Raw genomic sequence first — 57671 nt, forward strand, 5'->3', positions numbered from 1 at the left:
GTCTACGGCTATCTGTCCTTTGCGGGCGGGGTGCGAACGCCCCCGCAACTGGGGGCGCGCGCACCACGGTGCCCAGCCCCGCACTGGCCAAAGTCGCGCGCGCCCCCAGTTGCGGGGGCGTTCGCACCCCGCCCGCAAAGGACAGATAGCCGTAGACCCCGGTCTCTGCGGCGCCAATCTCCAACACCTGATCTGGGTCCAGCAGATGGCTTGCGTTCCAGATCAACGCGCGGCCCGCCAAAGTGGCGCGCATCGGTGCCCCGGTCAGCGCGATGCGGGTGGGGGCGTTGACCCGAAACCGCCCGCCTGCCAGCGGCAGTTCCAGCGCGGCCAAGGGGGTGTCTTGGCCCAAAAGCGCGGCGGCTTCCCACAGCGCCAGCCGATCCGCCGCCCCGCCTTGCGCCAGCCCCAGCGCGGTATAGCCGGGCCGCCCAAGGTCCTGCACGGTGATTTGTGACGCAGCACCAAGCACTTCGAGGGTATTCGTCATTTTGAAAACCCCTGAACCGCGCCGCCCATCGGATCGCCATTGGCTTCCAAAGCGGAAATTTCTTCGGCGCTGGCGGGGGTAAAGCGCAACAGATCGCCGGGGCGCAGCAGGATCGGCGTCGCGGCCTCGGGGGCAAAGGGGCGCAGCGCGCAGCGCCCCAGCGCGCGCCAGCCGGTGGGCGAGCTTTGCGCAAAAAGCACGATCTGGCGGATCGCGGTGGTGATCGTGCCGGGGGCGACCGTTGGGGTCAGCGCGGTCTGGCGTGGGATGTCCCAATGCGCGGGCAGCGTGCCCAGATAGGGCTGGCCGGGCGCGAACCCCAGCGCCAATACCCGCAACTCTGTCGCGCAAAGCTCTGAAATCAAGTCGCTTTCACGGCGCCCGGTCAAATACGCCACCTCGGCCAGTTGCGCGCCCGTCGCGCCGCCGAAACAGGCTGGCACGGTCCAGCGGCGCGGCGCGGGCGCGGGCGGCGCGGGGGCGTTGAGCCGGTCTTGCAATGCTGTGCGCACCGCCGCGCGCGTGGTGGCGCGCCGGTCAAAGCGCAACAGCACCGAGCCAAGCCCGGGCGCAACCTCGATCTGACCGGGCAAGGGCGTGGCGGCAAGCTGGGCCGCCAGTGCCTGCGCGGCGCGGTTCGCCACCTCGCAATAGCGGGTGGCAAACCGCACCAGCAGGCCATGAAGCCCAAGTGGCAGGATTTCGGGGGCGGCGTCGGGCATCAGGTCTCAAGCGGCAGCACATCGACCGATTGGCGGCTTTCCGCGCCGCCGGCTGACCGCAGCGCACCGCGCACGGGCGCGACATCGTCATAATCGCGCCCCACGGCGACGGTGATGTAATCCTCGCCCGCGCCTTGGTCATTGGTCGGGTCATATTCGATCCAGCCCATTTCGCGCCCGACCCAGGCGCGCACCCAGGCATGCATCGCATCTGCGCCTTCCAGCCGGGGCTGACCGGGCGGCGGATAGGTGCGCAAAAAGCCCGAAACATAGCCCGCCGGAATGCCGATGCCGCGCAAAGCGGCAATCATCACATGGGTAAAATCCTGACAGACGCCGCGCCGGTTCACAAAGGCCTCGCGCAGCGGGGTGTCGACTGTCGTCGCCTCCGGATCAAAGGTCATGCGGTGATGCAGTGCATGGCCCAAGGCGGTCACTGCGCTGGCGGCCGTGGCATTGCGCGGGCAGGCGGCACGGGCAAAGGCGGTGATTTCGGGGCAGGGGCTTACGCGTGGCGAGGCGCCCAGAAAATGATGCGGCGCCGCAGGGCTGAGCGTCATTTCCGCCGCGATTTCCGCTTGCAGATCGTGCAGCGGGGGCGACAGGTCCAGCGGTTCGGGGGCGGGCAGCCGGTCGACCCTTGCGCTCAGTTCAAACTGCGCCTCGGCCACCGGGATATGCCAGGCAAGCGAGGTCATCCAATTGCCAAAGAAATCGGGCGTGTCGCGGCGTTCTTGCGGTTGCGGCGAGACGCTGAGCCGCCGCGTCCAGACCCGCTGGCGGCCCGGCAATTCGGCGGGCAAAAGCCGCACCAAGTTGCGCAGATGGTCCGAGGGGGCGGCGTAATTGTAATCGATGCTCAGGCGGATATCGTAACGCATGGGGCTCACCGCAGATAGCTTTGTGAGACGAGATTGGAGATATCGGCGAATTCGCCGCGCATCTCGATCAGGCGCTCGGTGGTCAGATCGTCGGGGTTGGCCACCGACAGCAGGCTTTCCACCGGCACGATGGCCCGCGACAGCGAGGCCAGCCGCCCTTTTTCGCGCGCATTGGGCAGATCGGCGGCCAATGTCCGCAGTTTGGCAACCTGAAACAGCAAAGAGCGGGGGTTGTCGCCATCCAGCGCCAGCAGATCCACCACCGTATCGCGCGACCGCTCCATGCGGTAGCGGCGCTGGTGAATGATCACGCTGTCGCCCACCTCGATGGCGATATCAAGCGCGCCGGTGGGGGCTCCGGGATCGGCAAAGGCCGCCAACACGCCAGACAGCGCATCGGCCCGTTCCAGCGCGCGCCCAAAGCTCAGGAACGTCCAGCCCGAAAAGCGATACATATTTTCATGCACAAGCCCAGAAAAGCCGGTGATCTTGCGCAACAGCACCGACATGGCGCGGGCGGCATCATCGCCCGGGCGCGCGGTCTGGTGCATTTGCCGCGCGGTTTTTGACAGATCGGCCAGCGCCAGCCAGCCATCGGTGGAAAACCTATCGCGCACCTTAGAGGCACAAGACCGCGCCGCCTCCAGCCGGTCGATCAGCGCCTCGGGCACTGGGCTTTTCAGATCGATCCCATAGCCTTCAAGGAATTTGCGCAGCATCCGCAGCCGCGCGTCTTCGACATTGTCGGTGGCGGCCAGCCGCAAATGATAGGCGCGAATGAGCCGGATCGCATCTTCGGTGCGTTCCACATAGCGGCCCAGCCAGTAAAGATTATCCGCCGCGCGGGCGGGCAAGATCCCCGGCGCTGCCCGGCGCACCCCGCGCGAGGGGCGGGGCAGCAGGGATTCTTGGCGCACCGGGCGCTCGCCCACGACCCAGACATCGGCCACCGCGCCACCGCGCTGCATGGCAAGCGCTGTCGTGTCACCCGAACGGCCAATGCGGGCATAGCCGCCCTTCATGAAGGTCCAGCGGCCATTGGCATCGCGCGCGGCAAAGACCCGCACCGTCATCGGGCGCGGCTCGATCCGGTTTTGGCCCGCGCCGCTATCGACCCAAGCGGGTGTGGTGGACAGCGTCACCGCCTCTTGGCCGACCAGCATATTGCCCTCAGCCTCCAGCCATTCGGCAATCGAGGCGCGGGCCGAACCGCGAAACGCGCCGCCCAAAGCTGTGGTGGCGCCCAGATCAAAGGGCAGATCGCAAGCATAGGCCGAGCCGATCATCATGTTTTCGGCATTGTCGCGCACATAGGCGCGTTCGGCTGCGCCGCCGCACCACCATGTGGCGATATTGGGCAGTTTGAGCGGCCCGCCGGTCAGCACCTCGCAAATGCGCGGCAAAAAGGCGAGCATGGCGCGCATTTCCAAAACGCCCGAGCCGAGCGCATTGACCATGGCCAGATTGCCCGCGCGCACGGCCTCGACCATGCCCGGCGTGCCGATGCGCGAGGTGGCATCAAGCTCCACCGGATCGGCAAAGGCGGCATCGATGCGCCGCCACAAAACGCCCAGCGGGCGCGGCCCTTCGATGGTGCGGACCATGGCTTGCGCCTCTTGCACCAAAAGGTCTTCGCCCTCCAACAGCGGCAAGCCCAGATAGCGCGCGATATAGGTATGTTCGTAATAGGTGTCGTTCGAGGGGCCGGGCGTCAGGATCGCCGCGGCCCGTTCGCGCCCGCCGCTGCCTTGGGCAACTTGCTCCATCGCGGCGCGAAAGGCGCCGAAATAGCCCGCCAGCCGGTGGATATAGGCGCGCGGGAACCGTTCGGGGAAAATCCGCCCCGTCGCCATGCGGTTTTCCAGCGCGAAGCCCGCGCCCGAAGGTGCGTTGGTCCGGTCGCCCAGCACGAACCAGCCGCCATCGGGCGAGCGACCGATTTCAAAGGCCAGCACATGCAGGTAATGGCCCCCGCGCGGGCGCACGCCCACCATCGGGCGCAGCCATTGTCTGGAGCCTGCAATTAATTCGGCGGGCAGATGGCCGTCGCTGACCAGTTTCCCCTCGCCGTAAAGATCGGCCACCACCGCTTCCAGCAGATCGGCGCGTTGGGTCAGCCCGGCGCAGATCGTATCCCATTCGCGTTCATGCAAAATGACCGGGATATGCGACAGCGGCCACGCCCGTTCGCTGAGCGGTTCGTTCGAATAATGGCGAAAGAACACGCCTGCATCGCGCAGATATTGATCGGCGCGTTCAAACCGGGCGGTGACTTCCTCGGGCGAAAGCCGCGCGAACCGCTCCACAAAGCGGCGCCAAACCGGGCGCATTTGACCCGCAGCATCGAAAAGCTCATCCGCGACCCCCGGGCGCAGGCGATAGTCAGAAAACAGATCGGGGGTGGGGGTTGGGGTCATGGCTCACATCTTTTGGCCTCACTCAAGCCCGATGGGGCGGCGCAGGTCAAGCGTCAAGGGAAATTCCGGATGCGGAACCTCGGGCGCGGGGGTATAGCTGCCTGCGGTGTGGCCCATCGGTTCGAACCGCGCAAGCCGCCGCGCTTCGGCCTCATAGGCATTGACCGGGAAGGTGTCATAACTGCGCCCGCCCGGATGGGCGACGTGATAGGTGCAGCCCGCCAATGCCCGGCCCGTCCATGTATCATAGATGTCAAAGACCAAGGGCGTATTGACCGGCAATACCGGATGCAACGCCGCGGGCGGTTGCCACGCTTTGAACCGCACCCCCGCGACCGAGGTGCCCGCGGTTTGCGTGCGCGCCAGCGGCACCGGGCGGCGGTTGCACATCACGCTATAGCGGTCTTGGTGCAGCGAGGTGAGCTTCACCTGCAACCGCTCGACCGAGCTATCGGTGTAGCGCACCGTGCCGCCAATCGCGCCCGTCTCGCCCAGCACATGCCATGGTTCAAGCGCTTGGCGCAGTTCCAGATGCACGCCTTCGGCCTCCACCTGACCGCAGAAGGGGAAGCGGAATTCGGATTGCGCCTCAAACCAGATCGGGTCGAAGTCAAACCCGTGCTGGCGCAGATCCGCAAGCAAACTCAGCAGGTCTTCCCATAGGAAATGCGGCAACATGAACCGGTCATGCAGCACTGTGCCCCAACGTACGGGCCGGCCCTTCACAGGCGCATTCCAGCATCGCGCGATGAGGGCGCGCAGCAGCAGTTGCTGGGCAAGGCTCATGCGCGGATGCGGCGGCATCTCAAACCCGCGAAACTCCACCAGCCCCAGCCGCCCGGTGGGGCCATCGGGGGAGTAAAGCTTGTCGATGCAAATCTCGGCGCGGTGGGTGTTGCCAGTCACATCAATCAGCATGTTGCGCAAAAGCCGGTCGATCAGCCACGGCGGCGGCACCGCGCCGCCATTGACCGGATCGCCAATTTGGGCGAGCGCGATTTCCAGCTCATAAAGCGTGTCATGCCGCGCCTCGTCGATGCGCGGGGCTTGCGAGGTGGGGCCGATGAACAGGCCGGAAAACAGATAGCTTAGGCACGGATGGCGCTGCCAGATCAGGATCAGCGATTTCAACAGATCGGGGCGGCGCAAGAACGGGCTGTCATTCGGCGTAGCGCCCCCCACCACCACATGGTTGCCGCCCCCCGTTCCGGTATGGCGGCCATCGATCATGAATTTATCGGCGCCAAGGCGCGCATTGCGCGCCTCTTCATAAATTGCCTCGGTGGTGGCGACGCAATCTTCCCAGCTATGCGCGGGGTGGATGTTCACCTCGATCACGCCGGGGTCGGGGGCGACGCGGATCACATTCAGGCGCGGGTCATCCGGCGGGGCATAGCCCTCGATATGGATTGGCAGGTTCAATTCCTCTGCCGTGACCTCGGCACAGGCGATCAGATCCAGATAATCGTCCAGCGTGTCGCATGGCGGCATGAACAGGCACAGCTTGCCGTCGCGCGGCTCTAGCGACAGTGCGGTGCGCACCGCACCGGTTGACGGGTCGGTGCCCGCGTCCCGATGCGTGTCTTGCGGCTGAATCGCTTGGCGTTCTGCCGCATCCGCCGCGCCCGGCACCGTGCCTTGATGATGGCCGGGGGTGACGGGGGGCAGCATCGCCTCGCGCTCGGCTTCCTCTTGGGCAAAGCGGTCGATGTCCGCCTGCACGGCGCGGCGGCGGCTTTCCACCTGCGCGTGGAAATCGGGCAGGGGGCCAAGCTCCACCGTGGGATCGGCGGGGAAGGAATAGGGATAGGCGGCGGGTGGCACATGGGGCAGCGCCCCCAAGGGCAGCCGAAAGCCCACCGGGCTATCGCCGGGAATGAGGAAAATATGCCCCCGGCGGGGTTTCCATAGTTCAGATCGCCAGCGCGCGGGCTTGTCGGCGGCTTGCCACATCGGCTGAATGGGCAGCACATAGCCCGAGGGTTCGGTCAGTCCGCGGTTGAAGACCTTGGCGTAACGTGCCCGATCTTCGGGGTTTTTCAGCTTTGAGTTCTGCGGCGACACATTGGGCGGCAGGTTTGCCTCTTTCAAGATCCACTCGCCGGGGTCTTCATAGGCGGGTTGGGCAAAGGCCGGGTCCAGCCCCAATTTTTCGGCCAATGTCGCCATGAATTGGCCCGCTTCCTTGGCCCCCAAGGGTTTCGGCGCGGCCTCGCGCGCGACCAAATCGGGGTTGCGCCAAACCGGCTGGCCATCACGGCGCCAGTATAGCGAAAAGGTCCAACGCGGCAGGCTCTCGCCCGGATACCACTTGCCTTGGCCGTAATGCAAAAAGCCGCCCGGCGCGAAACGGTGGCGCAAGCGGCGGATCAGATCATCGGCAAGGCCCCGTTTTTGCGGGCCAACGGCTTCGGTGTTCCATTCCTCGGTCTCGAAATCATCGACAGAAACAAAGGTCGGCTCGCCCCCCATCGTCAGCCGCACGTCACCCGCTTGCAGCACCTCATCGACATGACGGCCCAGCGCGTTGAGCCGGTCCCAAGATTCATCGGAAAACGGCTTGGTGATGCGCGGATGCTCGGCCACGCGTTTGACCTGCATGTCAAAGTCAAAGCTGACCTCGGGCGCACCCGCTGCGGTAAAGCCGCCCGCAATCGGCGCGGCATTGCGGTAATGCGGCGTGGCGGCCAGTGGAATATGGCTTTCGCCCGCCAAAAGTCCCGAGGTCGGGTCCAGCCCCACCCAGCCCGCGCCGGGCAGAAATACCTCGACCCAAGCGTGCAGATCGGTGAAATCGACCTCGGTCCCCGAGGGGCCATCCAACGCCTTCACATCCGGGGCAAGCTGGATCAGATAGCCCGAGACAAAGCGCGCCGCAAAGCCCAAATGGCGCAGCACCTGCACCAAAAGCCAAGAGGAATCGCGGCACGAGCCAGAGGCTTTTTCCAGCGTTTCATCGGGCGTTTGCACGCCCGGCTCCATCCGGATGGTATAGTTGACCTCGTTCGCAATCCGGGCATTCAGCGCGACCAGAAAATCCACCGTGCGGGTCTGGGTAAAATCCACCGTGCCAATGAATTGCGCGAGCCGCGGGCCCTCGGGTTCGGGCGTGCGATAGATGCTGAGGTCGTCGCGCAGCTCTTCAGGGTAGTCAAAGGGCCAAAGCTCGGCGCTTTCCTCCAAGAAGAAATCAAACGGGTTATAGACCGTCATATCGGCCACCAGATCGACCTCGATCTTAAGCTCGGTAACGGGTTCGGGAAACACGAACCGCGCCAACCAGTTGCCATAGGGGTCTTGCTGGTGGTTCACGAAATGCCCGCCGGGGCTGACCTTCAGGCTGTGCGAAATCACCCGCGTGCGCGAATGCGGCGCCGGGCGCAGCCGGATGATCTGCGGGCCAAGGCTCACAGGCCGGTCATAGGTGTAATGGGTCAGGTGGTGAATGGATGCGTGGATCGCCATGAAAGTCCCTCGTCGTTGCCTTGACTGTAGGCGCGACGGGCGACGGCGCTATGTCAAAGCGTCTCTTTTCATCCCAAAGCTGTGGATTTCCGGGCAAATGCCCAGAATTTGATCGTATGCCCCGCCATCTTCGCCTTTGGCTCGCGCGAAAAGCGATGCTGCAATTGCGTCATCATGCTATGGTAGACCCATCGCAACAGGGGAGGCACTGCGATGACGAAAGCCAATGGAAAGATCGGAAAGCCCGAACCGTCGGTGTTAGATGCATGGTCGATGGTCTTCGCGCCGCAAGCGCGGATGGCCGAGGCGATGCTGGGCCAGAATATCGAAATGCTCGATTTCTTGAAAGCCCGGTTCGAGCGGGACAAGGCGATGCTGGGCGAATTGGCCCGCGCGAAAGACCCGATGGAAGCCGCCAAACTTTGGCAGGATTTCTGGAGCCGGATGTTCACCGATTATTCGGTGGAAACGACGAAGCTGGCCGCCCATGCGGGCGAGATTGCCGAAACAGCCCTGCGTAGCGCCACCGAGGAAAGCGCCGCGCTGATGACCATGGCCACCAAATCCCCCGCGAATTAGGCGGCCCCAAAACGACCAAGGGCGGGCGGTGCGCCGCCCCCCGCAATACCGGGCGCGCCCGCCCGCAGCACGAGGATTGCATGACCCCCCCTGTGAAGACCCGCCCCGAGGCGGAACCGGCGCTGGATGAGGCCGGGTTCCGCCGTTTCGACCGCATGATTCACGCTCTGATGGGCAAGGCCGAGGGGGGACTTTCACCAGTCTCTTTATGGCTTGCTTGGGCCGATTGGGCCTCGCATATGGCGATGAGCCCGGGCAAACAGGCCGAAATTGGCTTTAACGCCATGGCACGCGCGCAAAAACTGGCTGCCGAGGTGCAATGCCAGCTCAAAGGCGGGCGGCTGGATGGCGCGGCTTGCGTTGAGCCGATCAAAGCGGATCGCCGGTTTTCCAGCCCAGATTGGCTGAGCTTTCCCTATTCGCTGTATGCCCAAGGCTTTTTGGCCACGCAGGCGTGGTGGCAAGAAGCGGCCACTGGGCTTTCAGGCGTTGAGAAAAAGCACGAACAGCTTGTGGAATTCTATGGGCGGCAAATGCTCGATATGGTCTCGCCCTCGAACTTTCTGGCCACCAACCCCGCGCTGATCGCCCGCACCCAAGAAGAGGGCGGGCAGAACCTTGTGCGTGGCTGGCAGCATATGGCCGAAGACATGCGCCATGCGCTGTTCCATGACGAAGATCCCGCCGTATTTGTCCCCGGAGAAACGGTCGCCCTGACCGAGGGCCGGGTGGTGTTTCGCAACCGGTTGATCGAGTTGATCCAATACACGCCTGTCACCGAGAAGGTGCATCCGGTGCCGCTGATGATCGTGCCGGCATGGATCATGAAATATTACATTTTGGATCTGACGCCGCCCGAAAGCCTGATCGGCTGGCTGGTGGAGCAGGGCTTCACCGTCTTCTGCGTCAGTTGGAAAAACCCCGATGAAGACGACCGCGATCTGGGGTTTGACGATTACCGCGACTTGGGCGTGATGGCGGCGCTTGACGCGATTGGCAAAATCACCGGCGCGCCCAAGGTGCATGGGCTTGGCTATTGCTTGGGCGGCACGCTGTTGTCGGTCGCCGCTGCCGCGATGGCGCGCGATGGCGATGATCGGCTCGCCTCGCTGACCATGCTGGCCGCGCAGGTCGATTTTACCGAAGCGGGGGAATTGAGCCTGTTTACCAATGAAGACCAGCTTGCGCTTCTGGAAGACATGATGTGGCAAGACGGGTTCTTGGACAAATCCGCAATGGCGGGCACCTTTTCGATGCTGAAGTCGAAAGATCTTGTTTGGTCGAGAATGGTGCATGATTACATGCTGGGCGAGCGCGATGCGGGGTCCGCCCTTGGCGCTTGGTCGCAAGATGCCACCCGCATGCCCTATAAGATGCATTCGGAATATCTGCGCCATCTGTTCTTGAACAATGATCTGGCCGATGGCCGGATGGAGGCGGGCGGCGCGCATGTGATGTTGCGCGACGTGCGCTGCCCGGTCTTTGCCGTGGCCACCGAAAACGACCATATCGCGCCGTGGCATTCGGTGTTCAAACTGACATGGCTGATGGGCGGCGAGGTGAGTTTTGCGCTCGTTTCTGGCGGGCATAACACGGGCATTGTTGCCCCGCCGGGCAACCCGCGCGCCAAATATCGGCTGCTGACCCATGTGCATGGCCAGCCGCATCCGGGGCCCGAAGAGTGGGCGGGCGCGGTGGAAAAGGTCGCGGGCTCTTGGTGGGCGGCGTGGGGCGCATGGCTGCGCGCCAAAGGCGATGGCGCGGACATTCCCCCGCCCGCGCTGGGGCGCAACCTTGGTGCGGCGCCCGGGCGCTATGTGCTGGGGCGCTAAGGCGCATTTCCCATCATTAAAAAGGGCGGCCCCGCGGGACCGCCCTTTTCTTTGGCCTTGGGGCCAAGCTTATTTCATCAGCGCCGCGACGCCGGGCAGTTCCTTGCCTTCCATCCATTCCAAGAAGGCGCCGCCCGCAGTCGAGATATAGCTGAAATCTTCCGCCGCGCCCGCCTTGTTCAGCGCGGCCACGGTATCGCCGCCGCCCGCAACAGAGGTCAGCTTGCCATCTTTCGTCAGCTCTGCCGCCTTTTGCGCCGCCGCATTCGTCGCCGCATCGAAAGGCGCGATTTCAAACGCGCCCAGCGGGCCGTTCCAGATCAGCGTTTTCGAGGCTTCGAACACGCCCGCGATCTCCTCGACCGATTTCGGCCCGGCATCCAAGATCATCGCATCTTCGGGGCAGGCGTCATTGGCGACGGTTTCATTCTCGGCATTGGCCTTGAATTCGCGCGCCACCACCACATCAACGGGCAGATGGATCGCGCAGCCAGCGGCTTTGGCCTTTTCCAAGATCTCGCGCGCGGTTTCCGCCATATCGCGTTCGGCCAAGGATTTGCCGACATCAACGCCTTGGGCCACCAAGAAGGTATTGGCCATGCCGCCACCGATCACCAGATGGTCGACCTTGGTCACAAGGTTGCCCAGCAGGTCGAGCTTGGTCGAAACCTTGGCCCCGCCCACCACGGCACAAACCGGGCGGACCGGTTTGCCCAATGCGGCTTCCAGCGCCTTGAGTTCGGCTTCCATCAAACGGCCCGCCGCTGCGGGCAGGATATGCGCCACGCCTTCGGTCGAGCTATGCGCGCGGTGCGCCGCCGAGAAGGCATCATTGACGTAAACCTCGCCCAGTGCGGCCATCGCCGCGCTCAGTTCCGGGTCGTTCTTTTCTTCGCCCGCATGGAACCGGGTGTTTTCCAGCAACAGCACCTGACCGGCTTCCAGCGCGGCAACGGCGGTTTTCGCCGGGCCGCCAATGCAATCTTCGGCGAATTTCACCTCGACACCCAACGCTTGCGCCAGTTCGGGCACCAGCGGGCGCAGGCTCATCTCTGGCACCACCTGGCCTTTGGGGCGGCCAAAATGCGCCAGCAGCACCGGTTTGCCGCCTTTGGCAAGGATGTCTTTCACCGTGGGCACGATCTTGAGGATCCGCGTCGCATCGGTCACCACGCCGTTTTCCACGGGCACGTTGATGTCGACGCGTACCAGCGCCACCTTGCCCGCCAGATCCACCTCATCGAGCGTTTTCCAAGCCATTCTCATTTCTCCTGATGTCTGCGCGTGGCGGGGGCCGTCCACCCGCGGCTGGCGCAAACTTGCCCGGATGCGGCCCCCCCGTCAACGCCCCGCGTTCACGCTTTTGCCCCGCAGGATCGTGAAAGTCCCCCCGCGCTTTGCCCTTTTCACCCGCCGACACAGCGCTTAAGTTGCGCCCAGACCAATCAGGAGAGTTCCATGGCCGATATCAAAGACCCCGAGAACACCATCATCATCACCCTTAAAGATGGCCCCGTGGTGATTGAGCTGCTGTCCGATGTGGCCCCGGGCCATTGCGAGCGGATGAAGCAACTTGCCCGCGACGGTGCCTATGACAATGTGGCCTTCCACCGGGTGATCGATGGTTTCATGGCCCAGACGGGGGATGTGGAACACGCCAATATGGAAAAAGACTACAACCCGCGCCGCGCGGGCACGGGTGGGTCGCAATACCCCGACCTGAAAGCCGAATTTTCCAAGCTGCCGCATGATCGCGGCACCCTTGGCGCGGCGCGGTCGATGAACCCGAACTCGGCTAACAGCCAGTTCTTCATCAATTTTTCCGACAACCACTTCCTCAATGGCCAATATACCGTCTATGGCCGCGTGATCGAGGGGATGGAGCATGTCGACAAGATCGCCCGTGGCGAGCCGCCGGCAAACCCCGACCGGATGATCTCGGTGAAGGTGGCCGCCGATGCGTAAGCTTCTGGCCGCGACCGTGCTGGCCTTTGCGGCCAGCACCGCTTTTGCGCAAGATGGCACCACCGTGCCCGATGGGCCGGGGCCGAACCTTGTGTTGGAGATCGGGGGCGAGACCGAGGGGCGCGTGGTCATTGACCTGCTGCCCGATGTCGCGCCCCAGCATGTCGAGCGGATCACCCAATTGGCCAATGAGCACGCCTATGATGACGTGGTGTTTCACCGCGTGATCGGCGGCTTCATGGCGCAAACGGGCGATGTGCAATTTGGCAAGCGCGGTGGCGATATTCAAATGGCCGGGATGGGCGGGTCGAAATACGGCGATCTTCCGGCTGAATTCTCGAACCGCTCCTTCACCCGTGGCATGGTCGGCATGGCGCGGTCGTCGGACCCGGATTCTGCCAACAGCCAGTTCTTCATCATGTTTGAGGCGGCCCCGCATCTGGATGGCCAATATACCATCGTCGGCCATGTGGTCGAAGGGATGGAGGTCGTCGACGCGATCAAGAAGGGCGCGCCGCAACTCAATGGGCTGGTGGAAGACCCCGATTACATCGTGACAGCGACGGTCGAATAAATCCAACCGCGCAGGGGGCTATCTGCCCCCTCTGCGGCGGGGCCGCATTCACCCCCGAGGATATTTGCCCAAAGTCGAAGCCGCCAAACAAAAAGGGCGCCCGTTTGGAGCGCCCTTTCCCTTTTAGCGTCACTTAGAGCGCCTAGCCCCTTAGCCCAGTTGCACCAGCGCATGGCGTTTTTTGCCCGCGCTCAGTTTCACCGACTCGGCCAGATCGGCTGCGGTGAACATCCGGCCCGCATCGGTGCAGGCCGCGTCATTCACCTTCAGCCCACCCTCGGCAATCAGCCGCTTGCCGTCTTTGCCGGTTTTGGCCAAGCCCGAGCGCACCACAAGCTGCGCCAAGCTGATACCGTCGCCCAACTCGCTTGCGGGCAGGCTGAGCGTCGGCAGATCCTCGCCCACGCCGCCTTTTTCAAACACTTCGCGCGCGGTGGCCTCGGCGGCGGCGGCGGCCTCGGCCCCGTGCAAGAGCGTCGTCACCTCATTGGCAAGGATGATCTTCGCGCCGTTGATCTCGGACCCTTCCAGCTTGCCCAAACGGTCGCATTCCTCCACCGGCAGATCGGTGTAGAGCTTAAGGAAACGCCCGACATCGGCATCGGTCGTGTTGCGCCAGAATTGCCAGAATTCGTAAGGCGACAGCATCTCGCCATTCAGCCAAACCGCGCCACCTTGCGATTTGCCCATCTTGCGGCCATCCGAAGTGGTCAAAAGCGGCGTCGTCAGGCCGAAAATCTCTCGGTCGCAGACGCGGCGCGTGAGATCGATCCCGTTGACGATATTGCCCCATTGATCCGAGCCACCCATCTGCAACAGGCACTCATAGCGCCGGTTAAGCTCAAGGAAATCATAGGCTTGCAAGATCATATAGTTGAATTCGAGGAAGCTGAGCGATTGCTCGCGGTCAAGGCGCGACTTCACCGATTCAAAGCTGAGCATCCGGTTGACCGAGAAATGCCGCCCGATATCGCGCAGGAACTCAAGGTAGTTCAGATCATCAAGCCATTCGGCATTGTTGCGCATCATCGCGCCATTGCCCGCATCGCCGTAGTCCAAATACCGCGCGAAAACGCGCTGCATACCGGCGATGTTTTCATCGATCCGCTCGGGCGTCAGCAGCGGCCGTTCTTCCGAGCGGAAGCTCGGATCGCCCACTTTCGTGGTGCCGCCCCCCATCAGCGTGATCGGGCGGTGGCCGGTCTTTTGGAACCAGCGCAAGAGCATGATGTTGAGCAAATGGCCCACATGCAAACTGGCGGCCGTGGCGTCATAGCCGATATAGGCCGTCACCATGCCTTTGCTGAGGGCCGCGTCGAGATCTTGCAGATCGGTGCAATCGGCGAGGAAGCCGCGCTCGATAATAACGCGCAGGAATTCCGATTTCGGGTGATAGGTCATCGTGCTTGTTCCTTTGGCTTGCGCATGCGTATATCGGGGCAAGCTCCAAAGGGGAAGTCATGTTGAAGGCGCAACCGGTCTGGGCGCTTGGCGCGATGTCGGGAACCTCGCTTGACGGGGTCGATGCGGCCTGTCTGCACACCGACGGGGTGGAGATTTTGGCCTTTGGCCCCACGCTTTACCGGGCGTATCGCGCAGAGGAACGCGCGGCGATTCATGCGGTTTTGGGCGCTTGGCCCGGCGCGCAAGGGGTGGCGCAGGCAGCAGAGGTGGTGGAAACTGCCCATGCCGAGGTGCTCAGCGCGCTTTTGACGCGCTGCCCCGAGGCGGAATTGGTGGGCTTTCACGGTCAAACGCTGGCGCATGATCCGTTGGGGGCGACGGGGGCGCCGCGCACGCATCAGGTGGGCGATGGCGATCTGTTGGCCGAGGTGTTGGATCGCCCGGTCGTTTGGGATTTTCGCAGCTCGGATGTGGAACTGGGCGGGCAGGGCGCGCCTTTGGCGCCGTTTTTTCATTTTGCCTGTGCCAAATGGGCCAGTCTGACCGAACCGGTGGTGTTTTTGAACCTTGGCGGCGTCGGGAATGTGACCTTTGTCGACCCGCGCGAACCGGGGCCAGAGGTGGCGGGCGCCTGTTTGGCCTTTGACACCGGCCCGGCGAATGCCCCGATCAATGATCTGATGCAGGCACGGCTTGGGCAGGGCTATGATGCGGGCGGGGCTTTGGCGCAAGCGGGCCGGGTGGATGAGGCCTTTGTTACGCGCTTTTTAAACCACGGTTATTTCTTAAAAATGCCGCCCAAGTCTCTGGATAGGAACGATTTTGCGCAGGCACTTGAAGGTGTCGAAGCGCTGTCTGATGCCGATGCGGTGGCCACGCTCACCGCCTGCGCCGCCGCTGCCGTGGCGCGTGGGTTCGAGCATTTCCCCAGCGCGCCCGCCGCAGTTTATGTGGCGGGGGGCGGGCGGCTCAATCTCGCGCTGATGACCGAATTGGCGCGCCGTTTGCCCTGTCCGGTGGCCCCGGTCGAAGATCTGGGGCTGAATGGCGATATGCTGGAGGCGCAGGCCTTTGCCTATCTGGCGGTGCGGGTGGCGCGGGGCCTGCCGACCTCTGGCCCCTTTACCACCGGGGTGGCGGCGCTTGTGGGCGGGGGGCGCGTCTCCAAACCGCAGGGGCTTTAAGACGGAAACGGCGCAGCCTTTCGTTCCATAAGAGAATGACAGGAGGATGCCATGACGACTTCTGCTTCCAAGCCTTGCCCGCCGTTTTCGAACCGCGCGAGTGCCGTCTTTCTGGCGGGCTTCACCTTTCTGGGGCTGTCCGTCTCTGGGCTGGCGATTGCCTTTGCCCCCGCCGGGCGGTTGGCCGTGCGACTGGATTGGACCCTTTGGGGGCTGAGCCGCGCGCAATGGGAAAGCCTGCATCTAACGCTGGGCGTGTTCTTTTTGATCGCCGCTGGCTGGCATATCTGGCTGCATTGGGCGGTGATCCGCAACCTGATCTGGTCGGCGCGCGAACAGGCGCTGTGTCACCGGCGCGAATTGGGTTTGGCGCTGGTGTTGGTGGGCGCGATGAGCGCTTTGGCGATTGCCGATCTGCCGCCTGCCAACTGGCTGACCGACACATCCGATTATTTCAAGCGCAGCTTTTGGGGCGACTTGCGGCCCCTTGACCAAGGTCATTGGCGCCCGTAAACGGCCCAAGCCGAAAAACGTAAGACCGGTCAGGTTATCCCGGTCACCGCCGCAAGGGCGGGAGTTAGTCGATCTCGAACCCACGGCGCTGCATTCGAGGGAGACCGATGGAAAAACCGAACCCAAAACGTGAAAAGCTGACGATCATTGTCGCGCAGGTGTTCATTTCCTGCCTGATGGCGCTGTTGATGACCTTTTTCTTTGCCGTGCTGCCCGAGGCGCTGCGCACCGATTTCGCGCCCGGTTGGGGCTGGATTTGGCTGCGCGATTGGCTCACGGCTTGGCCGGTGGCCTTTGTCCTGTCGCTTGGCGTGGGGCCGCTGGCGTTCAAACTGGCGTTTTGGCTTTTGCACCCGCGCCGGATCACCGAATAAGCCCCGCTAATCGGCTTAGGCGGGGATATCAAACCCCGGCGCGGCCAGTTCGAACCCGTCAAACTGGAAGGCGGGGGAGACGGTGCAACTGACCAGCGTCCATTCTCCCAAGCTGCGCGCCGCTTGCCAGTGATGCGCCGGCACGATGGCTTGCACAGTGTCGCTCGCCAGCACATCGGGGCCAAGGCGCAGCACTTGCGCGGGGCCAGCGGCGGTTTCGGCGATCCGCAACTCCAGCGGCGCGCCTGCGTGATAATGCCAAATCTCTGCGGCATCGACGCGGTGCCAATGGCTGCTTTCCCCGGCCTTGAGCAAAAACAAGATCGCCGTGCCCGCCGCGCGGCTGCCCGCGGGCGCCTCGGCGATCCATGTCTGGCGATACCAGCCGCCCTCGGGATGCGGGGTCAGGTTCAGCTTTTCGATGATCTGATCGGCTTCGGTCATAGGCACCCCCTTTGCGCCACAGTAACGGTCCCTGCGCAAAAGAAAACCCCGCCAAGGCGCAGGCCCGGCGGGGTTTGGAAGTGGCTTTTCGGGACCCTTATTTCAGGATGCCACGGCCCATGTATTCGGCGGTTTCGCCCAGCATCTCTTCAATACGGATCAGCTGGTTGTATTTCGCCAGCCGGTCCGAGCGCGCAAGCGAGCCGGTTTTGATTTGGCCGCAGTTCGTCGCCACCGCAAGATCGGCAATCGTCGCATCTTCGGTTTCGCCCGAGCGGTGGCTCATGACGTTGGTGTAGCGCGCGCGATGCGCCATATCGACGGCTTTGAGCGTTTCCGACAGCGAGCCGATCTGGTTTACTTTCACCAGCATCGAGTTGGCCACGCCTTCTTTGATGCCACGGGCCAGACGCTCGGGGTTGGTCACAAAGAGGTCGTCGCCCACCAGTTGCACTTTGTCGCCCAAAGTGTCGGTCAGCAGTTTCCAGCCGTCCCAATCGTCTTCCGAGCAGCCATCTTCGATCGAGATGATCGGGTAATCGGCGCAAAGCTTCGCCAGATAGTCGACGTTTTCCGCCGAGGTCAGGCTCAGGCCTTCGCCCTTCATCTCATACTTGCCGTCTTTGAAATATTCGGTCGCGGCACAGTCCATCGCCAGATAGATGTCTTCGCCCGGCTTGTAGCCCGCTTTTTCGATGGATTTCAAAATGAAGTCCAGCGCATCGCGGGTCGAGGCGAGCATCGGCGCAAAGCCGCCCTCATCGCCCAGACCGGTCGACAGGCCCGCGCCCGACAGCTCTTTTTTCAGCGTGTGAAAGACTTCAGACCCCATGCGCACCGCGTCGCGGATATTGCCCGCCGAAACCGGCATGATCATGAATTCTTGGATGTCGATCGGGTTGTCGGCATGTTCGCCGCCGTTGATGATGTTCATCATCGGCACCGGCAAGATGCGCGCCGAGGTGCCGCCGACATAGCGATACAGCGGTTGCGCGGTGAAATCGGCCGCGGCTTTCGCGCAGGCCAGCGACACGCCCAAAATGGCGTTCGCGCCAAGGCGGCCTTTGTTCGGCGTGCCGTCAAGTTCGATCATCAGCTTGTCGATGGCTTCTTGATCGGTGACGTCTTCGCCCACAAGGTTTTCGGCCAATTCGCCGTTCACTGCCATCACGGCTTCCAAAACGCCTTTGCCCATGTAGCGCGCTTTGTCGCCGTCGCGGCGCTCCACCGCTTCATGCGCGCCGGTCGAGGCGCCCGAGGGAACCGCCGCGCGGCCCATCGTGCCGTCTTCGAGGGTCACGTCAACCTCGACAGTGGGGTTGCCGCGGCTGTCGAGGATTTCACGCGCGTGGATGTCGATGATCGTGCTCATGGGAGTGCTCCGATTGAAAAATCGCCCCCTCTATAGCCTTCTGCCGCCGCTGCGAAAAGGGTGTTGTTAGCGATAACTTGGGTGTTAGCGTCGAAGCCTGCGCGAAATTCAGGCTTTGGCCGGTGCGGCATTGGCGCGGGCCCGGATGCGCTGGCGCGCCAGCGTGTAAAGGCCAGAGCCCACGATGATCGCCCCGCCGACCAGTGTCCACAGATCGGGTTTTTCGGCAAAGACCGCCCAGCCGATGATCAGCGCGAAAATCAGTCGAGTGTAGCGAAACGGGGTGATCACCGCGACCTCGCCAATGCGCATCGCGGCAATCAGCGCGTAATAGCCCGCCGTGCCAAAAATCAGCGCGCCGGCGATTTGGGCGTAATCGAGCGCGGTGGGCGGCACGAAGGGGCCTTGCAGCACCATGAGCCCCGCGCCGGCGGGAATGACGGTCGCAAACCCATAGGTGGCCAGTTGCATCGAGGTAATCGTGCGCGGCACCCGGCGGGTGACCACATCACGCGCGGCCAAGCCCACAACCGCAACCACCGCGAACAGCGACAGGATCGAGAACCCCTCGGTGCCGGGGCGGATCACCACCAGCACACCGGCAAAGCCCACCATGATGGCCGACCAGCGCCGCCAGCCGACTTTCTCGCCAAGGAAAAGCGCAGCCCCCAGCGTCACGGCCAAGGGCGTGGCTTGCAAAATCGCCGAGGCTTGGGCGAGCGGCGTGAAGGCAATGGCGCAGACAAAGGCCAGCGTGCCCACAAGCTCGCCAAAGTTGCGGCCAATCACGGCGGGGGCCAGCAGATCGCGCGAAAACAGCCGGTCACCGTTTTTCAGCGCAAAGGCGGCAAAGATCGCCGTGCCGCCAAGGCCCAATAGCATCAGCACCTCGCCCACCGGCATGTGCTGGCTCATGCTTTTGACAAAAAGGTCCTCCATGGCGAAACCGGCCATCGCCGCGACCATCAAAAGACTGCCTTGGAAGTTTTCGACACCATTGCTCATGGCGCGGCTTTGCCAAAGCGCGCGGGCGGCGTAAAGCGCGCGATTGTATCCGCCACAAGATCGTGGATCAGGTCCCGCAGAAGGTGCGGGTCACGCGCTCGTCATGGCTTGGTGCGGCTTCCAGATCGGCAAAGCTGTCGTCGGGGGTAAACGGCGCGGCCAGCGCGGCATTCAACCTGTGGAAAGGGGCAAAATCACCGTCGACGGCTGCGGCGATCATGTCCTCCACCCGGTGGTTGCGGGGGATGCGCACTGGGTTGGCAGCGGCCATCACCGCTGCCGGATCGGCCTCGCGTTCCAGCCGCGCGCGCCAGCCCGGTTCCCATGTGTCAAAGGCTTGGGGCTCGGTGAATTCATCCCGCGCGGTGCCGGTGCTTAGGCCCCGGAAAGTGCGGGTGAAATCCGCTGCGTCGGTCGCCATGCGATTAAGCAGGCTTTCGATCAAGGGCAGGTCGTCTTCGGTGGCCTGGGCCAGCCCGATCTTGCGGCCCATGCGGCTGAGCCATGCGGCCTGATAGGTCGGGGCAAACCCATCCAGAACTGCCTGCGCGGCCTCCACCGCGGCCTCACCTTCGCCCATCAACGGCAACAGGCACGAGCCTAGCTGCGCAAGGTTCCACAGCGCGATTTGCGGCTGGTTCGCGTAGGCATAGCGGCCCCGCGCATCGATCGAGGAAAACACCTTTTTCGGGTGATATTCATCCATGAAGGCGCAGGGGCCATAGTCGATTGTCTCGCCCGACAGCGCGCAATTGTCGGTGTTCATTACGCCGTGAATGAAGCCAACAGACATCCAGCCAGCCACCAGCTTGGCCTGTGCCGCGGTCACGGCGGCCAGCAGGTCGCGCGCGGTTTCGCCATCGGGATAATGGCGCGCAAGCGTGTAGCGGCACAGGGTGGCCAGCGCATCCATGTCGCCGCGCGCGGCGAAATATTCAAAGGTGCCCACGCGGATATGGCTGGCGGCCAGGCGCGCGATTACCGCGCCGGGCTTTTGCGCCCCGTCACGATAGACCGGCTGGCCCGTGGTGACGCAAGCCAGCGCGCGGGTGGTGGGCAGGCCCAGCGCGGCCATCGCCTCGCTTAGCACATATTCTCGCAAGACCGGGCCCAGCCACGCCCGGCCATCGCCGCCGCGCGAAAAGGGCGTGCGGCCCGCGCCCTTAAGCGTCAGGTCAAACCGCGCGCCATCGGGGGCGACCAGCTCGCCCAGCAAAATCGCGCGGCCATCGCCCAATTGCGGCACAAAGCCGCCAAACTGATGCCCCGCATAGGCTTGGGCAATCGGGCGCGCGCCTTCGGGCACCAGATTGCCCGCAAAGATCGCCGTCCCTTCGGCACTTTCCAGCGCGTCGCAATCCAGCCCCAGCCGCTTGGCTAGGGCGTGGTTCACCGCAATCGGGCGGGGATCTTCCACCGGGCTGGGCGGCAGCGCGGCAAAGAACTTTTCGGGCAGGCGGGCGTAGGTATTTTCAAAAGGCAGGTGCATCGCCCATAGCTGATGCCGCCGCACCCGCTTTCAAGGTCAAAGCCGCGCCAAGCGTTCGGTCAGCAGGGTATAAAACCCCTTGGCATCGATATCGCCCATGAACATCGCATTGGGTTTGCGCGGGCTCACACGCCACCAATCGGCCACCGTCATGCCCATCGTCAGTTCCGACTGGGTTTCAATCGCCACATTGATATGGCGGCCAGTGAACAGATCAGGCTCAAGAAGATAAGCGATCACACAGGGGTCATGCAGCGGCGCCCCGTCCGAACCATATTTCGCCATGTCGAACCGCTCAAAGAAATCTGTCCAGCTGGCCACGGCATGACCGACCGGCGTGCCAAGGTTGCGAAACGCTTCGATCCGGGCGCGGGTGGTCAGCGCCTTATGCGTGACATCGAGCGGCATCACCACCAGAGAAATGCCGGATTTGAACACGATATCCGCCGCTTGCGGGTCAACGTAAATGTTGAATTCGGCCGCCGGGGTGACATTGCCCCCCTCAAAGAAGCCGCCGCCCATCAGCACAATTTCCGCCACCCGATCCACAATATCAGGGGCTTTTTGGAAGGCGGTGGCGATATTGGTCAGCGGGCCGAGCGGGCACAGGGTCACCGTGCCGGGCGGTTCGCTGCGCAGGGTCTCGATCAGGAAATCCACCGCATGTTGCTCTTGCAGTTTCATCTTGGGCAGCGGCAGCGCGATGCCGTCTAGCCCGGTCTTTCCATGCACATATTCGGCAGTGACCAGTGCGCGTTCCATCGGCTTGTCGCAACCGGCAAAGACCTTCATCTCGCTGCGCCCAGCCAATTCGCAGACCACCCGTGCATTGCGCGCCGTCAAATCCAGCGGCACATTGCCCGCCACACAGGTGATCCCCAAAATGTCGAGTTCAGGGCTGGCCAAAGCCAATAACAGCGCCACGGCATCATCTTGGCCGGGGTCGGTGTCGATAATGATCTTTCGCGTCATGGAGACTCCTTTTGCGCGAAAATGTAGGGCTGCACCGCAGAAGTCCAGATGCCTTGATGGCGCCAAAAACGCGCCACATTCGACGGTTAACCAAATTTCACGGCGCCGCGCGCGCCCGGTGCGAGTGTTGCAGGTTCACAGATCCGACAAAAGCAATGGCCCAAGGCCGCAACAGGCAGACCCATGACCGTTTCGATGCACCATCTTTTCATCGCCCCCCCGGTTTTCGACACTTTGGCCACAGCGGTGGCGCGGTCTTTGGCGCAGGGGCAGGGCGATCTGGTCGGCGCCGGTTTGGGGCGGGCGGCACTGGGCCCGGTCGAGGGCGCGGGGGTGATCATCGATCAGGCGATATTCGGGCGCGCGGGGGCAGGGCTGAAGGGGTTCTTCCCGCTGGCCGGGGCGCGCGCAAAGGCGTTTGCCGGGTTGCTCCGCGCGCCGGTGGGCCGCATCGTGGTGCCGGTGATGCCGCTCGATCAGGCTTGGCCCATGATGTGGCGCCAGCAGGCCGGGCGCAAGGTGATGCCCGATTTTGATCGTATCGGCCCGAAACTGTGCCGCTTCAAGCGGGGCTGGGCCCATGTGGTGGCCGAATTGATCGAGGCTTTCGCCCCGCAAGAGATGATCGTATTGCCCGCGCCGGTGTCCAGCGCGCAGGTTTTGGGCGCGCTGGTGCCCGAGGTCGGATTGCAATCTTTCGCACCCGCGCGCGGCGTGTTTCCCGATCGCGCGCTGGCAATGCTTCAAGGGCTTTACCGTCAAGGGGGTCAGGTTTCGCCGCAAGAAGCTGCGCGGCTTGCCGCGCAACATGCCAATGCGCCGCAAACCGCACCGCTGGCCGCCTTTTCCGAGCTGGAGCGCGCCGATCTGCGCCGCCGTTTCGCCGCCGAAATGGAGCAGATGGCCGCGATGCCCGGCGTGCGGATCGGGCTGGATGGGCTCGATTTTGCAAGCGCGGCCCAGTGACGGGCCAATAGGAACAGGTAAACCCTAACCGGCGGGGTTAGCCCGCCATTGCGGTTTCAAGCGCCTCAAGCGCCGCCATCCACAGTTCTTCTGCCCGTCCCATTGCCTCGCGCGCCTCGGCGTGTTTGAGCAGCCACTTGTCACGCTCGGCCGCGCGCGCGGCGTCATAAAGCTCGGGATCGGCCAGCTTTTCATCCAGCTTCGCCAGCATCTCGCTGAGCTTTTCGACCCGTTCTTCGCATTTGCGCGCCTCGGATCGCAGCGCCAAGATTTTCTCGCGCGAGGGTTGGGCAGGTTTGTCCCTGGCCGGTTTTTCTGCCGCTTTGGCCGGTTTGTCGTCGGGGTCACCGGCCAGCAATTCCGCCCGGTAGGCGTCCAGATCGGCGCCATAGGGGGCGACCGCGCCGCCCTTCACCAGCCACAGCCGATCCGCGACAAGGCCCAACAGGTGCATATCGTGGCTGACCAAGATCACCGCGCCGGAATAGGCGGTGAGTGCCTCCACCAGCGCTTCGCGGCTTTCGATATCAAGGTGGTTCGTCGGTTCGTCGAGAATGAGCAGATGCGGCGCATCAAGCGTGGCCAGAAGCAGCGAGAGCCGCGCCTTTTGCCCACCCGAAAGCTTGCCCACTTCGGTTTCCGCTTGATCGGCCAAAAGCCCAAAGCCGGCCAGCCGCGCGCGCAATTTGGAGGGGTGCTCCTTGGGGCGCAGCCGTTGCAGATGCAACAAAGGCGTGGCGCCAAGGTCCAATTCATCCACCTGATGCTGCGCGAAATAGCCGATCCGCAGCTTCGAGGACCGCGCGATCCTACCCTCGCAGGCCTCCAGCTTGCCCGCCAGCAGTTTGGAAAGTGTCGATTTCCCCTCGCCGTTGCGGCCCAAAAGCGCGATCCGGTCATCTTGGTCGATGCGCAGATTGAGACGGCGCAGGATCGGCTTGCCACCATAGCCCACCGCCGCGCTATCAAGCGTGATGATGGGGGGCGACAATTGCTCGGGCGTGGGGAAGGTAAAGACCTGTTTCGCCGCTTCTTCAGGGGCGGTGATCGGCTCCATCTTCTCTAGCATCTTCACGCGGGCCTGCGCCTGCGCGGCCTTGGTCGCCTTGGCCTTGAAGCGATCGACGAAGCTTTGCAGATGCGCGCGCCGCGCTTCTTGCTTTTTCGCCGCCGCCGCCTGATTGGCGCGCGCCGCCGCGCGTTGGCGGGCGAATTGGTCGTAAGGCCCGTTCCACAATGTCAGTTTGCGGTTTTCCAAATGCAGGATCGAGCCCACCGCGCGGTTCAAAAGCCCGCGGTCGTGGGAGATGATAATCACCGTATGCGGGTAGCGCGTAAGGTATTGTTCCAGCCAAAGCGCGCCTTCAAGGTCGAGGTAGTTCGTCGGCTCGTCGAGGAGCAGCAGATCGGGCTGGGCAAAGAGCACGCCCGCCAAAGCCACCCGCATCCGCCAGCCGCCCGAAAAATCCGAACAGGGGCGTTGCTGCGCTTCGGTATCAAAACCAAGGCCGCGCAAAATGGCACTGGCGCGGGCTTCGGCCGACCATGCATCAATATCGGCAAGCCGCGTTTGCACCTCGGCAATGCGGCCGGGGTCGGTTGCGGTCTCTGCCTCGGCCAAAAGGCTGGCGCGTTCGGTATCGGCCTGCAGCACCGTATCAAGCAGGCTGGTGGCGGAGGAGGGCACCTCTTGCGCCACGCCGCCAATACGGGCGCGGACGGGCAGGGTGATCTCGCCCGATTCCAGCGCGATCTCGCCCCGGATCAGCCGAAAGAGTGTGGTTTTCCCGGCGCCATTGGCACCAACAAGGCCGACCTTGTGGCCGGTCGGAATTCGGGCCGAGGCGCCTTCAAACAGTGGGCGGCCTTCGATGGCATAGGTGATGGCGTCAAGTGTCAGCATGCAAGGGCTGTGCCCGAGCGCGGGCGCGGCGTCAATGGGGCAGGGGGCGGCGCAGGGGGGGCAAAGGCGCCCCCGTCGCCGCCCCCGCCAAATGGCCCATCTTTGAGACAGCCATGCGCGGCTTTCGTGCAAATGTCGCATCCTTTGGTCAAAACGGCACGCATGCGGGGCTTTTCAACTTCGTTGCCCCATGCTAGCAGGCGCCAGACCTTTTCCTGACCGGTGGATCAATCGCCCCGGTCCCCAACCAAAGAGGCTTCCCCTCATGGCCATCGAACGCACGCTGTCGATCATCAAACCCGATGCCACCCGTCGCAACCTCACCGGCAAGATCAACGCCAAATTCGAGGAAGCCGGTCTGCGCATCGTCGCGCAAAAACGCATCAAGCTGTCCATGGAACAGGCCGGCAAATTCTATGAAGTCCACAAAGAGCGCCCCTTCTACGGCGAACTGTGCGAATTCATGGCGTCCGAGCCGGTTGTCGTGCAAGTGCTTGAAGGCGAAGGCGCGATTGCGAAAAACCGCGAAGTGATGGGCGCCACCAACCCGGCCAATGCCGATGACGGCACCATCCGCAAAGAATTCGCCCTGTCGGTTGGCGAAAACTCGGTCCACGGCTCGGATGCGCCGGAAACCGCGGCCGAAGAAATCGCTTTCTTCTTCTCGGGTCTCGAACTGGTCGGCTAAGCCGCCTTTTCGACCAAAGCTTCAGGGGCTGCCCTTCGGGGTGGCCCTTTTGTTTTGCCGATCATGGCAAAGAAAAACCGCGCCGACAGGGCCGGAGCGGTGGCGGCCATGAAGCGCATGGCAGGAAAGACACCCGGTTTCGGATCTCAGAGCAGAGATCCACGACGGGTTGGCTCTCGTGAGGGGCGAGAACGGGGCAGTGTCTCGGGCCGATCAAAGCGCGCGCCGGAAGCGCACGCCACAAGCGGCCATGCCCAAGGGCAGAGGAGGGCGCCTTAGATCGAGGCCCAGTCGGTGATCCGGGTCACGCCGGGTTGCGCGGGCTTTTCGCTGCTTGCGCCGTGCTGCTGCACGGAAGCCTGTTTCGTCGATTGCTGGACCCGCACGCCCTCTTGCTGCTGGCTGGCTTGGCCCATTCCCATTTGCACCATGTCTTGCATCTTTTCGCCTCGTTACGTGATCGCCTTGCCCCTTCAGGGGGCGCTGAGATTGTGGCGACACTATGACGCAGCTAGCCCGAACTGACAGCTTGGTCAATTCACGATGAATGACAGCGGTGTGACACCCTGTGAGGGATGCGCAAAAGTCACGCTTGAGGCGAGAAAACCCTGCAAAAACAGCGCATCTGGCCAAAAAATTTAACCAAATTGCAGATTCACGATGATCTGTGGAAGGTGGCTTATTCGGCCGCCGTGCCCGCGGTTTGCGGCGTCGCGTCGCCGTTGCGCTTGCGCGCGGGCGCACCGCAGAGCGAGACCTTGGGGCGGCCCGACATATGCAGCAGATGTTCCAACGCGCCATTGTCGCGCACCATGTCGCCCAAGGTGTGGCGGTCCATCGCGGAATAGAACGCCTCGACCCCGGCTTCGAGCGCGTCGCGGAAGCGGCAGGCATCGGCCAGCGGGCAGGAATTGGTCTCCGCATCGAAACACTCGACGAACGGCAGCGACGCCTCAAAGGTGCGCAGCACCTCGCCCACACCGATCTTGTCCATGTCGCGCGCCAGCCGCAACCCGCCCGAACGGCCGCGTTGCGTTTCGACAAAGCCGCGCTGTGCCAAAGTGTTGACCACCTGCGCAAGGTGGTTTTCTGAGGCATTGCACGCCTCGGCGATCTCATGCTTGCGCACGATCCTGTCGCTGTTCACAGCACAGAACATCAAAGTGCGCATCGCCAGGTTGGTCCGAGTCGTCAGTCGCATGCTGGCTCCGAATTCCCGAGGGTTTAAGGCATGTCGCAGATACTTTATTGAGATATGTCACGACTGATTGGCAAAAGACAGTGAAACACTGTCCTTGCGTCAATATGTCTGCATGATGCTTCTTTTATTGTATGCAGATTTTGGAATGTTATAACGGTGCTGCGACGCGGCGGCTTTGGGCCTGTTTTGGGGGCAAAACGCCCGCTGCGGCAAAAGACGGGCATGCCCGGTTTCCACGTTTTATCCCCTGGGTCTTGGCCCATTTTAGACACGCTGACCCGCAGCTGACGGTATCAAGGATTTCGCATGACAGCCTCTCCCACCGCCGCGCCGCAGACCGAAAGCCGGCTCGCGCATTTTCCGATCACCTTCTACGCCACCACCATGGGCTTTGGCGGGCTGACGCTGGCCTTGCGGGCCGCGGCAAAGCCGCTGGGGCTTGGGCCGCTGCCCTATCAGGTGATGCTGGGCGTGACCGCCACGGCCTTTGTGCTGATTTCGCTGTTCTATCTGGCCAAGGCGCTGACGCATTGGAAAGAGGTTTACGGCGAATGGCACCACCCGATCCGGTTGTCGTTCTTTCCGACGATTTCGGTGTCGATGCTGTTGCTGTCGATCGGGCTGATGACGGTGTCGCAACCGGCGGCCACGCTGCTTTGGGGCATTGGCACGGCCTTGCAGGGCATTTTGACGATTTCGGTGGTGACGAACTGGATCGGCACGCGCTCGTTCCAGCATGGCCATCTGAACCCGGCTTGGTTCATTCCGGCGGTCGGCAATGTGATTGTGCCGGTCGCCGGCGCGCAGCTTGGCTTTACCGAAATCTCGTGGCTCTTCTTCTCTGCGGGGATGATGTTTTGGGTGATCTTGCTCACGCTCGTCTTTAACCGGCTGGTGTTTCACGACCCGCTGCCGGGGCGGTTGCAGCCGACGCTGGTGATCATGATCGCGCCCCCGGCGGTGGCCTTTATCGCCTGGGCGCGCCTGACGATGACCGAGGGCGCCGCGGTGGATGCGATGGGGCATATCCTGTTGTCGCTTGCCTATGTCTTTGCGGCGCTGGTGGCGGTGCAGATCCCGCGCATCTTGCGGTTGCCCTTTGCGATGTCGTTCTGGGCGCTCAGCTTCCCCTTTGCGGCGCTGACCATTGCCACCTTCCTTTATGCGGAAATGACCCAGTCGGTCGTGCATCAATATATGGGCACCGGCTTCTTGGGGCTTTTGGTGCTGTTGATCGCGGGGCTGGTGGGGCGCACCGTGATGGGCATCGTGCGCGGCGAGATTTGCCGCCCCGAATAAGCGCGCCGCTTGCAGATCGTGTCCGGCCCTCGCCCAGTGCGGGGGCCTTTTCATGCCGTGCTGCGCGTCTATGCCGCAAGTGCTTGGGGTGCAGGGCGTTTTTTCCTTGTCGCGGGGGCGTGCTAGGCTAGGTGATCTTTTAGCCCTGCCCGCCGCCCCCCGGAGGCCCAATGACATCGATCGACGACCATCCGCTGCGCTATGCGTTGGTGAACGAATTGCACGCCCGGCCGTTTCCCTCGGTGGGCGCGCCCGCCCATGTGATCTACTTCGCCTTCAAGCAACCGAAGGATGCGGCGAACCGCGACCGCGCCAAGGATCACGACCATCTGGTGGATCTGCTGACCCGCAATGGCGCGGCGATCCCGCCTGCCGGGGCAACCCATTACACCGGCGAGATTGGGCGGCATGCGCTGAAATGGGAAAGCCACACCGAATTCACCACCTATCTGGCGCATGCGCCGGGCGTGTCGGAGCGGCCGTTTGATCCGGCCGAGGCCGAGATTTTCCCGCCCGGCTGGGTGCATAATGCACCGGGGCGGCGGATCGCGGCGATTTCGATCCGGATCGAGGAATTGCCCGAAGACCCGATGAAAATCCTGCCCGCCATCGACAGCTGGTTCGTGCCCGAAAGCCTGACCTGTTCTTGGGTGCTGGAAGAAACCGCCGTCGTGGCGACCGATTTCCGCATTGATCCGGCGGGGTTGATGCGTTTTGCCGTCTTTGTGCGCCCGGGCACCGGAGAGGCGCGCGTGGGCCGTGTCGTGCAGCGCATCTGCGAGATCGAGACCTATCGCGCGGTGTCGATGCTGGGCCTTGGCCGGGCGCGGCAACTGACGCAAACGCTCAATCATCTGGAGCCGGAACTTAGCGCGCTTGTCGACAGCATGAAGGATGACGCACATCCCGCCGAGGATACGCTGCACCGGCTGTTGGAGGTTTCGACCGAGTTGGAAAGTTTGGCTGTCACCCATACGTTCCGGTTCTCGGCCACCAATGCCTATGAGGCTATCGTGCATGACCGGGTAGAGGTTTTGCGCGAAAGCCGGTTTAACGGGCGGCAAAAGTTCAATGAATTCATGATGCGCCGCTATGATCCCGCGATGCGGACGGTGAAATCCGCCGAGGTGCGGCTGAACGCGATGGTCGAACGCGCCGCGCGGGCGGGCGAATTGCTGCGCACCCGGGTCGATGTGGCACGTCAGGCGCAAAACCAAAAACTGCTTGAAAGCATGGATCGCCGGTCCGACTTGCAGTTGCGGCTGCAACGCACGGTCGAGGGGCTTTCGGTCGTGGCGATCAGCTATTACGCCGTCAGCCTTGCGGCCTATGCGGTTTATCCGGTCGCCAAAGAGATCGGCATCAGCAAGGAAATGGCGGTCGCGGGGCTGACGCCCGTTGTGGTGGCGATTGTCTGGCTGGCGCTGCGGCGGATCAGAAACAGCGTCGCACCGCATTAGGCGCGGCCTCGGGCGACGTGCCCGGATCACGTGACCAGAGACGAAAAAGGGGGCGCATCGCCCCCTTTTCTTTTGATCTGAACGGGCGCTCTAACCGCCTTAGACCCCGCGTGCCAGCGCGGCCACACCCGTGCGCGCCACATCCACAAGCCCCAAGGGGCGCATCAATTCGGCAAAAGCATCGATCTTGTCCGAGGTGCCGGTGATCTCGAAGACAAAGCTTTCCAGCGTGCTATCGACCACATTGGCGCGGAAGATATCGGCCAGACGCAGCGCTTCGACGCGTTTTTCGCCGGTGCCTGCCACTTTGAACAGCGCCAATTCGCGTTCCACCGCCGTCGCTTCGGTGGTGAGGTCATGCACCTCATGCACCGGCACGATGCGGCCCAGTTGCGCGCGGATCTGTTCGATCACCGCCTCGGTGCCGCGGGTGACAATGGTGATGCGGCTGGTGTGGCCCTTGTGGTCGATCTCGGCCACGGTCAGGCTGTCGATGTTATAGCCGCGCCCCGAAAAGAGCCCGATCACCCGCGCCAGAACGCCGGGTTCGTTTTCAACAATCACCGCCAGCGTGTGGCTGCGCTCGACCTCCGAGTGGAAATCGCGCAGGTCATAGGCGGAGTGGCTCGACGAGCCTTTCTTGATGTTCAGAGCGGCCATATGCCCTCTCCCTTCCGAATGTCTTTCATCTTGCCGGACAGTTTCCGGGGTCCGGGGGCGGGGCCCCCGGGCCACTCTCACACCAGCGCGGCGCCGCCGCGGAAGGCTTCGGCATCGGCCGAAAGCAGCATATCATTATGCGGCTTGCCCGACGGGATCATCGGGAAGCAGTTTTCGTGCTTTTCGACCAAGCAATCGAACAGAACCGGGCCATCATACTCGATCATCTCCATGATCGCGTCATCCAGCTCTTTCGGGTCGCTGACCACAATGCCCTTCCAGCCGAAGCTTTCGGCCAGCTTCACGAAATCGGGCAGGCTTTCCGACCAGCTTTGCGAATAGCGCCCGCCGTGCAGAAGGTCTTGCCATTGCCGCACCATGCCCAGCCGTTCGTTGTTCAAGATGAACTGTTTGACGGGCGCGCGGAACTGCGTCGCGGTGCCCATTTCTTGCATGTTCATCAGCCACGAGGCTTCGCCCGCAATGTTGATCACCAGCGCGTCGGGATGGGCGACCTGCACCCCGATCGAGGCCGGGAAGCCGTAGCCCATCGTGCCAAGCCCGCCCGAGGTCATCCAGCGGTTCGGCGCCTCAAAGCCCAGGAATTGCGCCGCCCACATCTGGTGCTGGCCCACCTCGGTGGTGATGTAGCGGTCGCGGCCCTTGGTCAATTCTTCAAGCCGTTGCAGCGCATATTGCGGCTTAATGATCGTGTCGGAATTGGTGTAGCTCAGGCAGCGCACCTTCTTCCATTCGTCGATCTTGCTCCACCATTTGCCAAGGCCCTCTTTGTTGGTCTTGCGCCCACGCGCCTTCCAGACCTTCAGCAGGTCTTCAAGCACATGGCCGATATCGCCCAAGATCGGCAGATCGACCTGAATGATCTTGTTGATCGACGAGGCGTCGATATCGACATGCGCCTTCACCGAATTGGGGCTGAAATCGGCCACGCGCCCGGTGATGCGGTCGTCAAACCGCGCGCCAAGGTTGATCATCAGATCGCAATCATGCATCGCGAGGTTGGCTTCATAAAGCCCGTGCATCCCCAGCATGCCCAGCCAGTTCTTGCCCGAGGCCGGATAGGCGCCAAGCCCCATCAGCGTCGAGGTGATCGGGAAGCCCGTTGCATCCACCAGTTCGCGCAAAAGCTGGCTGGCCGCACTGCCCGAGTTGATGACCCCGCCGCCGGTGTAGAAGATCGGGCGCTCGGCCGTTTCCATCATCTCGACAAGCTTGGTGATGGCGTCGAGATCGCCTTTCACCTTGGGGCGGTAATGTTCGGTGCGCGCGGTTTTCGGCCCGGTATATTCGGCCGAGGCGAATTGCACATCCTTGGGCAGGTCGATCAGCACCGGTCCGGGGCGGCCCGAGGTGGCGACATGGAAGGCCTGGTGGATCGTTTCCGACAGTTTCGACGGGTCTTTCACCAGCCAGTTATGCTTGGTGCAGGCGCGGGTGATGCCCACGGTATCGGCCTCTTGGAAGCCATCGGTGCCAATCATGAAGGTCGGCACCTGACCCGAAAACACCACCAAGGGAATGCTGTCCATCAGCGCATCGGTGAGCCCCGTCACCGCATTCGTCGCGCCAGGGCCAGAGGTCACCAGCACGCAGCCCGGCTTGCCGGTCGAGCGGGCATAGCCCTCGGCCATATGCACGGCGGCCTGTTCGTGGCGCACAAGGATATGCTTGATGTCGTTTTGCTGAAAGATCGCGTCATAGATCGGCAATACCGCGCCGCCGGGGTAGCCGAAGATCGTATCGACCCCCTGATCCTTGAGCGCCTGCACCACCATTTCTGCGCCGGTCATCTGCCGCGACATCTTTCACGTCCTTTCCCGGGGCCTGCGCCCCCGACCTTCCGGGGCTTTCGCCCCCGCTTCGACAGGGCAAGCGCCCCAACCCGTTTCACAACAAAAAGCCCCCGCGTGATCGGCGAGGGCGCATGGGAACCAATATGGTCAACCGTTACCGGCCCATGCGCGCTTTCCCTACCAGAACGACAAGCGAGATCATCGCCGCACCTTTTCGTTGCATTCGGGCGGACATTAGGGGCAGGCCGATGGGGCGTCAACGGCAAAACGCTGAATATAATGTCGCGCAGTGCCTTCAAATGTTGCGAAAGTTGCGCAAAGTTGCGCGGGCGTGACATTTTCGCAAGTCTTCCGGGGGCAAAAAGGGCCGGACTCGTCTTAATTTGCACGCGGCGGGCTGTGGTGGGCCATTGGGCGAGTCGCGGGCCTTGAAACGCTGCGTTTGCGCTTCCTTTCAGCGCCAAAATCCCTATCGTAACCGCGACCATGGGGCGGCAAAGCGGCCGCAACGGGCGCTGCGGGGCCGGGTTAGGACAAAAGTAACGGTGGATTGGTCAGGAATTCGGACCGGATTGGCCCGAGTTCCTTGATTTTCCTGTTCACACCCGGCAAGGAACACCGAAGCCTCGCAAGGGGCCGTGGGAGCATTGAAAGGGGAGGAGACGATGGGCGCTTTGCTGGCTCTGTCACGGGCCGTCGACCGCATCAACGAGGTCATCGGCAGATCGGTGTCCTGGCTCATTCTGGTGGCGGTGCTGGTGTCCGCCACCAATGCCATTGTGCGTAAGGTGTTCAACACCTCGTCGAACGCCTGGCTTGAGGCACAATGGTATCTGTTCGGGGGCGCCTTCTTGCTGGCCGCCGCTTATACGCTCAAGCAAAACGAGCATATCCGCATCGATATCGTTTATGGCGCCTTTTCGCGCCGGGTGCAGCATTGGATTGACCTGTTCGGCCATGTCTTCTTCTTGATGCCGTTCCTGACGCTGATGCTGTGGATGCTGTTTCCCTATGTGATGATGTCGGTGAAATCGGGCGAGGTTTCGACCAATGCGGGCGGGCTGATCATTTGGCCGGCGAAATCGCTGTTGCTGATCGGTTTTACGCTGCTCTTTGCGCAAGGGATTTCCGAAATCATCAAGAAAATCGCGATCATGCGCGGGCTGATCGAAGACCCGCATACCTATAGCGGGCACCACGGCACCGCCGAGGTGATTGCCGAGAAAGAGGGGCTTTAAGATGCTGCTCGAACTCATTGCCACGAACATGGCGCCGATCATGTTCGTTTCGCTGATCGTGTTTTTGCTGCTGGGCTATCCGGTGGCGTTTTCGCTGGCCGCGAACGGGCTGGTTTTCTTCATCATCGGGGTGGAGCTTGCGCCGCTGTCGGGCGGTTCGATCAACCTCAGCTGGCCGCTTTTGAATGCGATGCCGGAACGGTTTTGGGGCGTCTTAAGCAACGAGACATTGCTGGCCATTCCGTTCTTCACTTTCATGGGGATCGTGCTGGAAAAATCCGGCATGGCCGAAGACCTGCTGGATACGATCGGGCAGTTGTTCGGCCCGGTGCGCGGCGGTTTGGCCTATGCGGTGGTAATCGTGGGCGCGCTGTTGGCGGCGACCACGGGCGTCGTTGCGGCCTCGGTGATCGCGATGGGGCTGATTTCGCTGCCGATCATGTTGCGCTACGGCTATGACCGGCGCATCGCCTCGGGGGTGATTGCGGCCTCGGGCACGCTGGCCCAGATCATCCCGCCCTCGATCGTTCTGATCGTGCTGGCCGACCAATTGGGCCGCTCGGTGGGCGATATGTATAAAGGCGCGCTGATCCCGGGCCTTGTGCTGACCGGCATCTATCTTGGCTATGTTGCGGTGATGTCGATCATCCGCCCGCATTCGATGCCCGCCCTGCCGAAAGAGGCGCGCACGCTTGGTTCGGGCGTGATGTCGCTTTTTGTGGTGCTGGCCATCGGTCTGGTGACGTATTACCTCGCCTTCCAATGGCTGCATGATCCGGGCGCGCGCAATTCCAATGCGGGCATTCTGGCCTCGGGTCTGGCGGTGGTGGTGATTTATCTCATCGCGCTGATCGACAAATCCACCGGCTTGAACCGCATGAGCCGTTTGGCGCAGCAGGTGGTGATCGTGCTGATCCCGCCGCTGGCGCTGATCTTCCTTGTGCTTGGCACTATCTTCCTTGGCGTCGCAACGCCGACCGAGGGGGGCGCGATGGGCGCGGTGGGCTCGCTGATCTTGTCGGGCGTCAAGAAGCGGCTCAACCTGACCGTGGTGCGCGAGGCGCTGGCGGCCACCACGCGGCTGTCGTCTTTCGTGATGTTCATTCTGCTGGGGGCGCGGGTGTTCTCGCTCACCTTCTACGGGGTGAACGGGCATCTGTGGGTCGAGCATCTGCTGGTGTCGCTGCCGGGCGGCGAGATGGGCTTCTTGATCGTTGTCTCGCTCTTGGTGTTCTTCCTCGCCTTCTTCCTCGATTTCTTCGAACTAGCCTTCATCATCGTGCCGCTTTTGGCGCCCGCCGCGGAAACGATGGGGATCGACCTGATCTGGTTCGGGGTGATCTTGGGGGTGAACATGCAGACCTCGTTCATGCACCCGCCCTTTGGCTTTGCGCTGTTCTTCTTGCGGTCCGTGGCGCCCAAGGTGCCCTATGCCGACAAGGTGACCGGGCTGATGACCGAGCCGGTGAAAACCTCGCATATTTATTGGGGGGCGGTGCCGTTCGTCTTCATCCAGATCGTGATGATCGCCATTGTGATCACTTTCCCGCAGATGGTGATGCATTACAAAGGCAAGCCGGTCGATGTCAGCAATGTCGAAATCACCCTGCCCAGCATGCCCGGGCTTGGGGGCGGCCTTGATGGCGGGCTTGGGGCGCCCGGCGGCATGGGGCTGCCGCCGCTCGGCGCGCCCCGGGCCGCACCGGGCGGTGGGCTGAGCCTTGGCGCGCCGTCCCTTGGTGGTCCGCCTCCGGGTCTTGGGGCGCCCTCGGGCAGCCCGCAAGAGCCGCCGCAGGGCGGTGGGGCGAGCCTTGGCATCCCCGCGCCGATGGGATTGGGCGGTGCCCCGATCGGGAACTAAGCAAATACCAAGCGGCGGCCCTCGGGCCGCCGTTTTCGCTTCGCCCACGGGCCGCTCAGCGCCCGCTCAAACCGCCAGATGGCGCAGGCTGCGCGCGTAAGCCTTGCGCCCCAAAAAGGGCAGGGCAGGTTGGGGCGCTGGTCCCATGATCGCGCGCACCCGCGCGGCCAAGGCCGTGGGCAATCCCGCCAGCGCCACCGGGCCGGGCCAGAAGCTTTCGCAGCCCAGCCCCTCGGCCAGCACCACCGCGTGACGCGCCAGCACGATATGCACATAGTCGATCTGTGTGATCTCGGGGCAAAGCCGCACGCCGGGCCGGTCCAGCAGCAGATGGGCCGCGATCAAGGCCTTGGCCTCGGGCAGGGCCACCCGGTGCTGACGCGACAAGATCAGCCGCCGCGCGGGCCATCCGGGCCCCAGCGCATCGGGGGCAAAGGAAACCGGCATGCGGCGTGGCGCACCCGCGGGGCGAATGCTTGAGCGCAGCACAAGCGCCACTTCGGCGCTGCCGCCATCCGCCAAGCAAACCTGCTGGCCACGCCGCAAAAGACCGGCGGGCACCGCCCCCAAGGGGGTCGCGATCCGGCTTTCAGCGGCAAAACAGCTTGGGGCGGAACTGGCATAGCTATAGGTGCCGGTGACAAGGTCTTGTGTGCTGACGACGGTCAGCGGCTCGCCAAAAGGGGGCAAAGGCCCCTGCACGACAAAGCCTTGAATGTTATAGGCGTCATTGTCGAGCGAGACGAATTGCAGTGTGTAGGGATTGCCAAGGATGTCTTCGAGATGGACGATATATTCCGCCTCGATATTGGTGCCATCGGGCCATGTGGTGCCGTTGATGGTCTGGGCGCCGTTTAAAATCTGCCCGCCACCGCCATCGTCGTCAAAGGTCGCATCGGTGTAATCGGTGATCGACAGCGTCGTGGTCGAGGCGCCGGGCGTCAAGGTGATGGTGTCGACATTCCAGGTAAACTGGTAGCCGCCATTGTCCACGAACCCGCCCGCGGCGGTCGTGCTGGCATCGGCAATATCAAAGATCTCTAGGGCGTATATGGCCATGCAGGTCTCTGGTCTGGTTGCCCCTGTATAGCCTGCCTTGGTTAACCGCCCCTGAACCGGTGCGCGGCGCGGTTTTCGCGCTTTTCGGGTTGCGCGTGACGGTCAAAAATATACTATACCCGAGTATACGACACGGGAGCCCCTCATGCCCAACAATCCGGACGACAAGAAACGCATTCTTGCGCGGGTGCGCCGGATCAAGGGACAATGCGAGGCGCTTGAACGTGCGTTGGAAAGCGGTGCGCCCTGCGCGCCGATCTTGCAGCAAATCGCCGCCACCCGTGGCGCGATGAATGGGTTGATGGCCGAAGTGCTGGAAGCCCATATCCGCGATGAGTTCGGCGCCCCCGAGGGAGAGGGGGGCGCGAAAACCAAGGAACTGCTCGCCCTTGTGCGCAGCTATCTGAAATAACCCGAAGGGAGCCCCTCATGAAATCTCGTGCCGCCGTTGCTTTTGCCCCCGGCAAACCGCTTGAAATCGTCGAAATCGACGTTGCTCCGCCGAAAAAAGGTGAAGTGCTGATCCGCATCACCGATTCCGGCGTGTGCCATACCGATGCCTTCACCCTCTCGGGCGACGACCCGGAAGGCGTCTTCCCCGCCGTTTTGGGCCATGAAGGCGCGGGCGTTGTGGTTGAGGTCGGCGAAGGTGTCACCTCGGTGAAACCGGGCGATCACGTCATTCCGCTTTACACCGCCGAATGCGGCGAATGCGAATTCTGCAAATCGGGCAAAACCAACCTTTGCGTCGCCGTGCGCGCGACCCAGGGCAAGGGGCTGATGCCCGATGGCACGACCCGCTTTTCCTACAATGGCGAGCCGATCTACCACTACATGGGCTGCTCGACCTTCTCGGAATATACCGTTGTGGCCGAGGTCTCGCTTGCCAAAATCAACGAAGAGGCGAACCACGAACATGTCTGCCTGTTGGGCTGCGGCGTGACGACGGGCATCGGGGCCGTGCACAACACCGCCAAGGTGGAAGAAGGCGACAGCGTCGCCGTCTTTGGTTTGGGCGGCATTGGGCTGGCCGTGATCCAAGGCGCGCGCCAAGCGAAAGCGGGCCGGATCATCGCCATCGACACCAACCCCGAGAAGTTTGAACTGGCCAAGCAATTCGGCGCCACCGATTGCGTGAACCCGAAAGACTATGACAAGCCGATCCAGCAAGTGATTGTGGAAATGACCGGCTGGGGCGTGGACCACAGCTTTGAATGCATTGGCAATGTGAACGTGATGCGCGCGGCGCTCGAATGTGCGCATCGCGGCTGGGGCCAATCGGTGATCATCGGCGTGGCCGGGGCGGGGCAAGAAATCTCCACCCGTCCGTTCCAACTGGTGACGGGCCGCAAATGGATGGGCACTGCCTTTGGCGGGGTGAAGGGCCGCACGCAACTGCCGGGCATGGTCGAAGATGCGATGAAGGGCGAAATTGAACTGGCCCCCTTCGTTACCCACACCATGCCGCTTGACGAGATCAACACCGCCTTCGATTTGATGCATGAGGGCAAGTCGATCCGTTCGGTCATCAAGTTCTGAGGTCCGCAGATGGAACGGCTTGAATCGCACGCCTGCTTTGGCGGCGCGCAAACGGTCTGGAAGCACGCCTCCGAGGTGCTGGGCTGTGACATGAACTTTGCCGTTTTTACCCCCGCCCATGCGGCGGGGGAGCGGCTGCCGGTGATCTATTGGCTGTCGGGGCTGACCTGTAACGAGCAAAACTTCATCACCAAAGCGGGCGCGCAGCAATTTGCCGCCCAGCATGGGGTGATTTTGGTGGCACCCGACACCTCGCCCCGCGGCGCGGATGTGGCCGATGATGACGCTTACGATCTGGGCCAAGGCGCGGGGTTTTACCTCAACGCCACCCAAGGCCCCTGGGAGCGGCACTTCAAGATGTATGATTACATCACCCAAGAACTGCCCAAGCTGATCGAGGCGGAGTTCCCGGCCTCGGACAAGCGCTCGATCATGGGGCATTCGATGGGCGGGCATGGCGCGTTGACCATCGCGCTGAAAAACCCCGGTCGTTATGCCGCCGTCTCGGCCTTTTCGCCGATTGTGGCGCCCACCCAAGTGCCGTGGGGCGAAAAAGCCTTCACCGCCTATTTGGGTGAAGATCGCGCCACTTGGGCCGCGTGGGATGCGACCGCGCTTTTGGCGGGCGCTTCCGAGCGGCTTCCGGTCTTGATTGACCAAGGCGAGGCGGACCCGTTCTTGGAAAACCAGCTTAAGCCCGAGATCTTTGCCGCCGAGGCCGAGCGTCTGGGCCATCCGCTGACGCTGCGCCGCCAACCGGGCTATGACCACAGCTACTATTTCATCGCAAGCTTCATCGGCGATCACATCGCCCATCATGCGGCTGCGTTGAAAGGCTAAAAGCACCGGCCCGGGGATCCCTCGGGCCGCGCCATTTCTAAAGCGGGTCGACCGTCACCTGCGCTTTCGCCCCGCCCAATTGGGCAAAGGCGCGTTGGCGGCAGGTAAAGACGATGATCTGCTGATCGCGCGCCACCCGGTGCAGCGCGGTGAACATCGCCTCGATCCGGTCGTCATCGCTCATCACCAAAGCATCGTCCAAGATCACCGGCACCGCTTGGCCCGCCTGCGCAAACAGCCGCGCGAAGGCCAGCCGGGTCAAGATCGCCAATTGCTCGCGCGTGCCACCGGACAGGATATCAAGCGATTCCTCCGCCCCGTCGCGCGTCAGCGCTGTGGGCAAAAGGCTTTGATCGTCGATCTCGATAACCGCGCCCGGATGCAAGATCGCCAAAAGCGGTTGCAATTCGCGGATCACCGGGCGGAAATAGGCATCGCGCGCCGCGCTGCGCGCCGCGTCAAGCGCCGCACGCAGGCGCGTCAGCGCCTGAACCTCGGTGCCGTAGCGCGCTGCGCGGTCCTGAGCCTCCGCCGCGCGGCCTTCCAATTCGGCAAGGGTTTCCTCAATTCCTTCTTCGGCGATCACCGCGATCCGGCTGTTCAGCTCGGTCAGTTCTCGGCTCAACGCCTCGGTTTCTTGGCGCGCCTGATCGGCGGCCGTTTGCGCCCGGGTCAAGGCCGCCTCGGCGGTGGCAAGATCGGGCGCATTTTGGGCAAGCGCCTGATGCGCGGCGGCTTTTTCGATGCGGGCCTTGGTGCGGGCGGGCAGGGCGTCCCGCGCCGCCGCAAGCCGCGCGGCCAGGGTTTGCGGATCGCCCGCTTCGGCCTGCGCGGCTTCAAACGCGCGGTGGGCGGCGATCCGTTCCGCCTCGGCCCCCGCGCGGGCTTCGCGCGCGGCATTGGCCAATTCTTGCGCGCTGCGGGCGTTCGCCTGCGCGGCATTTTCTGCGGTCTCGGCTTTGGCCAGTTCGGCGTCCAGCGTGGTAGGGTCTTCGGGGGCGGCGGGCGTCTCCGCTGCCGCGGCCTCGGCGCGGGCAAGGGCGCTGCGCAACGCCTCTAGCCCCTCGGGGGCCAGATCGGCCAAATGCGCCGCGCTTTGGGTCAAGGCCGCTTGGTGCTGCTGCGCCTGCCCCCAAAGGGCGCGCATCGCGGCCACACTCTCGACGCCACAGGCCTCCAGCGCGCGGTCGCGCGCCTGTTGCGCCTGTTCAAGGGCGCGCGCGGTTTCCGCCCCGCGCTTCGCGCCCGGATCAAGATGCAGCGCGCCATAGCCCGGCAAGCTCAGCGTGCAGGCCGCCAGCACCGGATGCGGCTCCGGGCCCAAGGGCTGCCCATCGATCAAGGCCTGCGCCGCGCCATCGGGCAGGGGGGTGATCTGCACCGCTTGCGCCTCGGCCTGCGCGGTCAGCCGGTCCAGCGTCGCCTGTGCCTCTTCGGCGGTCTCAAGCGCCTTTTGCGTGAGCCCGATCAGCGCAAGCTTGGCCTTAAACGCGTCGATTTGCTGCGAAAGCGTCTCTGCACGGCTGTATTGCTGGCGCAGGGTTGTTGCGCGCGCACGGGCCTCTTGCGCCAGCCGGGCCTTTTGCGCCAGGCGCAACCGCTGCCGTAAGTCCCGCGCCGCGATGGTGGCGGCTTCGGCGGTTTTGCGGGCCTCGGATTCGCGTTGCCCCAAATCCTCGGCGCGCGCGCGGGCCGCTTGTGCCTTTTCTTGCGCCCGCTCTTGCGCGTCGCGCAGTGCTGCAAGCCGCGCTTCCAACGCGGCCAGCCGGTCGATGGCCGTTTGCGCCGCCTGCTCTTCGGTTTGGGCCAGACGCAAGGCAGTTTCGGCTTGTGCCAATTGCGCCGCATGGGCCTTGGCCGCCTCTTGCGCCGCCTTGGCGGTTTTCAGGGCTTTGTCGCGGGCGGCGACCTCTTCGGGGTGGGTCAGCCGGGTCAGTTGGCGTTGCACGTCGCTGCGCCGGGCCAGATCGCCGCTCAGCCGCTCAGCGCGCGGGCGCAACGCGGCGATCTCGCGCTCCAGCGCCTCCACCTCGGCCAAAGCCGCAGCCCAAGCGCCGCCCGCCTTGGGCTTGCCGGTCGCGGTGGCCAGAACCGCCAGCGCCGTGGACACCCGCGCCACCACCGCATCCATCCGCCGCCCGCCGGTCATCGCCTCGATTTCGCCCGCGACCGAGGACAGCAAGTCCCGCCGGGTGTTGAGCCCACGCTCGCGGGCGCGTTTTTCCTCGGCAGTCGTGCCTTCGGGTTCAAGCCCCAAAAGCCCCTGGCGCACCCAGACCAGCCCCGACGGCCCGGCCAGACCGCCGCCGGCCGTCCCGCCCATCAACGCATCGATCCAAGCCTCGGCCTCGTCATCTTGGGCGACGATCCGGCCCTGTGCATCGGTGATGCGCGCTTGTGGGCGCGACAGCCAGCGCTTGAAGATCGCAAACCGGCCTTCGGGCAGCTCAATCTCGACCGTGACCTCGGGCGCGCCGCCCGCATGGGGGCGCAAAGCCTTGACCGGCGCGCCCATCGCACGGTGGCGTTCGAAAAACACCGCATGCAGCGCGTCAAAAAAGGTCGATTTGCCGAATTCATTGGGTTCTGAAAGCACGGTCAGCCCATCGCCCAGCCCCGAAAGCCGCGCGCGCTGGCCCGCGAAACGGCGGATATTGGCCAGTTCAATCGCGCGCAGTTTCATGGGTGCTCCTCTTGCGCCAGCGCGTAAAGCCGCGCCAGCGCTTGGCTGGCCACATCGCGCTCGGCCTGTGCCAAGGCGGGATTGCGGCTTTCTTCCCAAAGCGTCTGCGCGGCTTGGCGCAGCGCGCCCGCGCGGTCGATCTGGTCAAGGTCTTCGGGCAAAGCTTCCACCGCGAGGCGCGATAAATCCGCGGCCCACCAGCCGAATTCTGGCCCAAGCTGGGCGATCTCGGCTTCCAGTGCGGCGCGCTCGGCCAAGGTCAGCCGCCCGCTGAGCGTAAGCCGCACCAGATGATCGCGCCGCTTCACGGCGGGCAGGGCGGCGCGCAACAGCGCGGGCGCATCGCCGCCCGGCAATAGATCAAGGTCCAGCCCGTGCCAGCGAAACTGCCCGGTCTCGCATAGCGTGACCTCGGGCGGCGCGCCGGGGCCGGGCAGGGTAACCAGCAGCGCCCCCGCGGCCAGATCATGCTTGAACCCGTCGGGTTCGGGCGTGCCGCTATACCATGTGGCCGGGCCCACTTGCAGCCGCCCATGCCAATCGCCCAAGGCCAGATAATCCAGCCCCGAGCGCGCCGCCCGGTCGGGCGGGATGATGCCGCTGGCCGCAGCCTCGCCGCTTTCAAGGGCGGTGAAATCGGTGATCGCGCCATGCCCCAGCCCGATGCGCAGATCGCCCTCGGGCGTGGGGGCCGACATCGCCTCGGTCAGATCGCGGCCCGGGCGGCGCTGCGTGCAGGGCGCGGGCAACAGGCTCACCCCGGGGGCCAAGGGCACCGGGGCATCCATGGTCAGCGCGCGCAGGTTTTCGGGCGCTTGCAGCGCGATGCGGCGCCACAGCTCGGTCGCGGCCAGACTGTCATGATTGCCCGGCAGCAAGAGCCAGCCGATATCGGCCTCTTCGGCCATCGCCGCCAGCGCATGGCGCAGGGTCTCGGGGGCGGGGGTTTCGGCATCGAAAGTATCGCCCGCCAGCATCACATGGCGCGCGCCATGCGCCCGCGCCGCTGCCGCCAGCCGCGCCAGCGCGCCATGCCGCGCCTCGCGCAGCCGGTTGCGGATCGTCTCGGGAAAGCCGCCAAAGGGCTTGCCAAGATGCAGATCAGAGGCATGCAGAATGCGAAAGGTCATCGAAACTCCGCCAAGTCAGGGCCCGTTTATCGCTGCACGATGCGCCCGCAAGGGTCAACCGCCCGCAGCGGGAACGCCCCCGTGCGCGCGCCGCTTTGCCCTTCGACTTTGTGCAAATATCCCGGGGGGAGACTTGCCCGCGAGGGCAAGAGGGGGGCAGCGCCCCCCCCCTTTTAATCGGCCTTTTGCGCGCGGGCATGGAAGATGAAGCCCAGAAAGTTCAACAAAACCTGCGCGGCCAGAATTTGTGTCGCGCCAGAGGGGTCATAATCGGGCGCCACCTCGACCAGATCGATCCCCACAACATCGTGGTTTTTCGCCACGCCTTGCAGGATCTCAAGCACCTCGTAATACAGGAACCCGCCATGCGAGGGCGTGCCCGTGCCCGGCGCGATCGAGGGGCAGAAGCCATCAATGTCGATGGTGACATAAATCCGCGCACCTTTGGGGATGCGCGCGAGCACGCCTTCGGTGCCCAGCTTGCGCACCTGCCGCACGCTTAAGATATCATCGCCCATTGCGCGCGCGGCGTCATAGCCGTCTTTCGCGGTCGAAGACACATTGCGGATGCCAAGCGCGGTAATGCCGCTGACATAGCCGGTTTCCGCCGCGCGGCGCATTGGGTTGCCGTGGCCATGGCGCACGCCGTGGCGCACATCGACGAAATCGAGATGCGCATCGATTTGCAAAATATGGATCGGCCCTTGGTCGTCAAAGGCGCGAATGCAGGGGATGTTGACCGAATGATCCCCGCCAATCACCACCGGCAAAGCGCCCGCCTTCAGCATCGCGCGCACACCGGCCTCGATATTCGCGTGGCTTTGCTCGGTATCGGTATGAACGATATCGGCATCGCCAATATCGACGATCCGCACGCTTTCGGGCAGGTAGGTCGCATCGTCTTCATGGTCATAGGCCCCCGCATGGCCGAAGGAAAAGAGGGTCGAGGCCTCGCGCACCGCACGCGGGCCAAAGCGGGCGCCCGCGCGAAACTGGGTGCCAAAGTCAAAGGGCGCGCCCATCACGGCAACATCGGCCGCGATTGTCGTCCAATCCTCGACATAAGGCCGTTTGCCGAAGGTCGAAATGCCGACAAAGGGCAGGTTTAGCCGCCCCGTTTCATATCCGTGTTTTGTCATTTTTTGGCTCCGTTCCCTGTGGTGGTGGCGTGAGCTTTTCCTTTGTTGCGAAATAATGCAAGTTGCTGCGGTGGAGTGAGGAGAAGGAAAGACAATGGCCCCGGTTCCGCCCAATCTGATACCCCCGAATGCCGCGCCCAAGGGGCTGTGGCGGCGCACGCCCCCGGCGATTTTTCCGCCCACTTTGGGGCTTTTGGGGCTGGCGCTGGCCTGGCGCAAAGGCGCGGCGGCTTTTGATCTGCCGGCGGCGGTGCCCGATATCTTGATCGGGGCGGTGACGCTGTTTTCTCTTTTTGCGCTGGTGGCTTATCTGGGGAAGGTGATCCGCCGTCCCGCCGTGGCGCTTGAGGATTTGAAAATCCTGCCCGGGCGCGCGGGGCTCGCGGCGGCGGTCTTGTGTCTTTATCTTTTGGCCGCGGCGCTGGCCCCCTATGGCTTGGCGCTGGCGCGCGGGCTTTTTGCCGCCGGGATCGGCGCGCATCTTTTGCTGACCGCCGCGCTGCTTTACAGCTTTTTCACCGGCCCGCCTGAACAACGCCGGGTCACGCCAGCGTGGCATCTGAGCTTTTCGGGCTGGATCGTCGCGGCGATGGCGGCCACGGGGCTGGGGCTTTCCAGCGTGGCGACCGGGCTCTTTTGGCTCGCGCTGGTGATTGCCGTGGCGATCTGGACGGTTTCGTTGCAGCAATTCGCGCGCGAAAGCGTGCCCGCGCCGCTGCGCCCGCTATTGGCTATTCACCTCGCCCCGGCGGCGGTGATCGGCACCACCGCTGCCGGCTTGGGCGGCAGCGCGATTGCGCAGGTCTTTGCGCTTTTGTCGGCCGCCTTGCTGGCGGTGTTTGTCCTGCGCGCGCCGTGGCTTTTGAAAGCGGGCTTTTCGCCCTTTTGGGGAGCGCTGACCTTCCCGATGGCGGCCACGGCCAGCCTATGGCTAAGCTTGGGCGGTCTGTGGCGGCTGCCCGGCGCGGCGATGCTGGTGGCGGCGACGCTGGCCATTGTGCCGATCGCGCTGCGCATCTTCAAAATGTGGGCAAAGGGTGACTTGGCGGCGAAAACCGGCGCTGCCCTTGCCTGAGGGCTTGCATCGGGGCGCACTCCATGAAACAGGGACGTGCCAACCGTTCCCTGCCGATGGAGACCCCCATGCAGATTCGCGAGGCCCTCACCTTCGATGACGTGCTTCTTGTTCCGGCCGCTTCCAGCGTGCTGCCTTCGGAGGCTGATGTCTCCACGCAGGTGACCAAATCGATCCGGCTCAATATCCCGCTTCTGTCCTCTGCGATGGATACGGTGACCGAGTCGAATATGGCCATTGCGCTGGCGCAAGCGGGTGGCATGGGCGTGATCCACCGCAACCTTAGCGTCGATCAGCAATCCGACGAGGTGCGCCGGGTCAAACGCTTCGAATCCGGCATCGTCTACAACCCGATCACGCTGACGCCCGATCAGACCTTGGCCGATGCCAAGGCCCTGCGCGAACGGTTCAAGGTTTCGGGCTTTCCGGTGGTGGATGCGACCGGCAAGGTCGTGGGGATCGTGACAAACCGCGACATGCGCTTTGCCACCGATGATGCGACCCCGGTCCATGCAATGATGACGGCAGAAGGCCTTGCCATGCTGCGCGAACCGGCTGACCGCGACGAGGCGATGAGCCTGATGAAAGCGCGCCGGATCGAGAAACTGCTGGTCGTCAACGCCGAAGGCAAGCTGACGGGGCTTTTGACGCTGAAAGACAGCGAACAATCCGTGCTGCACCCGCTGGCGTGCAAGGATGACAAGGGCCGGTTGCGCGTCGCGGCGGCCTCGACCGTGGGGGATGCGGGCTATGAACGCTCCTGCGCGCTGATTGATGCGGGATGCGATCTGATCGTGATCGACACCGCGCATGGCCATTCCGAAGGCGTGGCGAAAGCGGTCGAACGCGTCAAAGCCTATAATTCCGCGGTGCAAGTGGTGGCGGGCAACGTGGCCACGACCGAGGCGACGAAGGCGCTGATCGGCGCGGGCGCGGATGCGGTGAAAGTGGGCATCGGCCCCGGCTCGATCTGCACCACGCGGATCGTCGCGGGCGTGGGTGTGCCGCAATTGACCGCGATCATGGATGCCTGCGCGGGCGCGGGCGATGTGCCGATCATCGCCGACGGCGGGATCAAATTCTCGGGCGATTTCGCCAAGGCGATCGCGGCGGGGGCCAGCTGTGCGATGGTGGGCTCTGCCATTGCGGGCACCGATGAAAGCCCGGGCGAGGTGATCTTGTATCAAGGCCGGTCGTATAAATCCTATCGCGGCATGGGCTCACTTGGCGCGATGGCGCGCGGCTCGGCGGATCGCTATTTCCAAAAGGATGCGGCTTCCGACAAGCTTGTGCCCGAAGGGATCGAGGGGCAGGTGCCTTACAAAGGCCCGGTCTCGGCGGTGCTGCACCAGATGGTCGGCGGTCTGCGCGCGGCGATGGGCTACACTGGCCATGCGACTGTGGCGGCGATGCGCGGCAATTGCAATTTCGTGCGCATCACCGGCGCGGGGCTGAAAGAAAGCCACGTCCACGACGTGCAGATCACCCGCGAAAGCCCGAACTACCGGATCGGCTGAGACTGATCTTTAGCGCTCTTCGGATCACAGCGGATGCCGGCTTTGGTCGGCATCCGTAAGCGCTCAAGACCAAGTGGTTTGCGTGCCAGTGCCGCGATACGGGGCGGAAAAGGCTGTCAGGTGACCGGTCTCGCCCTGCGTTTCAAAAGCGGGGCATTGGCCTTTGGCCGTGCAGGGCGCAGTCCGTGACTGCGCCCTTGGTTTTGTTGCATATCCTGCGCTCAAAGAAGCTATGCCAAACCGTGACAGGTCAAGTTTGGCAAGGTGATGGGCGATAGATCAATTGCCGGTGCGCATCACCACGACCTTCGCCGTGCGGAAGATCAAGGACAGATCCGCCATCAGCGAGCAGCTCCGGCCATAGGCCTCGTCAAAGCGCACGCGGTTCGCAAAGGTCGTGTCATGACGGCCGACCACCTGCCAAAGACCCGTGACGCCCGGCCGCAAATCGTAATAAGCTTCGCCCCCGGCCGCATCGTAGATGGCTTTTTGCGAGGGCAGAAAGGGGCGCGGGCCCACAAGGCTCATGTCGCCTTTCAGCACGTTGAAGATTTGCGGCAATTCATCAAGGCTGGTCTTGCGCAGAACCCGGCCGATTGTCGTGATCCGCGGGTCACGGGTCAGCTTTTGATAGGTGTGCCATTCATGGGCGACCGCCGGATCGGACGCAATCATTCGCTCCAGAACGCCTTCGGCGTCCAAGACCATGCTGCGGAACTTGTAACACTGAAAGACTTTGCCATTGCGCCCGACACGCGGCTGCACAAAAAACGCCGCGCCCCCGTCAGCCCGCACGACGAGCCAGATGATCGCAATGATCGGCAGCAAAACGGGCAGCATGAGAACTGCCAGAACAAGGTCGAGCACACGTTTGCCCGCGGATTGATAGATCCGGAAGCGGCGCGCCGAGACACGTTTTACCGGCGCCAGTTCGATGGATGCCAGCTTCATATAAAGATTAGTGTTGTCGAACGCCATTTTCGCCCTCCAAACAGCAGAACAGTCACGCAAACAAGGCCTTCTGCCTCAAGCGAACAATTTGATCGTCACCAAGCCTGGCTCGAAGTTTTGGTGACGCTTCCCTTCTAAAGGGGCCCTTTAACAATTTAGTAACCTATAGCGGCGAAACGACACGTCTTTCAAGTTTACCAAAGGGGGACCTATGCCCTTTTGCTTGTTTTTTGGTCATTGTTAGTGGTTAACGCTGCAAAGGCAGGGCGTCTGCGCATGAATGCACCGATCGCCGATGCTGCGTCGCGGCAACAATCGGGTTCCGCGCGCCAGATCGGCCCCGATTCGGACACAATGGCCTGACCCTTTGCAGTCAGGCGGCGGGTGGCTGACGAATCGTGCGGGCCGCTTTATGCCCTCAGACAATAACCCCCAGACAAAGCTGGGGCATCGCGCACAGACGGGGCAGGATGAGATGAAATCGATGTTTCGCAAGATCACCGGGGGATTGCGGCGCGGGCCCAAGCGCGCGGCTTCGCCTGCGGCGGCCTTCGCGCCACCAGATCCGGGGGCGCCGCTTGCGGTGATCGGGGATGTGCACGGGATGATCGGCCCTTTTACGCAATTGCTGGAGGTCTTGGCGCGCGAACACCCCAAGGCCGAGGTGATCTGCGTTGGTGATCTGATCGATCGCGGCGAAGACAGCGCGCAGGTGTTGCGGCTGGCATTTCAGCGGCGCGACCACTTGGGGCTGATCTTGGGCAATCATGAAGAGATGTTGCTTGCCTTTCTGGAGGCGCCCGCGCGCAAGGGGCCCCGGTGGCTGCGCTATGGCGGTTTGCAGACCCTCGCCAGTTTCGGAATTGGCGGGCTGACAGAGGGATCCTCGACCGAGCAGCTTGCCAAGGCTGCACAGGCGCTAAAGGCCGAGCTTGGTCCCGATCTGTTGGAGTGGCTACATGCGTGCCCGCGGTTTGTTCAGCGTGGCAATGTCGTGGTCACCCATGCCGGGGCCGACCCTTGGCACCCGATGATGATGCAGCCCCCGCAGGCGGTGACATGGGGGCATCCAGATTTTGGCCGTCGCGCCCGCACCGATGGGTTGTGGATCGTCCATGGCCATACGATCGTGCCCGATTTGGTTTGTGCAAACGGGGTGATTTCGGTCGATACCGGAGCTTATGCGGGCGGCGGCTTGAGTTGTGCCGTTTTGGCGGATGGTCGGGTCGCGGCGCTGCGTGTTTAACCTTGCCGGGCGGGACATCCGGTGCCCATAGGGCAAGGGACGGTAACGCCGCGCGGTGTCTTCGCCCCTGATCGGAAAAACGCCCCGCATCGCGGGGCGTTTGGTTGTTCGTAATACGCGCGGGGCGCGCTTTGACGCCTTTTCAGATCAGTCCGAAGCCGCATTGACCGAAGATATGATGAGGGACGGCGTGATCGCATTGACCACATTCCCCCAATGCCGCACCGGCTGGGCCGCGACAAAGATCACGTCATTGGCATGGAGTTCGAACCGGGTGGCCAGCAGCAGGGCCGCGGCGTTGCGCGCATCCAGATGCCACGCGGTGATCGATTCATATTCCATCGGATCGGCGGAGCCGCGCAGGATGTAGATTTCCTTCGGGTTGGAGCGCGCCGCATCCAAGCCGGTGCCCGCATCATAAAGCGCATCCGCCAAAGTGGCCTTGCGATCAAAGGGCAGGGGGTAGCGCGTTTGCTGACCGATCTCGCCGGTCAGATAGGCATAATCGCGGGCCTCGGCCCCCAGTTCGAGGCGGGCGGCAAAGTTGTCACGCCGCTCTTTCAGCTCGTCGCGGCGCAGCGCAACTTCGGTTTGCAGTGCGTTCAGCCGGGCTTGCCGTTCACCTTGCTTGAACTGCGCAAGGCGGATCTGTTCCTCGAAATAGGCGGCCGCCTTGTCCAGCTCATAGGCGGTATCGACAAAGATACTGTCGCCCGCCAACAAGGTCATGCGGCCAATTTGTGGCCGCTCATAAACCGATTTGAGCGGCACTTGATAAAGCGTTCCGTCACGGTACAGGCGCACCAGCGCGGTATCCACATCCGCCGACGACACCCCGCCAACGGCGGCCAGCGCTTCATCAAGATGCAGCGGCGCGAGGGTGATCGGAACGACGCCGGGATTGGTGACATCGCCGCCGATCGCCACTTTCTTCGAGTTGAAATCGGTGATTTCCAGCGAGAAGGTCGGGTCGATCTGCTTGTCGAGGAACCGCTGAAAAAGCACCGCCTCGGCATCTTCCACCGTGCGCCCGGCAATCTGCACGCGCCCCACGGTCGGCACCGAGATAGACCCGTCATCTTGCACGGTATAGCCTTGCCGCGCGGTCTGTGCCGCCAAGATGCCGGTCAGTTGTTCCACGGTCGAACCGGTTCTCGGGGTGGCCAGCAACACCACATCGCCCACGCCTATGCGGTAGTTCGGCGCCTCTGCCGGGGGCGGCAGACGGGTTTCCAGCCCGCCGGGGCGACTGACGCGGTCAAAGGCGGGGCTTGGCGGCGCGATCGGGCGCGCCAAGGTGCCGCCGAGCCCGCCGCTTTGACGGAAATAGGCGGGCAACTCGCGCGGTTCATAGGGGGCGGCATTGGCCACCAGCACCGATTCCGCAGTCAGCGGCAGCACCCTGACCTTGCCTTCATCGCTAATGCCGGCGGAGACGGACGTTTTGTGATAGGCGACGCCACAGCCAGCAAGCGGGCTGACGAGCATGGTCCCCGTGAGAAGGGCGGTCAGAAACTGTTTCAAATCGATCTCCAATCGTCATGTCTCGCGCTGAATGCTTCATCAACTACGAACGCTCGGCACTTTGCGCAAGGATATCTTGCCGGTCAGCGGACCTGCCCACTGGTTCGATTGAACGATTTCCCCCGAGCCGGGAACCACCCAGTAATAATTGTAAAATTCGCCAAACGGGCCCCGGCAGTATTCGGTCATAAGCCGTGTTTGTATGGGCGTGGTGCCCACGGTGACGTCTTCCAAACCGCCGGGATAGATATCGCATTTGAACGCACGGGTGACGGCGTGATCGTTGCCATCGATGAAAGTCATCAACCGCGTGGCGACGCCGCTGCCGCGCGCCGAGACCAGACGTTCGACCGGCGTCACCTCGGCGGCCATCAGATCATTGCCCAAGCCACGGGTGCCCACCAAGATACCCTTGCGCAGCATGAATTGTGTGCCATCGGCGGCAATCATCGTTTCGACCCCGCTTTGGGCGGAGCGGGTTTGCCGCAAGGCTACGGCCAAAGCGTCGGGCGTATCGTCGCGCACCACGGCGACGCCGGGGGCGTCGGCCTCGTAAGCGGCAAGGAAATTGGCATTGGCCGTCACCTCAGGCTGGCCGACAAAGGGCACTGCGCCATTGATAAGGCGTTGCGTCTGGGGATCAGAGGAACAGCCCGCCAGCAGCACTGCGGCAGCCCCAACAAGACAGAATACCGAAAGCCGTGTCATCGCCAGAACTTGCCCCATTGATGTTCTAGGTCGCTGGCATTGCTGCTGCGGACCTCTTGATAAAGACGGTTCGCGACAGAGAGCCGCGCGCCGCCGTCGCGTTGGATCGGACGGATCGTCTGGCCAAACCCCGTACGGTTCGGCTCGCCGGTGATCCAATCCAGCGGAATCGAGAACATCAGCCCTTTGTCAAACGACCCTTCGCCGAATTCTGCGAACGAGACATCCGTCAAGGTCATGAAAGCGCCGATCTTGAAACCGTTGTCGAATTCGCGCGTCAGCGTCAGGGTGCCCCCCCAATCGCCCGCCAAATAACGCCCCACATCAAGTTGGCCGCGGTAGCTGTTGCCGAAATCGTAATAGGCCGAGGCGTGCCCCGTGGCGATGTTGTAATCGGTCAGCCCCATCCGCGAATAGGGATCGCGTTGCGAGACATAGTTCAGTTCCGCCCCCAGCGCGAGCCGACTGCCTTGTGGATACCAAAGCACCTCGCTCGAAATGCCCGCGAACATCGGTTCGAAATAGCCCGCCGAAACCCGGCCATAAAGGTCATTGCCCGGACGGAACAGGTAATCTGCGGTCAGCCGCGCTACCTGCGGGCCTTGCAATTTGTCATAAAGCGGCGCGTCGGAACGCACATGTGGCAAAACCGAATTCGAGATGCGGGTGGATTGATCCAGCGTGCCCACGACTTTTTGCCGGATCACCGCATGGATCGAGAAGCCCGGCGCAATGTGGTAGCCCGCGCTGGCCGCCAACCCCAGATCCATCCGCACGGGGCTATCGGGGTCGAACAGCGACGTCCGGAAATAGGGCAGAAGATCCCATTGAAGCCTCGGATAGGCATGAGCGTCAGGGCGCAGCCGCTCTGTCGCATCCGCAATATCGGCGCGCACAAAGCTTTGCCACGCGCCATCCCAAGCATGTTCAAGTTCATGCAGGTCGGTGCGGCGGATGGTGGTGCGCGACACCGGCATGCCTTGTTTTGCCAAGGTGATTTCGAAGCTGTCCAGATCGGCCGGCAGGGTGTTGGCCATCACCCGCGCCGCCCGCCCCAAGGCTTCGGCATCGGCGCGATAACGGGTGTTTTGCATCACGATTTGCGCGGTTGTCCCGCTTTGCGCATAGCTTTCGAGCACCAGCCCGTTCTGGTTCAGTTCCGCCGACAATCTGTTGCGGCTTGCGTCGATATCCTCGACCGCCCAGCCGAGCGCGGCGATCTCGGCGCGCGGCGTCAAAACAGGGGTGTCGCGTTCCACCCCGCCCGGGGCGCGCGGCGCGCGCGGATCGATCGTATAGGTAAAGCCAAGACCCGCCTGTGCCCCGCCCACCACAAAGGCGTTCAAGGTCAGGTTGTCGCGCATCTTGTAGTTTAGCCCGAAATTCAGGGGCGAGCGATGTTCGAACCCCATTCGCTGGGCTTCGGTGCGGTAGGCGTCCGAGGAATATTCCATCACCAGCCGCAGCCGGTCGTTGTATTGGTATTCCAACCCGCCGAAAAAGGCCGCATCGCCACGGAAGAAGCGATCGAATGAGACGCGGCCGGTTTCAAGGATGTTGCCGGTGAAGACGGGTCGCCGCTTGAACGATTCTGAAAGCGCACCCAACGGGTTGCTGAACCCGCCGAACGAGGCCAAACGGCCCCAGCCAAGCCCGCCGGTGACCGTCAGCTTGTCGCCCAGGAAATGCTTTGAGGCGACGATATACTCGGCCCCGAAGATCCCGGTGCCACCAAAGTCGCGCAGACCAAACGCAAAGGCCGGCAAGCGCCGCGTTTCATCGCTGATCTGGTAGTGAAGGTCGAAGCTGCGGTCATAAAGGTTCGAATACGCCCCACTGAAAAAATCCTTCAGGATCGAGTAGCGAAACACCCCGGACAGGCGTGGGCTGATCTGGAAATGCAGCGTGTTGCGCGTATGCCCGTTCAGGAAGGAAGAGGTCCAGTTCAGGGTCCCGTCCTTGGTCGTGGTCGCACTTGGCATGTCGATCAAACCGGGCGTGCCATAGCTGGAAACGCCATCTGCACGCACCGGCGCGGCGGTGCTCAGTGCCGTGCACAGCAGGGCAGAAAAAAGCAAGCGGGAGGAGTGATCTCGGAAAGCCATGAAAGACTGAAAAATCCTGTTGTGATGACGTCTGCGCCTGTTGTGCTCTCAGCGCCTGTTGTTCTCATTTTGCGATTTCGTGCGTTTTCGGGGCGCACCGACCCGTCAAGGCCCATTCGACTCTATTTCGAATAGATTCCACCTAAAATCGCAACCTTTTCATTGTCGCCTGCCCAGAAATGCACCACAACCGATGCGGGAAGGCCGCACCTGCTTTCGGCGCTGCACGGTTGTCGTGCGCCAGGGATCCCGAAGCGGTGAAAGAATGCGCAACCCGATGTAAGGTTGTGCATTTTGTCGATATTGGTTTTCGATATTGAATTGGTTTCTTCTCTGAAAAACCTATGGTTGTCTTCGGGCACCATCGTTACTTTACCGGTTTAAGACGTTTGTGGGAGTTATCGTGCAAAAAGCTAGCCAACCCGCTGAAGAGGACATCATTGATCTTCGCCAGATCGTCGCCGTCTTGCGTGCGGACTGGAAGGTGATTGTCGGCGCCGTTTTCGGGGCGGTCATCATCGCTTTGATTTATGCCTTGTTTTTGGCGACGCCGATTTACACGGCGACGTCTGTTGTTGTCCTGGATACCCGCAAGCCCAAGGTCGTTGATCTTGAGGGGATGATGGGGGATTTCACCGGTGAGTCTGCGGAGTTGAACACCGAAGTTGGGGTGTTGCGGTCGCGTGGGCTGGCGGAAAAGGCCGTTGATGCGCTGAACCTGATGGAGGACCCGGAATTCAATCCGACCTTGCTGCCTCCCTCGTTCACCCAGCGCGTGTTTTCGGCGTTGCTGCCCGCCGGAGAGGACATGGAGCCCGACCCGCGCCGCATTCATGCCGCGGTCGTGTCGAACCTTCTGTCGAGCATTTCGGTCGCCAATGTTTCATCGAGCTATATCTTTGAAATTTCAGTGCAATCGGAAGACCCAGAGAAAGCGGCCCTGATCGCGGACAAGATGGCCGATCTGTATATTCTCAGCCAGATCGAGACCAAGTTCGAAGCCACGGAACAGGCGACCGAATGGCTGGCGAACCGTGTTGTCGAACTCAAGAGCGAGTTGGAGGCCGCCGAAGAAAAAGTAAAAGCTTTCAACGCGCAAACCACACTTATTTCGCCTGAATCCCTGACCGCGATGGAAGTGGGTCTTAAGGATTTGCGCGAGCGGCGCGAACAACTCGCCGCGGAATTGACCGCCGCTCGGGCGCGTTATGCCCGGTTGCAAGATGCGCAGAGCCCGCAAGAAAAACGCATGGCGGCGCAAGATCCGCAGCTTTCACAGATTCCGCAGACCGATCCAGACAGGTTCGCACAGCGGTATGCGCAGATCATCGCCAATGCAAATCTGGAACTTGCCCGTCTTGAAGATCAGCAGGCTGCGCTGGATGCATCGATTGAAAACATGACCGCGCAGATTGCGAGCCAAGGCGAAGACATGATCACCTTGCAGCAATTGACCCGCGAGGCAGAGGCCAGCCGTGCCCTTTATGAATATTTCTTGGCGCGGCTCAAGGAAACCTCGGCGCAGCAGGGCATTCAACAGGCTGACAGCCGGATCTTGTCGTCTGCGGTGATCCCCGGCGCGCCCACGGCGCCGCGCAAAGGCCTGATCCTCGTGGTTGCCTTGATTTTGGGTCTGTTTGCCGGGGGCGGTTTCGTGCTGGTGCGCGATGCGCTCAACAATGGCATGCGCACCGCCCGGCAATTGGAAGAAGAAACCGGGATCAGCGTGATGGGGCAAATTCCGTCGATCCCAGCGGCGCGGCGCCAAGAGGTTTTGGGATATATGGCCTCGAAGCCGACTTCGATGGTGATGGAGGCGTTTCGCAACCTGCGCACCTCTGTCTTGCTGTCCAATGTCGACGCGCCGCCGCAGGTGATTGTGATTACCTCTTCGGTGCCCGACGAGGGCAAGACCACCAATGCCTTGGGGCTGGCGATCAATCTGGTTGGCACGGGCAAATCGGTTCTTCTGGTTGAAGGGGATATCCGGCGCAACATGCTGGGCCAGTATTTCCCCGAAGCGGCCGAGAATAAAAAAGGTCTGGTTTCGGTGCTGTCGGGGCGGGCCACGCTGGATGAGGTGCTGGTGCAAGATCCCCAACTGGGGGTGACGAAGATCATCGGGGAAACCTGCCCGGTCAATGCGGCCGATCTGTTCCTGTCCGAAGCCTATCGGCACCTGATGGAAGAGATCCGTCAGCGTTTCGATTACATCATCATCGACACGCCGCCGGTTCTGGTGGTGCCCGATGCGCGGATCATTGCGCAACAGGCCGATGCTGTGCTGTTCACGGTGCGCTGGAACGACACCAGCCGCAGCCAAGTGCAGGACGCCTTGCAGATGTTTGAAACGGTGAACCAGAAGGTGAGCGGCCTGATCCTAAGCCAAGTCGATATGCAAAAGGCGCAGCGCTACGGCTATGGCGGCAAATATGGCGCCTATGCCATGCGCTATTACACCAACTGATTTTCGAACGGGATTTCGGCGGCCCGTGTGCCTGTGGCGCGCGGGCCGCCGCGCCACAGGAAACGGTTTGCAGTTAGGCAAAACCGCGCGCAATGCCGCCTTTCTTGGCAGGCCGGGCACGGGCGCGCCGCAGACGGCGGGGCAGGGCGGTGCGTCATTGAAGTTTTGCCCCCACAAGATAAGCTGCCCAAACCTTTCGATGCAGGAGAGCGCCGATGATTGTTAGCCGCACCCATGGCTTTGTATTCATGCATAACCCCAAGGTTGCGGGAAGTTCGGTGCGGGCCGTATTGGACAAGTGGCGTGATCCTGACGTCGATCTCTTTGCAACAGATCCCAACCCGACCGCACCGCTGCATCGTGTGGACCGAGCTCATATCGGCATTGCGGAATTCGCCGCCAATTACCCAGATCTTTGGGCGCAGACCCGCGATTTTCCCTTTTATGTGCTCTATCGTGATCCGTTCTCGCGTTTCTTGTCCTCGGTCAATGAATATTGCCGGGTCTATGGCGAAACAGATATCCGTTTCGCCGCCCAAGCCGAACGCCGTAACGTCTTTTTCGGGCTGATCGACCGTTTGCGCGCATTGGGGACGGCAGAAGGGGTGATGGATATCCTGGAGTTGACGCATTTTCGCCCGCAATGGATCTATCTCACGCCGCCCGAGGGGGCGGATATCCGGCTGCGCGCCTTCGGGCTGAAGGAGATACCGCGCTTTGCTACGGAACTTTCCGGCTGCATCGGAGAAACGGTCGATTTCGGGCGCGAGAACGGATCGGAGCAATTCGACCTTCCGCTGCCGATGCGGCGCATTCTGGCCAACAATTCGGTCAAGAAACAGCTGCGCAAGCTGCCGGGCGCCATGTGGGCGATGCAGCAATTGCGCCAGCGCAGCGCCGGCACGCCGCAATCGGGCGCGCGGCTTTCGGTGCAGGAACGCTATGGTCTTACCGAGGCCGAGCACCAAGAGGTCGAAACCTTCGTGCAGGGGTTCTATGCGCGCGATCTCGGGGTCATCTCGGGCCTGGCGCAGGCCGCGCATCCGGTCGAGGCCTGATATGGACGCCGCCGCCCCCGTGCTGCCGTCGCGCGCGCCCAGCTTTCCGCTACGCCATCGTCTGTTGCGGCTGATCTGGATGATCGTCTGGGCGCTCGGCGCAAGCTGGACGCCCAAGAAACTGGTCCGCTGGCGGCGCTTTTTGCTGCGCCTGTTCGGGGCAAGCATGGCCGATCGCACGGATGTGCGCGGGTCGGCGCGGGTGTGGTATCCGCCATGGCTGCGCATGGAACGCGCGACGGTCCTTGCCGAAGGCGTGATCTGCTACAACATGGCCCCGATCACCATCCGCGAAAACACCATCATCTCGCAGCGCGCCTTCTTGTGCGCGGGCACGCATGATTACACCAGGGGCAGCCATCCGCTGGTCACCCGCCCAATCGAGATTGGGCCGCATGCTTGGGTCTGTGCCGAGGCTTTTGTGGGCCCCGGTGCGGTGGTCTCGGAAGGCTGCGTCGTGGGTGCGCGTGCAGTGGTGAATGGGCGGCTTGCGCCTTGGGGAGTGTATGCAGGCAACCCCGCGGTCCGGATCAAGGAAAGGCAATTCGATGCCGGTTCATAATCCGCATCGGGGGTTGGACCCGCTTGTGACAGAAATCCAGCGCCGCAATGACCCGCGTCTGGGCATCGCCTTCGCATGGCGGTTTGCAGACCTTTTGCCGTCGAAACTGGGCCCGCTGCGGCGTATTGGCGAATATGTTGAATTGGCGTTCAGGATCTGGGGGCAGCGGCAGCGTCAGACGATTTTGGTGCGCGAATTTAGCACCTATTTCTTTTTCCTGACCTTGGTGCTTGTGTTTCCCCTGCGCCGTAAATGCTTGCTGTTGATCGCGCATAATGTGCAATCAGCAGAGCGAAAGCCCATCGAAAAGCAGCTGTTGAAGGTAGTTTCGCGATTGGGGCTGCGCTTTGCCTGCCTTGAAAGCGACGCCGGGGTGCAGCAGGTTTTGGGTCTGCATGATGCGGTCGTTTTCCCGCATCCTGTTGTGTCCGTGTCAAACCAAAGCGCGGCGTCGATAGCCGCGAGGCCACACAGAACCGTGGTCGGGGTGGCCGGTGATCCGCGCCCCGAAAAAGGCTTGGATCGGGTCATTCCCTATTTAGATGAGGCGCTGCGCGACCGCGAAGATATCGCGTTCCGGGTCGGCACAAACCGGGTTGTCGAGGCGCAGAGCAGATGGCCCAAAGCCCAGATTTGCGATACCACCGCGCAATCGGATTACATCGCGTTCCTTGAAGATCTGGATATTCTTGTGCTGCCCTATCCAGAGCAGACCTACCGGTTCCGGGTCAGCGGGGTGATCGCCGAGGCGACAGGATGCGGCACCGCAACGATCTGCACCGATCTGCCCTGTCTGCGCCAGCAGGTTCTGGCGCCCGCCGTGGGCGGCACGGTTCTTGCCCCTGACGCTTTCACGACGCCGGAACTGCTTGCGGCGATTGAGGCGCTTAGCGCGCAGCGCGAGAGGCTACGGGAGGCGCTTTGCGAAAACGCAAAGTTTCGGCAACCGCAAGCCGTGGTGGATACTATTTTGGGGCAGCTTGCCCGTTAGGTCTTGGGCGCGACCGAAGTTTGCTCGAACACGCCGCGCCGCTGCAAAAGCGCATAGGGCCTAAGGCCTTCGGCCTGCGCCTGCTGTTGCAGTTCCAGAAGCTTGGCCTCGACCAGCGTGCGATACCAGAAGCCTTGCAGGAAGTGAAAAAAGAACCCCTCTTTCCCATCCAGAAAACCGCGCCCGATCACGTAGCGATAAAAGAAATAGAGGCTTGAGCGCAGGGTGATGGGCAAGCGGGTATAGACTTTTTCCTTGAGCCAGCGCTTGCGCGCGGCCTGACCGGACATCGCCTCCATACCGCG

48 protein-coding genes and 1 pseudogene (1 of these 49 running past the window's edge) are annotated in these 57671 nt (G+C 62.8%); 23 read left to right on the forward strand and 26 right to left on the reverse strand.

Annotation, left to right across the window (positions count from 1 at the left end):
- The 5 genes and pseudogenes from CKO11_RS10945 to CKO11_RS10965 form a co-directional block, all read right to left on the reverse strand.
- A pseudogene (locus CKO11_RS10945) lies at positions 1-490 on the reverse strand (urea amidolyase); the annotation flags it as partial.
- Positions 487-1212 (reverse strand): 5-oxoprolinase subunit B family protein, encoded by a 726-nt coding sequence (locus tag CKO11_RS10950; RefSeq protein WP_223638263.1) that lies wholly within the window; start codon positions 1210-1212, stop codon positions 487-489. The pseudogene CKO11_RS10945 and the gene CKO11_RS10950, both read right to left, overlap by 4 nt.
- Positions 1212-2093, reverse strand: coding sequence for a transglutaminase domain-containing protein (locus CKO11_RS10955; protein ID WP_223638266.1), 882 nt, complete (start codon positions 2091-2093; stop codon positions 1212-1214). The genes CKO11_RS10950 and CKO11_RS10955 overlap by 1 nt, the downstream gene beginning before the upstream one ends.
- Before the next feature lie 5 nt (positions 2094-2098).
- Positions 2099-4510 carry a circularly permuted type 2 ATP-grasp protein gene (locus CKO11_RS10960; protein WP_223638269.1) on the reverse strand — a complete coding sequence of 804 codons (2412 nt, stop codon included), beginning with the start codon at positions 4508-4510 and terminating at the stop codon, positions 2099-2101.
- An 18-nt stretch (positions 4511-4528) separates the two neighbouring features.
- Positions 4529-7975 carry a DUF2126 domain-containing protein gene (locus tag CKO11_RS10965; RefSeq protein WP_223638272.1) on the reverse strand — a complete coding sequence of 1149 codons (3447 nt, stop codon included), beginning with the start codon at positions 7973-7975 and terminating at the stop codon, positions 4529-4531.
- Positions 7976-8188: 213 nt separating this feature from the next.
- Between CKO11_RS10965 and CKO11_RS10970 the strand changes: the two genes are divergently transcribed.
- Positions 8189-8554, forward strand: coding sequence for a phasin family protein (locus CKO11_RS10970; protein ID WP_223638275.1), 366 nt, complete (start codon positions 8189-8191; stop codon positions 8552-8554).
- Between the two features lie 80 nt (positions 8555-8634).
- On the forward strand, positions 8635-10386 hold the full coding sequence (locus CKO11_RS10975; protein ID WP_223638278.1) for a PHA/PHB synthase family protein: 1752 nt from the start codon (positions 8635-8637) through the stop codon (positions 10384-10386).
- Positions 10387-10455: 69 nt separating this feature from the next.
- Here CKO11_RS10975 and CKO11_RS10980 read toward each other — a convergent pair whose 3' ends face one another.
- Positions 10456-11646 carry a phosphoglycerate kinase gene (locus CKO11_RS10980; protein ID WP_223638281.1) on the reverse strand — a complete coding sequence of 397 codons (1191 nt, stop codon included), beginning with the start codon at positions 11644-11646 and terminating at the stop codon, positions 10456-10458.
- A gap of 198 nt (positions 11647-11844) precedes the next feature.
- Between CKO11_RS10980 and CKO11_RS10985 the strand changes: the two genes are divergently transcribed.
- Together CKO11_RS10985 and CKO11_RS10990 are read left to right on the forward strand one after the other, a co-directional pair.
- Positions 11845-12351, forward strand: coding sequence for a peptidylprolyl isomerase (locus CKO11_RS10985; protein WP_223638283.1), 507 nt, complete (start codon positions 11845-11847; stop codon positions 12349-12351).
- Positions 12344-12925, forward strand: coding sequence for a peptidylprolyl isomerase (locus CKO11_RS10990; protein WP_223638286.1), 582 nt, complete (start codon positions 12344-12346; stop codon positions 12923-12925). The genes CKO11_RS10985 and CKO11_RS10990 overlap by 8 nt, the downstream gene beginning before the upstream one ends.
- A 150-nt stretch (positions 12926-13075) precedes the next feature.
- On the opposite strand, the gene tyrS is transcribed toward CKO11_RS10990, so the two are convergent.
- Positions 13076-14326, reverse strand: a complete 1251-nt coding sequence (gene tyrS / locus CKO11_RS10995; protein ID WP_223638289.1) for a tyrosine--tRNA ligase — start codon at positions 14324-14326, stop codon at positions 13076-13078.
- A 59-nt stretch (positions 14327-14385) separates the two neighbouring features.
- On the opposite strand from tyrS, the gene CKO11_RS11000 reads away from it, so the two are divergent.
- The 3 genes from CKO11_RS11000 (at position 14386) to CKO11_RS11010 (ending at position 16400) form a co-directional block, all read left to right on the forward strand.
- Positions 14386-15513, forward strand: coding sequence for an anhydro-N-acetylmuramic acid kinase (locus CKO11_RS11000; protein ID WP_223638293.1), 1128 nt, complete (start codon positions 14386-14388; stop codon positions 15511-15513).
- Between the two features lie 51 nt (positions 15514-15564).
- Positions 15565-16026 carry a DUF4405 domain-containing protein gene (locus tag CKO11_RS11005; RefSeq protein ID WP_223638296.1) on the forward strand — a complete coding sequence of 154 codons (462 nt, stop codon included), beginning with the start codon at positions 15565-15567 and terminating at the stop codon, positions 16024-16026.
- Between the two features lie 107 nt (positions 16027-16133).
- Positions 16134-16400: a DUF2798 domain-containing protein gene (locus CKO11_RS11010; protein ID WP_223638299.1), complete on the forward strand. Its 267-nt coding sequence runs from the start codon at positions 16134-16136 to the stop codon at positions 16398-16400.
- 15 nt (positions 16401-16415) lie between these two features.
- Here CKO11_RS11010 and CKO11_RS11015 read toward each other — a convergent pair whose 3' ends face one another.
- The 5 genes from CKO11_RS11015 to CKO11_RS11035 form a co-directional block, all read right to left on the reverse strand.
- Positions 16416-16844, reverse strand: a complete 429-nt coding sequence (locus CKO11_RS11015) for a cupin domain-containing protein (protein ID WP_223638302.1) — start codon at positions 16842-16844, stop codon at positions 16416-16418.
- A gap of 97 nt (positions 16845-16941) precedes the next feature.
- The gene (gene eno, locus CKO11_RS11020) at positions 16942-18216 is read right to left on the reverse strand and encodes a phosphopyruvate hydratase (protein WP_223638305.1); all 1275 of its coding nucleotides are present in this window, start codon (positions 18214-18216) and stop codon (positions 16942-16944) included.
- Positions 18217-18324: 108 nt separating this feature from the next.
- Positions 18325-19221: a DMT family transporter gene (locus CKO11_RS11025; RefSeq protein ID WP_223638308.1), complete on the reverse strand. Its 897-nt coding sequence runs from the start codon at positions 19219-19221 to the stop codon at positions 18325-18327.
- Positions 19222-19288: 67 nt separating this feature from the next.
- On the reverse strand, positions 19289-20710 hold the full coding sequence (locus tag CKO11_RS11030) for a protein adenylyltransferase SelO (protein ID WP_223638310.1): 1422 nt from the start codon (positions 20708-20710) through the stop codon (positions 19289-19291).
- 36 nt (positions 20711-20746) lie between these two features.
- Positions 20747-21682, reverse strand: coding sequence for a nucleoside hydrolase (locus CKO11_RS11035; RefSeq protein WP_223638313.1), 936 nt, complete (start codon positions 21680-21682; stop codon positions 20747-20749).
- 183 nt (positions 21683-21865) lie between these two features.
- Between CKO11_RS11035 and CKO11_RS11040 the strand changes: the two genes are divergently transcribed.
- Complete coding sequence (locus CKO11_RS11040; protein WP_223638316.1) at positions 21866-22648, forward strand: hypothetical protein; 783 nt, start codon at positions 21866-21868, stop codon at positions 22646-22648.
- Positions 22649-22685: 37 nt separating this feature from the next.
- Here the strand turns inward: CKO11_RS11040 and CKO11_RS11045 are convergent, their stop codons facing one another.
- A complete protein-coding gene (locus CKO11_RS11045) occupies positions 22686-24551 on the reverse strand; it encodes an ABC-F family ATP-binding cassette domain-containing protein (protein ID WP_223638319.1) in 1866 nt (621 codons plus the stop codon).
- A gap of 265 nt (positions 24552-24816) precedes the next feature.
- Here CKO11_RS11045 and ndk point away from each other — a divergent pair, with 265 nt between their 5' ends.
- The gene (ndk, locus tag CKO11_RS11050; protein WP_223638322.1) at positions 24817-25239 is read left to right on the forward strand and encodes a nucleoside-diphosphate kinase; all 423 of its coding nucleotides are present in this window, start codon (positions 24817-24819) and stop codon (positions 25237-25239) included.
- Positions 25240-25514: 275 nt separating this feature from the next.
- On the opposite strand, the gene CKO11_RS11055 is transcribed toward ndk, so the two are convergent.
- A complete protein-coding gene (locus CKO11_RS11055; protein WP_223638325.1) occupies positions 25515-25670 on the reverse strand; it encodes a hypothetical protein in 156 nt (51 codons plus the stop codon).
- A 248-nt stretch (positions 25671-25918) separates the two neighbouring features.
- Complete coding sequence (locus CKO11_RS11060; RefSeq protein WP_223638327.1) at positions 25919-26440, reverse strand: RrF2 family transcriptional regulator; 522 nt, start codon at positions 26438-26440, stop codon at positions 25919-25921.
- Between the two features lie 306 nt (positions 26441-26746).
- Between CKO11_RS11060 and CKO11_RS11065 the strand changes: the two genes are divergently transcribed.
- Both CKO11_RS11065 and CKO11_RS11070 read left to right on the forward strand, forming a co-directional pair.
- On the forward strand, positions 26747-27739 hold the full coding sequence (locus CKO11_RS11065) for an SLAC1 anion channel family protein (RefSeq protein WP_223638330.1): 993 nt from the start codon (positions 26747-26749) through the stop codon (positions 27737-27739).
- Positions 27740-27909: 170 nt separating this feature from the next.
- Positions 27910-29199, forward strand: a complete 1290-nt coding sequence (locus CKO11_RS11070) for a DUF3422 family protein (protein WP_223638333.1) — start codon at positions 27910-27912, stop codon at positions 29197-29199.
- A gap of 99 nt (positions 29200-29298) precedes the next feature.
- Here CKO11_RS11070 and ilvN read toward each other — a convergent pair whose 3' ends face one another.
- Positions 29299-29859: an acetolactate synthase small subunit gene (gene ilvN, locus CKO11_RS11075; protein WP_223638344.1), complete on the reverse strand. Its 561-nt coding sequence runs from the start codon at positions 29857-29859 to the stop codon at positions 29299-29301.
- Between the two features lie 77 nt (positions 29860-29936).
- A complete protein-coding gene (locus tag CKO11_RS11080) occupies positions 29937-31682 on the reverse strand; it encodes an acetolactate synthase 3 large subunit (RefSeq protein ID WP_223638347.1) in 1746 nt (581 codons plus the stop codon).
- Positions 31683-32338: 656 nt separating this feature from the next.
- On the opposite strand from CKO11_RS11080, the gene CKO11_RS11085 reads away from it, so the two are divergent.
- Together CKO11_RS11085 and CKO11_RS11090 are read left to right on the forward strand one after the other, a co-directional pair.
- The gene (locus tag CKO11_RS11085) at positions 32339-32911 is read left to right on the forward strand and encodes a TRAP transporter small permease subunit (RefSeq protein WP_223638350.1); all 573 of its coding nucleotides are present in this window, start codon (positions 32339-32341) and stop codon (positions 32909-32911) included.
- Between the two features lies 1 nt (position 32912).
- On the forward strand, positions 32913-34772 hold the full coding sequence (locus CKO11_RS11090; protein WP_411742013.1) for a TRAP transporter large permease: 1860 nt from the start codon (positions 32913-32915) through the stop codon (positions 34770-34772).
- Between the two features lie 66 nt (positions 34773-34838).
- Here CKO11_RS11090 and CKO11_RS11095 read toward each other — a convergent pair whose 3' ends face one another.
- Positions 34839-35831, reverse strand: coding sequence for a Hint domain-containing protein (locus CKO11_RS11095; RefSeq protein ID WP_223638353.1), 993 nt, complete (start codon positions 35829-35831; stop codon positions 34839-34841).
- A 145-nt stretch (positions 35832-35976) separates the two neighbouring features.
- Between CKO11_RS11095 and CKO11_RS11100 the strand changes: the two genes are divergently transcribed.
- Genes CKO11_RS11100 through fghA form a run of 3 tightly spaced genes read left to right on the forward strand, consistent with a single transcriptional unit; the run spans position 35977 to position 38210 of the window.
- A complete protein-coding gene (locus CKO11_RS11100) occupies positions 35977-36243 on the forward strand; it encodes a metal/formaldehyde-sensitive transcriptional repressor (protein ID WP_223638356.1) in 267 nt (88 codons plus the stop codon).
- 17 nt (positions 36244-36260) lie between these two features.
- A complete protein-coding gene (locus CKO11_RS11105) occupies positions 36261-37370 on the forward strand; it encodes an S-(hydroxymethyl)glutathione dehydrogenase/class III alcohol dehydrogenase (protein ID WP_223638359.1) in 1110 nt (369 codons plus the stop codon).
- Positions 37371-37379: 9 nt separating this feature from the next.
- Positions 37380-38210, forward strand: coding sequence for an S-formylglutathione hydrolase (gene fghA, locus CKO11_RS11110; protein WP_223638362.1), 831 nt, complete (start codon positions 37380-37382; stop codon positions 38208-38210).
- 37 nt (positions 38211-38247) lie between these two features.
- On the opposite strand, the gene CKO11_RS11115 is transcribed toward fghA, so the two are convergent.
- The 3 genes from CKO11_RS11115 to speB form a co-directional block, all read right to left on the reverse strand.
- The gene (locus CKO11_RS11115) at positions 38248-40893 is read right to left on the reverse strand and encodes an AAA family ATPase (protein WP_223638365.1); all 2646 of its coding nucleotides are present in this window, start codon (positions 40891-40893) and stop codon (positions 38248-38250) included.
- Complete coding sequence (locus tag CKO11_RS11120) at positions 40890-42023, reverse strand: exonuclease SbcCD subunit D (RefSeq protein ID WP_223638368.1); 1134 nt, start codon at positions 42021-42023, stop codon at positions 40890-40892. Before CKO11_RS11120 ends, CKO11_RS11115 begins: the two co-directional genes overlap by 4 nt.
- A 173-nt stretch (positions 42024-42196) precedes the next feature.
- The gene (gene speB, locus CKO11_RS11125; RefSeq protein ID WP_223638371.1) at positions 42197-43162 is read right to left on the reverse strand and encodes an agmatinase; all 966 of its coding nucleotides are present in this window, start codon (positions 43160-43162) and stop codon (positions 42197-42199) included.
- A gap of 94 nt (positions 43163-43256) precedes the next feature.
- Here speB and CKO11_RS11130 point away from each other — a divergent pair, with 94 nt between their 5' ends.
- Together CKO11_RS11130 and guaB are read left to right on the forward strand one after the other, a co-directional pair.
- Complete coding sequence (locus tag CKO11_RS11130) at positions 43257-44237, forward strand: tellurium resistance protein (RefSeq protein WP_223638374.1); 981 nt, start codon at positions 43257-43259, stop codon at positions 44235-44237.
- A 68-nt stretch (positions 44238-44305) separates the two neighbouring features.
- The gene (gene guaB, locus CKO11_RS11135; protein ID WP_223638377.1) at positions 44306-45754 is read left to right on the forward strand and encodes an IMP dehydrogenase; all 1449 of its coding nucleotides are present in this window, start codon (positions 44306-44308) and stop codon (positions 45752-45754) included.
- A gap of 279 nt (positions 45755-46033) precedes the next feature.
- Here guaB and CKO11_RS11140 read toward each other — a convergent pair whose 3' ends face one another.
- Positions 46034-46732 (reverse strand): sugar transferase, encoded by a 699-nt coding sequence (locus CKO11_RS11140; protein WP_223638380.1) that lies wholly within the window; start codon positions 46730-46732, stop codon positions 46034-46036.
- A 448-nt stretch (positions 46733-47180) separates the two neighbouring features.
- Here CKO11_RS11140 and CKO11_RS11145 point away from each other — a divergent pair, with 448 nt between their 5' ends.
- Entirely contained in the window at positions 47181-47951 is a 771-nt protein-coding gene (locus CKO11_RS11145; RefSeq protein WP_223638382.1) for a metallophosphoesterase, read from the forward strand.
- 147 nt (positions 47952-48098) lie between these two features.
- On the opposite strand, the gene CKO11_RS11150 is transcribed toward CKO11_RS11145, so the two are convergent.
- Genes CKO11_RS11150 through CKO11_RS11160 form a run of 3 tightly spaced genes read right to left on the reverse strand, consistent with a single transcriptional unit; the run spans position 48099 to position 52261 of the window.
- A complete protein-coding gene (locus tag CKO11_RS11150) occupies positions 48099-49481 on the reverse strand; it encodes a polysaccharide biosynthesis/export family protein (protein ID WP_411742016.1) in 1383 nt (460 codons plus the stop codon).
- A 33-nt stretch (positions 49482-49514) separates the two neighbouring features.
- Positions 49515-50183: a YjbF family lipoprotein gene (locus tag CKO11_RS11155; protein WP_223638396.1), complete on the reverse strand. Its 669-nt coding sequence runs from the start codon at positions 50181-50183 to the stop codon at positions 49515-49517.
- The gene (locus tag CKO11_RS11160; protein WP_223638398.1) at positions 50180-52261 is read right to left on the reverse strand and encodes a YjbH domain-containing protein; all 2082 of its coding nucleotides are present in this window, start codon (positions 52259-52261) and stop codon (positions 50180-50182) included. The genes CKO11_RS11155 and CKO11_RS11160 overlap by 4 nt, the downstream gene beginning before the upstream one ends.
- A gap of 430 nt (positions 52262-52691) precedes the next feature.
- Between CKO11_RS11160 and CKO11_RS17565 the strand changes: the two genes are divergently transcribed.
- The 4 genes from CKO11_RS17565 to CKO11_RS11180 all read left to right on the forward strand — a co-directional run bounded on the left by CKO11_RS17565 (position 52692) and on the right by CKO11_RS11180 (position 57366).
- Positions 52692-54755, forward strand: a complete 2064-nt coding sequence (locus tag CKO11_RS17565; protein ID WP_223638420.1) for a GumC family protein — start codon at positions 52692-52694, stop codon at positions 54753-54755.
- 215 nt (positions 54756-54970) lie between these two features.
- Positions 54971-55813, forward strand: coding sequence for a hypothetical protein (locus tag CKO11_RS11170; protein WP_223638423.1), 843 nt, complete (start codon positions 54971-54973; stop codon positions 55811-55813).
- A 1-nt stretch (position 55814) separates the two neighbouring features.
- A complete protein-coding gene (locus CKO11_RS11175; protein WP_223638426.1) occupies positions 55815-56375 on the forward strand; it encodes a hypothetical protein in 561 nt (186 codons plus the stop codon).
- Positions 56362-57366: a glycosyltransferase gene (locus CKO11_RS11180; RefSeq protein ID WP_223638444.1), complete on the forward strand. Its 1005-nt coding sequence runs from the start codon at positions 56362-56364 to the stop codon at positions 57364-57366. Before CKO11_RS11175 ends, CKO11_RS11180 begins: the two co-directional genes overlap by 14 nt.
- Here the strand turns inward: CKO11_RS11180 and CKO11_RS11185 are convergent.
- Positions 57363-57671 carry the end of a glycosyltransferase family 2 protein gene (locus CKO11_RS11185; RefSeq protein ID WP_223638449.1) on the reverse strand. The gene runs 618 nt beyond the window's last position, so only the last 309 of its 927 coding nucleotides appear in the window; its start codon lies off the right edge, out of view; it ends in the stop codon at positions 57363-57365. The genes CKO11_RS11180 and CKO11_RS11185 overlap by 4 nt on opposite strands.

This window comes from Rhodobacter sp. TJ_12, assembly GCF_020023995.1.
In the GTDB taxonomy this organism is placed as follows: Bacteria; Pseudomonadota; Alphaproteobacteria; order Rhodobacterales; family Rhodobacteraceae; genus Rhodobacter.

Bases quoted from the DNA above. Each gene is read 5' to 3' on its own strand.
- CKO11_RS10950 (WP_223638263.1), bottom strand. From the start codon at position 1,212: ATGCCCGACGCCGCCCCCGAAATCCTGCCACTTGGGCTTCATGGCCTG.
- CKO11_RS10955 (WP_223638266.1), bottom strand. From the start codon at position 2,093: ATGCGTTACGATATCCGCCTGAGCATCGATTACAATTACGCCGCCCCC.
- CKO11_RS10960 (WP_223638269.1), bottom strand. From the start codon at position 4,510: ATGACCCCAACCCCCACCCCCGATCTGTTTTCTGACTATCGCCTGCGC.
- CKO11_RS10965 (WP_223638272.1), bottom strand. From the start codon at position 7,975: ATGGCGATCCACGCATCCATTCACCACCTGACCCATTACACCTATGAC.
- CKO11_RS10970 (WP_223638275.1), top strand. From the start codon at position 8,189: ATGACGAAAGCCAATGGAAAGATCGGAAAGCCCGAACCGTCGGTGTTA.
- CKO11_RS10975 (WP_223638278.1), top strand. From the start codon at position 8,635: ATGACCCCCCCTGTGAAGACCCGCCCCGAGGCGGAACCGGCGCTGGAT.
- CKO11_RS10980 (WP_223638281.1), bottom strand. From the start codon at position 11,646: ATGGCTTGGAAAACGCTCGATGAGGTGGATCTGGCGGGCAAGGTGGCG.
- CKO11_RS10985 (WP_223638283.1), top strand. From the start codon at position 11,845: ATGGCCGATATCAAAGACCCCGAGAACACCATCATCATCACCCTTAAA.
- CKO11_RS10990 (WP_223638286.1), top strand. From the start codon at position 12,344: ATGCGTAAGCTTCTGGCCGCGACCGTGCTGGCCTTTGCGGCCAGCACC.
- tyrS (WP_223638289.1), bottom strand. From the start codon at position 14,326: ATGACCTATCACCCGAAATCGGAATTCCTGCGCGTTATTATCGAGCGC.
- CKO11_RS11000 (WP_223638293.1), top strand. From the start codon at position 14,386: ATGTTGAAGGCGCAACCGGTCTGGGCGCTTGGCGCGATGTCGGGAACC.
- CKO11_RS11005 (WP_223638296.1), top strand. From the start codon at position 15,565: ATGACGACTTCTGCTTCCAAGCCTTGCCCGCCGTTTTCGAACCGCGCG.
- CKO11_RS11010 (WP_223638299.1), top strand. From the start codon at position 16,134: ATGGAAAAACCGAACCCAAAACGTGAAAAGCTGACGATCATTGTCGCG.
- CKO11_RS11015 (WP_223638302.1), bottom strand. From the start codon at position 16,844: ATGACCGAAGCCGATCAGATCATCGAAAAGCTGAACCTGACCCCGCAT.
- eno (WP_223638305.1), bottom strand. From the start codon at position 18,216: ATGAGCACGATCATCGACATCCACGCGCGTGAAATCCTCGACAGCCGC.
- CKO11_RS11025 (WP_223638308.1), bottom strand. From the start codon at position 19,221: ATGAGCAATGGTGTCGAAAACTTCCAAGGCAGTCTTTTGATGGTCGCG.
- CKO11_RS11030 (WP_223638310.1), bottom strand. From the start codon at position 20,710: ATGCACCTGCCTTTTGAAAATACCTACGCCCGCCTGCCCGAAAAGTTC.
- CKO11_RS11035 (WP_223638313.1), bottom strand. From the start codon at position 21,682: ATGACGCGAAAGATCATTATCGACACCGACCCCGGCCAAGATGATGCC.
- CKO11_RS11040 (WP_223638316.1), top strand. From the start codon at position 21,866: ATGACCGTTTCGATGCACCATCTTTTCATCGCCCCCCCGGTTTTCGAC.
- CKO11_RS11045 (WP_223638319.1), bottom strand. From the start codon at position 24,551: ATGCTGACACTTGACGCCATCACCTATGCCATCGAAGGCCGCCCACTG.
- ndk (WP_223638322.1), top strand. From the start codon at position 24,817: ATGGCCATCGAACGCACGCTGTCGATCATCAAACCCGATGCCACCCGT.
- CKO11_RS11055 (WP_223638325.1), bottom strand. From the start codon at position 25,670: ATGGTGCAAATGGGAATGGGCCAAGCCAGCCAGCAGCAAGAGGGCGTG.
- CKO11_RS11060 (WP_223638327.1), bottom strand. From the start codon at position 26,440: ATGCGACTGACGACTCGGACCAACCTGGCGATGCGCACTTTGATGTTC.
- CKO11_RS11065 (WP_223638330.1), top strand. From the start codon at position 26,747: ATGACAGCCTCTCCCACCGCCGCGCCGCAGACCGAAAGCCGGCTCGCG.
- CKO11_RS11070 (WP_223638333.1), top strand. From the start codon at position 27,910: ATGACATCGATCGACGACCATCCGCTGCGCTATGCGTTGGTGAACGAA.
- ilvN (WP_223638344.1), bottom strand. From the start codon at position 29,859: ATGGCCGCTCTGAACATCAAGAAAGGCTCGTCGAGCCACTCCGCCTAT.
- CKO11_RS11080 (WP_223638347.1), bottom strand. From the start codon at position 31,682: ATGTCGCGGCAGATGACCGGCGCAGAAATGGTGGTGCAGGCGCTCAAG.
- CKO11_RS11085 (WP_223638350.1), top strand. From the start codon at position 32,339: ATGGGCGCTTTGCTGGCTCTGTCACGGGCCGTCGACCGCATCAACGAG.
- CKO11_RS11090 (WP_411742013.1), top strand. From the start codon at position 32,913: ATGCTGCTCGAACTCATTGCCACGAACATGGCGCCGATCATGTTCGTT.
- CKO11_RS11095 (WP_223638353.1), bottom strand. From the start codon at position 35,831: ATGGCCATATACGCCCTAGAGATCTTTGATATTGCCGATGCCAGCACG.
- CKO11_RS11100 (WP_223638356.1), top strand. From the start codon at position 35,977: ATGCCCAACAATCCGGACGACAAGAAACGCATTCTTGCGCGGGTGCGC.
- CKO11_RS11105 (WP_223638359.1), top strand. From the start codon at position 36,261: ATGAAATCTCGTGCCGCCGTTGCTTTTGCCCCCGGCAAACCGCTTGAA.
- fghA (WP_223638362.1), top strand. From the start codon at position 37,380: ATGGAACGGCTTGAATCGCACGCCTGCTTTGGCGGCGCGCAAACGGTC.
- CKO11_RS11115 (WP_223638365.1), bottom strand. From the start codon at position 40,893: ATGAAACTGCGCGCGATTGAACTGGCCAATATCCGCCGTTTCGCGGGC.
- CKO11_RS11120 (WP_223638368.1), bottom strand. From the start codon at position 42,023: ATGACCTTTCGCATTCTGCATGCCTCTGATCTGCATCTTGGCAAGCCC.
- speB (WP_223638371.1), bottom strand. From the start codon at position 43,162: ATGACAAAACACGGATATGAAACGGGGCGGCTAAACCTGCCCTTTGTC.
- CKO11_RS11130 (WP_223638374.1), top strand. From the start codon at position 43,257: ATGGCCCCGGTTCCGCCCAATCTGATACCCCCGAATGCCGCGCCCAAG.
- guaB (WP_223638377.1), top strand. From the start codon at position 44,306: ATGCAGATTCGCGAGGCCCTCACCTTCGATGACGTGCTTCTTGTTCCG.
- CKO11_RS11140 (WP_223638380.1), bottom strand. From the start codon at position 46,732: ATGGCGTTCGACAACACTAATCTTTATATGAAGCTGGCATCCATCGAA.
- CKO11_RS11145 (WP_223638382.1), top strand. From the start codon at position 47,181: ATGAAATCGATGTTTCGCAAGATCACCGGGGGATTGCGGCGCGGGCCC.
- CKO11_RS11155 (WP_223638396.1), bottom strand. From the start codon at position 50,183: ATGACACGGCTTTCGGTATTCTGTCTTGTTGGGGCTGCCGCAGTGCTG.
- CKO11_RS11170 (WP_223638423.1), top strand. From the start codon at position 54,971: ATGATTGTTAGCCGCACCCATGGCTTTGTATTCATGCATAACCCCAAG.
- CKO11_RS11175 (WP_223638426.1), top strand. From the start codon at position 55,815: ATGGACGCCGCCGCCCCCGTGCTGCCGTCGCGCGCGCCCAGCTTTCCG.
- CKO11_RS11180 (WP_223638444.1), top strand. From the start codon at position 56,362: ATGCCGGTTCATAATCCGCATCGGGGGTTGGACCCGCTTGTGACAGAA.